General features: G+C 48.5%; 55 protein-coding genes (2 of these 55 cut by a window edge). 14 read left to right on the top strand and 41 right to left on the bottom strand.

Annotation, left to right across the window (positions count from 1 at the left end; genetic code table 11):
* From phhA to pspA, 5 genes are all read right to left on the bottom strand, one after another.
* On the bottom strand, positions 1-596 hold the 5' portion of the coding sequence (phhA, locus tag DQW12_RS01630) for a phenylalanine 4-monooxygenase (RefSeq protein ID WP_269800918.1). It extends 223 nt beyond the left edge of the window; only the first 596 of its 819 coding nucleotides appear in the window; it begins with the start codon at positions 594-596; its stop codon lies beyond the left edge, outside the window.
* A gap of 147 nt (positions 597-743) precedes the next feature.
* Positions 744-1,949, bottom strand: coding sequence for a methionine gamma-lyase (megL, locus tag DQW12_RS01635; protein ID WP_113906586.1), 1,206 nt, complete (start codon positions 1,947-1,949; stop codon positions 744-746).
* 146 nt (positions 1,950-2,095) lie between these two features.
* Positions 2,096-2,521 (bottom strand): envelope stress response membrane protein PspC, encoded by a 426-nt coding sequence (gene pspC / locus DQW12_RS01640; protein WP_113905964.1) that lies wholly within the window; start codon positions 2,519-2,521, stop codon positions 2,096-2,098.
* 10 nt (positions 2,522-2,531) lie between these two features.
* Complete coding sequence (pspB, locus tag DQW12_RS01645) at positions 2,532-2,762, bottom strand: envelope stress response membrane protein PspB (RefSeq protein WP_113906587.1); 231 nt, start codon at positions 2,760-2,762, stop codon at positions 2,532-2,534.
* A 44-nt stretch (positions 2,763-2,806) separates the two neighbouring features.
* Positions 2,807-3,487 carry a phage shock protein PspA gene (pspA, locus tag DQW12_RS01650; RefSeq protein WP_113906588.1) on the bottom strand — a complete coding sequence of 227 codons (681 nt, stop codon included), beginning with the start codon at positions 3,485-3,487 and terminating at the stop codon, positions 2,807-2,809.
* A gap of 188 nt (positions 3,488-3,675) precedes the next feature.
* Between pspA and pspF the strand changes: the two genes are divergently transcribed.
* The 7 genes from pspF to putP all read left to right on the top strand — a co-directional run bounded on the left by pspF (position 3,676) and on the right by putP (position 11,721).
* Positions 3,676-4,758: a phage shock protein operon transcriptional activator gene (pspF, locus tag DQW12_RS01655; protein ID WP_113905965.1), complete on the top strand. Its 1,083-nt coding sequence runs from the start codon at positions 3,676-3,678 to the stop codon at positions 4,756-4,758.
* Positions 4,748-6,385 (top strand): ABC transporter substrate-binding protein, encoded by a 1,638-nt coding sequence (locus DQW12_RS01660; protein ID WP_113905966.1) that lies wholly within the window; start codon positions 4,748-4,750, stop codon positions 6,383-6,385. Before pspF ends, DQW12_RS01660 begins: the two co-directional genes overlap by 11 nt.
* Positions 6,382-7,407 (top strand): ABC transporter permease, encoded by a 1,026-nt coding sequence (locus DQW12_RS01665; RefSeq protein WP_113905967.1) that lies wholly within the window; start codon positions 6,382-6,384, stop codon positions 7,405-7,407. Before DQW12_RS01660 ends, DQW12_RS01665 begins: the two co-directional genes overlap by 4 nt.
* A complete protein-coding gene (locus DQW12_RS01670; RefSeq protein WP_113905968.1) occupies positions 7,397-8,323 on the top strand; it encodes an ABC transporter permease subunit in 927 nt (308 codons plus the stop codon). Before DQW12_RS01665 ends, DQW12_RS01670 begins: the two co-directional genes overlap by 11 nt.
* Positions 8,323-9,318, top strand: coding sequence for an oligopeptide/dipeptide ABC transporter ATP-binding protein (locus tag DQW12_RS01675; RefSeq protein ID WP_113905969.1), 996 nt, complete (start codon positions 8,323-8,325; stop codon positions 9,316-9,318). Before DQW12_RS01670 ends, DQW12_RS01675 begins: the two co-directional genes overlap by 1 nt.
* On the top strand, positions 9,315-10,085 hold the full coding sequence (locus DQW12_RS01680) for an ATP-binding cassette domain-containing protein (RefSeq protein ID WP_113905970.1): 771 nt from the start codon (positions 9,315-9,317) through the stop codon (positions 10,083-10,085). The genes DQW12_RS01675 and DQW12_RS01680 overlap by 4 nt, the downstream gene beginning before the upstream one ends.
* Before the next feature lie 106 nt (positions 10,086-10,191).
* Positions 10,192-11,721 carry a sodium/proline symporter PutP gene (putP, locus tag DQW12_RS01685; RefSeq protein WP_113905971.1) on the top strand — a complete coding sequence of 510 codons (1,530 nt, stop codon included), beginning with the start codon at positions 10,192-10,194 and terminating at the stop codon, positions 11,719-11,721.
* Between the two features lie 43 nt (positions 11,722-11,764).
* On the opposite strand, the gene rssA is transcribed toward putP, so the two are convergent.
* Positions 11,765-12,769 (bottom strand): patatin-like phospholipase RssA, encoded by a 1,005-nt coding sequence (gene rssA, locus DQW12_RS01690; protein WP_113905972.1) that lies wholly within the window; start codon positions 12,767-12,769, stop codon positions 11,765-11,767.
* Between the two features lie 116 nt (positions 12,770-12,885).
* Here rssA and DQW12_RS01695 point away from each other — a divergent pair, with 116 nt between their 5' ends.
* Positions 12,886-14,100 carry an EAL and HDOD domain-containing protein gene (locus tag DQW12_RS01695; protein ID WP_113905973.1) on the top strand — a complete coding sequence of 405 codons (1,215 nt, stop codon included), beginning with the start codon at positions 12,886-12,888 and terminating at the stop codon, positions 14,098-14,100.
* Between the two features lie 111 nt (positions 14,101-14,211).
* Here DQW12_RS01695 and recA read toward each other — a convergent pair whose 3' ends face one another.
* A complete protein-coding gene (recA, locus tag DQW12_RS01700; RefSeq protein ID WP_113905974.1) occupies positions 14,212-15,258 on the bottom strand; it encodes a recombinase RecA in 1,047 nt (348 codons plus the stop codon).
* A 138-nt stretch (positions 15,259-15,396) separates the two neighbouring features.
* Complete coding sequence (locus tag DQW12_RS01705) at positions 15,397-15,882, bottom strand: CinA family protein (protein ID WP_113905975.1); 486 nt, start codon at positions 15,880-15,882, stop codon at positions 15,397-15,399.
* Positions 15,883-15,987: 105 nt separating this feature from the next.
* Here DQW12_RS01705 and mutS point away from each other — a divergent pair, with 105 nt between their 5' ends.
* Complete coding sequence (mutS, locus tag DQW12_RS01710) at positions 15,988-18,543, top strand: DNA mismatch repair protein MutS (protein WP_113905976.1); 2,556 nt, start codon at positions 15,988-15,990, stop codon at positions 18,541-18,543.
* Here mutS and rpoS read toward each other — a convergent pair.
* From rpoS to rpoE, 24 genes are all read right to left on the bottom strand, one after another.
* Positions 18,540-19,520: an RNA polymerase sigma factor RpoS gene (gene rpoS, locus DQW12_RS01715; protein WP_198683874.1), complete on the bottom strand. Its 981-nt coding sequence runs from the start codon at positions 19,518-19,520 to the stop codon at positions 18,540-18,542. The genes mutS and rpoS overlap by 4 nt on opposite strands.
* A gap of 27 nt (positions 19,521-19,547) precedes the next feature.
* Positions 19,548-20,423, bottom strand: coding sequence for a peptidoglycan DD-metalloendopeptidase family protein (locus tag DQW12_RS01720; protein WP_113906590.1), 876 nt, complete (start codon positions 20,421-20,423; stop codon positions 19,548-19,550).
* Between the two features lie 73 nt (positions 20,424-20,496).
* Positions 20,497-21,141 (bottom strand): protein-L-isoaspartate(D-aspartate) O-methyltransferase, encoded by a 645-nt coding sequence (locus tag DQW12_RS01725; protein WP_113905977.1) that lies wholly within the window; start codon positions 21,139-21,141, stop codon positions 20,497-20,499.
* Entirely contained in the window at positions 21,134-21,886 is a 753-nt protein-coding gene (surE, locus tag DQW12_RS01730; protein ID WP_113905978.1) for a 5'/3'-nucleotidase SurE, read from the bottom strand. Before surE ends, DQW12_RS01725 begins: the two co-directional genes overlap by 8 nt.
* Entirely contained in the window at positions 21,864-22,922 is a 1,059-nt protein-coding gene (truD, locus tag DQW12_RS01735; RefSeq protein WP_113905979.1) for a tRNA pseudouridine(13) synthase TruD, read from the bottom strand. Before truD ends, surE begins: the two co-directional genes overlap by 23 nt.
* Positions 22,915-23,400 (bottom strand): 2-C-methyl-D-erythritol 2,4-cyclodiphosphate synthase, encoded by a 486-nt coding sequence (gene ispF, locus DQW12_RS01740; RefSeq protein WP_232819858.1) that lies wholly within the window; start codon positions 23,398-23,400, stop codon positions 22,915-22,917. The genes truD and ispF overlap by 8 nt, the downstream gene beginning before the upstream one ends.
* 13 nt (positions 23,401-23,413) lie before the next feature.
* The gene (gene ispD, locus DQW12_RS01745) at positions 23,414-24,112 is read right to left on the bottom strand and encodes a 2-C-methyl-D-erythritol 4-phosphate cytidylyltransferase (RefSeq protein ID WP_232819859.1); all 699 of its coding nucleotides are present in this window, start codon (positions 24,110-24,112) and stop codon (positions 23,414-23,416) included.
* Positions 24,109-24,396 (bottom strand): cell division protein FtsB, encoded by a 288-nt coding sequence (ftsB, locus tag DQW12_RS01750; RefSeq protein ID WP_113905980.1) that lies wholly within the window; start codon positions 24,394-24,396, stop codon positions 24,109-24,111. Before ftsB ends, ispD begins: the two co-directional genes overlap by 4 nt.
* Positions 24,397-24,477: 81 nt before the next feature.
* Positions 24,478-25,101: a hypothetical protein gene (locus DQW12_RS01755; RefSeq protein WP_113905981.1), complete on the bottom strand. Its 624-nt coding sequence runs from the start codon at positions 25,099-25,101 to the stop codon at positions 24,478-24,480.
* Between the two features lie 17 nt (positions 25,102-25,118).
* Positions 25,119-26,414, bottom strand: a complete 1,296-nt coding sequence (eno, locus tag DQW12_RS01760; protein ID WP_113905982.1) for a phosphopyruvate hydratase — start codon at positions 26,412-26,414, stop codon at positions 25,119-25,121.
* Between the two features lie 10 nt (positions 26,415-26,424).
* On the bottom strand, positions 26,425-28,062 hold the full coding sequence (pyrG, locus tag DQW12_RS01765) for a CTP synthase (RefSeq protein WP_113905983.1): 1,638 nt from the start codon (positions 28,060-28,062) through the stop codon (positions 26,425-26,427).
* Between the two features lie 111 nt (positions 28,063-28,173).
* The gene (gene mazG, locus DQW12_RS01770) at positions 28,174-29,022 is read right to left on the bottom strand and encodes a nucleoside triphosphate pyrophosphohydrolase (protein WP_198683875.1); all 849 of its coding nucleotides are present in this window, start codon (positions 29,020-29,022) and stop codon (positions 28,174-28,176) included.
* Positions 29,006-31,186: a GTP diphosphokinase gene (gene relA / locus DQW12_RS01775; RefSeq protein WP_113905984.1), complete on the bottom strand. Its 2,181-nt coding sequence runs from the start codon at positions 31,184-31,186 to the stop codon at positions 29,006-29,008. Before relA ends, mazG begins: the two co-directional genes overlap by 17 nt.
* Positions 31,187-31,258: 72 nt before the next feature.
* Positions 31,259-31,633 carry a holo-ACP synthase gene (acpS, locus tag DQW12_RS01780; protein WP_113905985.1) on the bottom strand — a complete coding sequence of 125 codons (375 nt, stop codon included), beginning with the start codon at positions 31,631-31,633 and terminating at the stop codon, positions 31,259-31,261.
* A 2-nt stretch (positions 31,634-31,635) separates the two neighbouring features.
* Positions 31,636-32,367, bottom strand: coding sequence for a pyridoxine 5'-phosphate synthase (pdxJ, locus tag DQW12_RS01785; protein WP_113905986.1), 732 nt, complete (start codon positions 32,365-32,367; stop codon positions 31,636-31,638).
* 11 nt (positions 32,368-32,378) lie between these two features.
* Positions 32,379-33,074: a DNA repair protein RecO gene (gene recO, locus DQW12_RS01790; protein ID WP_113905987.1), complete on the bottom strand. Its 696-nt coding sequence runs from the start codon at positions 33,072-33,074 to the stop codon at positions 32,379-32,381.
* Positions 33,074-33,979 (bottom strand): GTPase Era, encoded by a 906-nt coding sequence (gene era, locus DQW12_RS01795; RefSeq protein WP_113905988.1) that lies wholly within the window; start codon positions 33,977-33,979, stop codon positions 33,074-33,076. Before era ends, recO begins: the two co-directional genes overlap by 1 nt.
* 19 nt (positions 33,980-33,998) lie before the next feature.
* Complete coding sequence (rnc, locus tag DQW12_RS01800; protein ID WP_113905989.1) at positions 33,999-34,700, bottom strand: ribonuclease III; 702 nt, start codon at positions 34,698-34,700, stop codon at positions 33,999-34,001.
* Positions 34,697-35,617 carry a signal peptidase I gene (lepB, locus tag DQW12_RS01805; RefSeq protein ID WP_113905990.1) on the bottom strand — a complete coding sequence of 307 codons (921 nt, stop codon included), beginning with the start codon at positions 35,615-35,617 and terminating at the stop codon, positions 34,697-34,699. The genes rnc and lepB overlap by 4 nt, the downstream gene beginning before the upstream one ends.
* 19 nt (positions 35,618-35,636) lie before the next feature.
* Positions 35,637-37,454, bottom strand: coding sequence for a translation elongation factor 4 (gene lepA, locus DQW12_RS01810; RefSeq protein WP_113905991.1), 1,818 nt, complete (start codon positions 37,452-37,454; stop codon positions 35,637-35,639).
* Between the two features lie 67 nt (positions 37,455-37,521).
* Positions 37,522-37,959 (bottom strand): SoxR reducing system RseC family protein, encoded by a 438-nt coding sequence (locus DQW12_RS01815; protein WP_113905992.1) that lies wholly within the window; start codon positions 37,957-37,959, stop codon positions 37,522-37,524.
* Positions 37,956-38,999, bottom strand: a complete 1,044-nt coding sequence (locus DQW12_RS01820; protein ID WP_198683876.1) for a MucB/RseB C-terminal domain-containing protein — start codon at positions 38,997-38,999, stop codon at positions 37,956-37,958. Before DQW12_RS01820 ends, DQW12_RS01815 begins: the two co-directional genes overlap by 4 nt.
* Positions 38,956-39,624, bottom strand: a complete 669-nt coding sequence (locus DQW12_RS01825; protein WP_113905994.1) for a sigma-E factor negative regulatory protein — start codon at positions 39,622-39,624, stop codon at positions 38,956-38,958. The genes DQW12_RS01820 and DQW12_RS01825 overlap by 44 nt, the downstream gene beginning before the upstream one ends.
* A 19-nt stretch (positions 39,625-39,643) precedes the next feature.
* Positions 39,644-40,225: an RNA polymerase sigma factor RpoE gene (gene rpoE / locus DQW12_RS01830; RefSeq protein WP_113905996.1), complete on the bottom strand. Its 582-nt coding sequence runs from the start codon at positions 40,223-40,225 to the stop codon at positions 39,644-39,646.
* Between the two features lie 186 nt (positions 40,226-40,411).
* Between rpoE and nadB the strand changes: the two genes are divergently transcribed.
* Positions 40,412-42,025 carry an L-aspartate oxidase gene (nadB, locus tag DQW12_RS01835; RefSeq protein WP_113905998.1) on the top strand — a complete coding sequence of 538 codons (1,614 nt, stop codon included), beginning with the start codon at positions 40,412-40,414 and terminating at the stop codon, positions 42,023-42,025.
* On the opposite strand, the gene DQW12_RS01840 is transcribed toward nadB, so the two are convergent.
* Both DQW12_RS01840 and DQW12_RS01845 read right to left on the bottom strand, forming a co-directional pair.
* Entirely contained in the window at positions 42,022-42,537 is a 516-nt protein-coding gene (locus DQW12_RS01840) for a protein YgfX (protein WP_306418735.1), read from the bottom strand. The two genes, nadB and DQW12_RS01840, sit on opposite strands and share 4 nt — an antisense overlap.
* On the bottom strand, positions 42,456-42,728 hold the full coding sequence (locus DQW12_RS01845; RefSeq protein WP_113906002.1) for an FAD assembly factor SdhE: 273 nt from the start codon (positions 42,726-42,728) through the stop codon (positions 42,456-42,458). Before DQW12_RS01845 ends, DQW12_RS01840 begins: the two co-directional genes overlap by 82 nt.
* A 149-nt stretch (positions 42,729-42,877) precedes the next feature.
* On the opposite strand from DQW12_RS01845, the gene ygfZ reads away from it, so the two are divergent.
* Together ygfZ and DQW12_RS01855 are read left to right on the top strand one after the other, a co-directional pair.
* A complete protein-coding gene (gene ygfZ, locus DQW12_RS01850; protein WP_198683877.1) occupies positions 42,878-43,834 on the top strand; it encodes a CAF17-like 4Fe-4S cluster assembly/insertion protein YgfZ in 957 nt (318 codons plus the stop codon).
* A complete protein-coding gene (locus DQW12_RS01855; RefSeq protein ID WP_113906006.1) occupies positions 43,831-44,316 on the top strand; it encodes an FKBP-type peptidyl-prolyl cis-trans isomerase in 486 nt (161 codons plus the stop codon). Before ygfZ ends, DQW12_RS01855 begins: the two co-directional genes overlap by 4 nt.
* A gap of 113 nt (positions 44,317-44,429) precedes the next feature.
* On the opposite strand, the gene DQW12_RS01860 is transcribed toward DQW12_RS01855, so the two are convergent.
* From DQW12_RS01860 to DQW12_RS01880, 5 genes are all read right to left on the bottom strand, one after another.
* The gene (locus DQW12_RS01860; protein ID WP_113906008.1) at positions 44,430-47,480 is read right to left on the bottom strand and encodes an efflux RND transporter permease subunit; all 3,051 of its coding nucleotides are present in this window, start codon (positions 47,478-47,480) and stop codon (positions 44,430-44,432) included.
* Positions 47,481-47,490: 10 nt separating this feature from the next.
* The gene (locus DQW12_RS01865) at positions 47,491-48,630 is read right to left on the bottom strand and encodes an efflux RND transporter periplasmic adaptor subunit (protein WP_113906010.1); all 1,140 of its coding nucleotides are present in this window, start codon (positions 48,628-48,630) and stop codon (positions 47,491-47,493) included.
* Positions 48,631-48,906: 276 nt separating this feature from the next.
* Positions 48,907-50,733 carry a signal peptide peptidase SppA gene (sppA, locus tag DQW12_RS01870; protein WP_113906012.1) on the bottom strand — a complete coding sequence of 609 codons (1,827 nt, stop codon included), beginning with the start codon at positions 50,731-50,733 and terminating at the stop codon, positions 48,907-48,909.
* Between the two features lie 239 nt (positions 50,734-50,972).
* Complete coding sequence (locus tag DQW12_RS01875; protein ID WP_113906014.1) at positions 50,973-51,425, bottom strand: nucleoside deaminase; 453 nt, start codon at positions 51,423-51,425, stop codon at positions 50,973-50,975.
* 144 nt (positions 51,426-51,569) lie between these two features.
* Positions 51,570-53,795: an NADP-dependent isocitrate dehydrogenase gene (locus tag DQW12_RS01880; RefSeq protein WP_113906016.1), complete on the bottom strand. Its 2,226-nt coding sequence runs from the start codon at positions 53,793-53,795 to the stop codon at positions 51,570-51,572.
* Positions 53,796-54,059: 264 nt separating this feature from the next.
* On the opposite strand from DQW12_RS01880, the gene DQW12_RS01885 reads away from it, so the two are divergent.
* Positions 54,060-56,117, top strand: a complete 2,058-nt coding sequence (locus DQW12_RS01885; protein WP_113906019.1) for a S9 family peptidase — start codon at positions 54,060-54,062, stop codon at positions 56,115-56,117.
* Between the two features lie 189 nt (positions 56,118-56,306).
* A complete protein-coding gene (locus DQW12_RS01890) occupies positions 56,307-56,792 on the top strand; it encodes a Fe-S cluster assembly transcription factor (protein ID WP_113906021.1) in 486 nt (161 codons plus the stop codon).
* Between the two features lie 12 nt (positions 56,793-56,804).
* Here the strand turns inward: DQW12_RS01890 and DQW12_RS01895 are convergent, their stop codons facing one another.
* Both DQW12_RS01895 and sufT read right to left on the bottom strand, forming a co-directional pair.
* Positions 56,805-57,215, bottom strand: coding sequence for a SufE family protein (locus DQW12_RS01895; protein WP_113906023.1), 411 nt, complete (start codon positions 57,213-57,215; stop codon positions 56,805-56,807).
* 24 nt (positions 57,216-57,239) lie between these two features.
* On the bottom strand, positions 57,240-57,671 hold the 3' portion of the coding sequence (gene sufT / locus DQW12_RS01900; RefSeq protein ID WP_113906024.1) for a putative Fe-S cluster assembly protein SufT. Its footprint extends 99 nt past the window's final position; the window shows 432 of its 531 coding nt (coding positions 100-531); its start codon lies off the right edge, out of view; the stop codon is at positions 57,240-57,242.

Genomic DNA, 57,671 nt, shown 5'->3' on the forward strand with positions numbered 1-57,671 from the left:
TATTTCGTTTCGCCAGGCGACGACAAAATACCGCCACCATAAATGCGCAAGCCCTGCTCGGTTTCTAATAAGCCAAACTCAACGGTAAACCAATACAAACGCGCCAAGTACACGCGTTCTTTCGGTGTTGCCGCATAGCCAAGACGACCATACTGATGGGTGAAATGGGCAAATGCAGGATTCGTTAACAGCGGACAGTGGCCAAATATCTCATGGAAAATATCAGGCTCTTGTAAGTAGTCGAACTCCTCGCGAGTACGAATAAAGGTAGCGACCGGAAATTCTTTATTGGCGAGTAAACGGAAAAATTCGTCGAAGGGAATTAAAGCCGGCACCCGAGCCACCTGCCAGCCCGTTGTCTCTCCCAAAATCTTGTTAATTTCTGGCAACTGAGGAATCCGATCCGTCGGCAAATTTAGTAACGCTAAGCCTGCCATATATTCGTCACATGCTTTGCCTGGAATAAGTTTAAGTTGACGCTCAACAAGGTCATGCCAAACCTCATTTTCCTCGTCAGTCCACGCTATAATCCCGTCTTCATTTGGCGCTTTGGAAACATAATTGCTTTGTTTCTTCGACATTCTGCGCTCCTTTATCTTTTCTTGTGTTGTTGCACTAATTCGATTTTATTGTACGGTAAAGCTTAATAGAACAGCCCTGCTCACTGCTACCTCATCACTCTAATGGCCATTATCTTTTGTAAACAATAGTGAACAAGCTGCTGTTTTTGCTAAACCTTCCCGCTAATTTAGAACGCCAAACGCCTGCTCAAGATCAGCAATAATATCGTCAATATGTTCGAGGCCGACCGACAAGCGCACTAAGCCTTCACCAATACCGGCTTGCGCACGCGCTTCCGGTGATAAGGGAGAATGGGTCATCGAGGCTGGATGTTGAATCAGCGTTTCCGCGTCACCCAAGCTTACCGCCAAGCGAATCATCTGCAGCTGATTCAAAATCTTTACTGCATCTTGATAGCCGCCCTTCATGTCAAAAGCAATGACCGCACCACTGTCTTTCATTTGTTTGTCTGGACCAATTAAGGTTTGTCCGAGCGTGGTGTCGAACCCTGGAAAATAAACCCGCTCAACTGCTTTATGCGCCTGTAGCCAATTCGCTACCACTTTCGCGTTTTCACAATGGCGCTCCATACGTAGCGCTAAGGTTTTTAACCCACGTAAAATAAGCCACGCGTCGTGCGGCGACATCGTTGCACCCATGTCTTTCAGCGTTGTTAGCTTAATTAATTCAATATCCTCGGCCGAGCCGGTCACAATTCCCGCAACCACGTCGCCATGACCATTTAAGTATTTTGTGGCGCTATGCACCACCAGGTGACACCCATATTCTCCTGGGCGTTGCAGTAAAGGGGTCATAAAGGTGTTGTCGACAATGAATTTCAGCCCATGCTGAGCACAAAACTTACCGACTGGGGCTAAGTCAATCAGCTTTAAATGCGGGTTTGCTGGCGTTTCTAAGAACACCATTTTTGTGTTCGCTTGAAGTGCGTTTTCGAGCGCCTGTGGCGCGGCCATATCAATAAAGGTAACTTGAATACCAAAACGGGTGAACAAATGAGAAAAAAGCGCATGGCTGCAACCATAAATACAATCTGAGGCAATCACATGATCGCCGGCCGCAAGAAATGCCATGGTTGTTGCAGCCACAGCACCCATCCCTGTTGCCGAGGCGGCGGCGTCTTCCATTCCTTCTAACGCCGCAACACGTTGTTCAAGCTGACGTACGGTTGGGTTACCAAGGCGCGAGTAAATATAACCGGGAAGTTCGCCGGCAAAGCGCCCGCCACCAATTTCCGCTGACGGAAAGACAAAGGTTGACGTTTGATACATAGGCGCTACTAAAGCGCCTTGCGGGTCATTAACCGGCTCTCCGCCATGAATACTTAACGTGGCTGCATGCCATGCCGAATTCGAATGCTTGCTGCTCATCATTTATCCTAATTCTATTTATTTTATGGACACTACGACAGCAGGCACTTTACGTTCGCCTTGAACACGGAACAATACTCACTACAGCTCAGACCAGTGCGATGGATGTAACGTTTTATTGCCAAAGAAAAGCCGGCTGGAACAGGTCACAGCCGGTTAATTTCATTTTTAATACGGAACTCGGCAGAGGTTACATAACGCTCCATGGCGCGTAATGTACCTTCCATTGAGGAAAACTCATCGTGTAAGTCGACTAAAGCCATTTTCGGTGGTTTACCCGACTCCCATACTTTGGTTTTTATCTCAATGGTACGGCCGTCTCGGGTGCGCTCAACTTTGGTTTCCTCGCGAATATTGCCGCCAATAGTCGAGCCTTTCGGCTTTTTTTCAATCACCACCCAGGCCACAATGTATGCTACCGCAGTTAACTTCGTTGCAAAAATTAATGCGGTTACCGCAATAATGCGCACAACCCATAGTTCCCAGCCGAAATACTGAGCAAGCCCGGCGCATACACCTGCTATCTTGCCCTGTTTTTCGTCGCGAAACATTTCACGTTTACGTTCGCTCATGAATCACTCCTTAGTCCATTCGGCGCCAGTTTGGATGTTCAGCATCCAAAATGTGCTCAAGAGTACGAATGCGGTCGCGCATTTGTTCGGCTTTGTCGGCCAGTGCGCGAAACTGCTCTTTGTCTTCCACACTTAAACCTTCGCTAATTTTATTTTTGCTGCGGTAGTGTAAAAATAACCAAATAGGTGCCACAAAAATCAAGAACACAAGAATTGGTGCTGCGATCATGGGCGCTATCATAAAACTTGCATCTTCCACTCGTTATCCCCCTTCAAGGGCGACGCTTATTTTTTTGCGTCGCCTTTCTCTTTTGCTTGTACTCGTGCTTTTAACGCAGCCAATTCGTCGTCTACTTTGGTTTCATTTTCAAGTGCACGAAACTCATCGGCTAAACTGCGTTTGCCTAAATCGTACGCGTCAACTTGCGACTCTAAATCGTCAATTTTTGCTTCGTATCGATCAAACTTTTGCAACGCGTCGTCTATTTTAGAACTGTCGAGTGAGCGTTTTACGTTTAATCGCGAGCTCACCGCGCGTTCACGCATAAGAATAGACTTTTGACGAGCTTTTGCATCGGTCAACTTTTCTTGAAGTTGTCCAATTTCACTCGACAACCGTTCAATGTGGTCATCAACACGCTCAATTTCACGGTTCAAGCTGTCAATTGCGTCTTGAATTTTAGCTTTTTCAATCAGTGCAGAGCGCGCTAAATCGTCGCGATCTTTACTCAAAGCTAATTCAGCACGGTTTTCCCACTCCGCCACTTCGTTCTCTAAGCGCGTCAGTTGGCGTGTAATTTCTTTCTTTTCTGCTAAGGTTTTGGCAGAAACCGAACGAACTTCCACTAAGGTGTCTTCCATTTCCTGAATAATCAGGCGTACCATTTTTTGTGGATCTTCAGCTTTATCGAGCAACGAATTCAAGTTGGCATTTACGATATCTGAAAAGCGTGAAAAAATACCCATAATATTTACCTCTGTTGTGGTTTTCACTGATGTAACGCTTAGAGCTATACAAGATGAATGCCAAATTTCAAAAATGTTGTAAGCGTCTGTTTTTATAATTATTTTAAAAGAACACAAAAAACAATGCCATTTTCGCGATAAACAAATACACTAACTATTAGCGAATTTAACTAACACTGAGTAATCTCATGAACCGCTTTCGTGATAATGAAAACCTAATTGGTGAGTCGAATAGCTTTTTAGAAATGCTTGAGCACGTTTCACAAGCAGCACCAATGGACAAACCCGTGCTGATTATCGGCGAGCGCGGAACCGGCAAAGAGCTTATTGCACAACGCCTCCACTTTTTATCGAAACGTTGGGAACAACCTTACCTTAAGCTCAATTGCGCTGCGTTGAACGACAACTTACTGGAAAGTGAGCTCTTCGGTCACGAAGCTGGTGCTTTTACCGGAGCCAGCAAACGCCACGAAGGCCGCTTTGAGCGCGCCCACAATGGCACTTTGTTTCTCGACGAACTGGCCAATACCTCGGGCTTAGTGCAAGAAAAACTCTTGCGGGTCATTGAATACGGTGAATTTGAACGTGTGGGTGGCAGCAAAACTATTCGTACCGACGTTCGACTTATCGCCGCCACCAATGAAGACCTGCCAAGCCTCGCTGACCAAAATAAATTTCGGGCCGACCTATTAGACCGCCTCGCATTTGATGTAATTACCCTGCCACCGCTGCGGGAACGGCCAGAAGACATTATGGTTTTAGCCGAGCATTTTGCTATTCAAATGGCACGCGAATTAAAGTTAAATTGCTTCTCAGGGTTTACCGCTAAAGCCAAACAAAGCCTGCAAAGCTATCACTGGCCCGGTAACATTCGCGAACTCAAGAATGTGGTAGAACGCTCAGTTTACCGCCTTAATAACGACCAAATTCCGGTGCACGACATTGTACTCGACCCATTTTCGAGCCCATGGCGACCGCAGCAAACCATGAAAACCAATAGTGTGAATTCGCAGCCGGCCCAGCCTGTCGCTCAGCACGTCAGTTCCTCCAACGAACAACAACCTACCCCTTCTGCACTGCCGGATTTAAAAGACGGTATTGACTTTAAACAAGTTAGCCAAGACTTTGAAATTGAAATTCTGCAAAACGCGTTAGCAGAATGCCAATTTAACCAGAAGAAAACCGCGGAACTGTTAAGCCTTACCTATCATCAGCTTCGTGGCTATTTGAAGAAATATGATCTGTTAGACGGAGCCGCTCGTGAAGCCTAACTGGGTTAACGCGATAACGTTAAGCATTACCGCCCTTTTTGTGGCGGCTTGTTCGCCAGCGCTGCCGCCAGAACATAACGGTGTGCTTTATTGCGCGGAAGGCAACCCAGAGTCGTTTAATCCGCAATTGGTAACCTCAGGCACAACGCTTGATATGACATCTGCGCAACTGTTCGACCGTTTGCTCGAATACAATAACGACACCCAAGACTTCGAGCCTGCGCTTGCGACCGCGTGGGAAGTTTCCAACAATGGCCTTGTATATGAATTTGAGTTGCGCCAAAACGTAAGTTTTCACAGCACCGATTACTTCACCCCCTCCCGTAGTTTCAACGCCAACGACGTTGTATTTAGCTTTAACCGTTGGCTGCAACCTAACCACCCCTTTCACTTGGTTTCTGGTGGCAACTACCCGTTTTTCAGCGCCACACGCTTAGACCGACTTATACTTTCTGTTGAAGCTCTTAATAGCCACCGTATTCGCATTACGCTGAGGGAGCCAGACAGCTCGTTGCTCTCTATTTTAGCTTCGAACTTTAGCGTAATGCACTCGCAGGAATATGCACAACAAATGCTTGAGGCCGGCACGCCTGAACACGTGGACCAATTTCCAGTAGGAACAGGGCCTTTCTATTTTCGTCATTTCCGCAAAGACGTAGCCGTTAATTACAGCGCCCACGAACATTATTGGAAAACGCGCGCCGCCACCGACAACATTGTGTTTCGTATTACCACCAATGATCACAAGCGCATGCTCATGCTACTCACCGGTGACTGCGACATAAGCCCCTATCCGCCGGCGCGTGACGTAGAATGGCTTGACCAACGCCGTGATATTCAACTGCAACGATCGTTAAGCCCAAACACGGCATTTTGGGCGTTTAACACTGAGCGTGTTCCTTTTAACGACGCGCGAGTGCGTCAAGCGTTAGCGCACGCCATAAACCGAGAAAGCCTGATACGAACCGTGTACCACGAGCATGCGGTTATCGCGAACTCCATTTTGCCCGACAGTAGTTGGGCGCACAGAGCTTATCCGAGCGCTTATGCCTATGACCCACAGCGGGCTCGCGAACTGTTAGCAGAAGCTGGCTACGAAAACGGTTTTAGCATGACCATTTGGGCCCTTCCGGTTCAACGCGCATACAACCCCAATGCACGTGTTATGGCAGAGCAAATGCAGTCTTACCTTGCGCAAGTAGGCGTAACGGCACAAATAATTTCCTACGAATGGAGTACCTTTCGGCGTGATCTTGCCGCGGGTCAACACGACTCCGTGCTCATTGGCTGGTCAGCTGACCACGCAGATCCCGATAACTTCTTTCGCCCGTTACTCACCTGCGCCGCAAAAGCCTCGGGAAATAATCGCGCGCAATGGTGCAATTCAGACTTTGATGAGGCGGTTACTGCCGCTATACGGAGTAATAACCAGCGAGAGCGACGCGCTCACTACTATCTTGCGCAACAAATTTTATCCGAACATGTTCCTATTGTTCCTCTCGCGCACTCCATTCGCTTTCAAGCCGCGGCTGCCGACATTCGCGGTCTGAAGCCTCCCACGTTTGGTGGTATTCGCTTACAGTCGGTCTATAAAGAACCGCAAAACAAACAGGAGCGCATGCCATGAACCGCGTTTTTGCCCGGCAATTAAGCTTGCTCCTTATTACTCTGTTCTTACTTTCTGTTTTTACCTTTTCATTAAGTTACTGGTTTCCCGGTAACCCCGTAACCAACAGTAGCGGTGTCAGTACTGAGCATCCACTCTTCACTGAAATAGCCGAGGCTCGCGGCTTTCAAAGCCATATTGGTCATCAGTATATTGCTTACTTGCAGCATCTCTTTCAAGGCGACTGGGGCTTGTCACTGCAAGACAACACCCCTATCTGGCAAGAGTTTAAACTTCGCTTTCCGGCAACATTAGAGCTTGCCATTTTAGCCATGGCATTCGCCCTGCTGTTCGGTCCGCCGCTTGGCTTCATTGCCGCTATCTACCATCGTAGGTTTGCCGACCATGTTATTACTTCATTTAGCTTATCCGGTTACTCCATTCCCGTTTTTTGGCTCGCACAGCTGAGTATTCTCGTGTTTGCGCTAGTCCTCGGCTGGGTACCAATAGCAGGCCAAATTAATCCGCTCTTCGACATTGTTCCCGTTACCGGTTCCATATTTATAGATATTTTCCTCAGCGACAGCCCCTATCGTGCTGCCGCGCTACTCAACGCCCTGCAACACATGCTACTGCCCATGCTGGTGCTCGCAAGCACACCTTTGGTTTTACTCACTCGGCTCACTCGCAGTGCCGCTATCGACGTGCTCAAACAAAAGTATGTAAAAGGCGCCTATGCACGAGGCTTGTCGCGTAGCGAAGTATTCTTCCGCCATGTCATGCCGAACGCTATGCAACCTGTTTTAAGGCAAATGGGCAGCGCATTTAACTTACTCATCACCAACGTGCTTATTATTGAGCTTATTTTCTCTTGGCCCGGTATTGGCAGCTGGTTAGTTCGCAGTATTTTCGAGCGCGACTACCCCGTTATTCAGGGCGGGCTCTTTATTCTTGCAACTCTGATTTTGTTCGCAAATATTATGATGAATCTTGTGCACGCTTGGCGTTACCCACAAGTAAGGCAAGAATTTTATGCTTCCTAAACGACTGAATTTAAAACGAACGCGCGCCTCCGAGCTGTATTACGAAGAACGCAATCCTTCACCTCTTGAGCTGGTTTGGTTAAATTTCCGAGCAAACCCGCTGGCTATGGCCGGTTTCTATTTTCTTGGATTCCTTGGCTTTATTTCGCTTTTTGCCCCTTGGGTCGCTCCCTTTGGTGCAAATGAACAATTTACCGAAGCGCTCTCATTGCCTCCAGCATGGTCCGACGACGGCGATTTACGGTTTTTACTCGGTACCGATATGCTCGGCCGCGACATGCTTTCGCGGCTGCTTCACGGTGCGCAACTTACCTTTGGTGTGCCGCTGCTGGTGGTACTGATAAGTGCCGTTATTGGTATTGGCTTGGGTGTTGCCGCCGCTGTTAGCGTCGGCGTAAAAAGTTCGTCGTTAAAGCATTTCCTCGACGTTCTATTTAGTATTCCATCATTACTCTTGGCACTTATTATTGTTGCTATTATTGGACCCGGATTGCTTAATGCGGTCATTGCTATAGGCTTAGTCATGATCCCTCAGTTTCTTCACATTACTCGAAATGCAGTCGTCGATGAGCTCCCGAAAGACTATGTTGTGGCCAGTAAGTTAAACGGAGTAAGCACCCTTTACCTCTTGAGCGCTGTTATTTTTCCCAATATTGTCAGCGTGTTAGTGGTTAGCTTTACCCTAGCCTTGTCAGCCGCCATTTTAGATATTGCCGCGCTGGGTTTCCTTGGCTTGGGCGCCCAAGCTCCAGCACCGGAATGGGGCGCCATGCTGGCGCAAAGCCTAGAAGTTTCTTATAACTCGCCATGGGTTATGGCGCTTCCCGGTCTTGCCCTGTTTCTCACTTTAATGAGTGTAAATATTGTCGGCGAGGCCTTACGCTCAGCCCTTCAGCAACAAAGGGAGACCACCTAATGTTGCTCGATATTCGGAATTTAAATATTTTCGCACCTACGCCTCAAGGAGAGGTGCAAGTGCTTGATCGGGTCAACTTTCGTATGGAAGCTGGCGAAATACATACCTTAGTGGGTGAGTCGGGTTCCGGGAAAAGCTTGATCGCTCGCGCTATTATGGGTTTTGTAAATCCCAACTGGCGCGTTCAAGCCGATCGTTTATGGTTTCAAGGCACCGATCTACTTACCCTAACACCGCGACAACGAAAAGAAATTATTGGTATCGATATTGCCATGATATTTCAAGATCCGTTGCGCTACCTCGACCCGAATACCACTGTGTTCGAGCAATTAAACGAAGCGATTTTAAACCGCGACATCAATGCTTCATATTGGCAGCGAAAGCAGGCTCGACGCGACTATGCACGAAAATTACTATTGAAAATGGGGATCAAGAATTATCAAGAAGTGCTCGCGTCGTATCCGTTTGAATTATCCGACGGCGTTGCCCAAAAGGTTATGATCGCCACGGCTATCGCACATCGCCCTCACTTGTTAATTGCTGACGAGCCCACAACGGCGATGGAGCCGATTACCCGCCGGCAAATCTATCGGTTGCTGGCACAATTACATGCCCGTTATCAAATGTCGATTTTACTGATCACTCAAGACTTAAGCACACTAATGCCAGAAACCCACCGCATATCAACTATTTACTGCGGCCAAATGATGGAAAGTGGTCCCTTGGCGGATGTGCTCAAAAGGCCTTTCCACCCCTATACCGACGCCCTGAGTTATACTTCGTTGTTACAAACTGAACGACTGAATCCGCGCGATCGGCTAACAACGCTGCCAGGTTTAGAGCCCACCCTACAGCACATGCCAAGAGGCTGTCGGTTAGGCCCTCGCTGCCCTAACGCCCAGCGTAAATGTGTAATTCGGCCAGACCTTAGCGCGGCAAGCAAACGCGAGTATTTTTGCCATTATCCGATCAACAGCGAGGAGTCCGAGTCATGAAGCCTCTTCTGTCTGTGCAAGGGCTAAGTAAGGTGTTCCAGCATCGGCTTGGTTGGTTTCGAAGTACTCCTCAATTTGCTCTACGCAACGTATCTTTTGATCTAAAAGCAGGCCAAAGCCTCGCCGTAATGGGAACCAATGGCTCTGGAAAATCAACGCTGGCCGCAATACTGGCGGGATCAACCCGAGCTACCGAAGGCACTATTGAATTTCAAGGCAACGCACTGTCTTGCATGAGTCTTCAACAGCGGGCGCAACATATTCGAATGATTTTTCAAGATTCCGAAGGCTCATTAAACGCTCATCTTACTATTGGACAGCAACTCGAAGAGCCACTGCTGTTTAATACCAAGTTATCAGCAGAACAACGAAGTGAGCAAATTAAGCGAACATTACTAAAAGTCGGGTTGCTCGACGAGCATCGCGTTTTTTATCCCTACATGATGTCGAATGGCCAGCGTCAGCGTGTTTGCATTGCCCGCGCTATTATTCTAAATCCGAGTATTTTGGTAGCCGACGAGGCCTTAGCAACGCTCGACACCTCGGTGCGGGCGCAGATATTAAATCTACTGCTCGACCTTCAAGACGAACTAAAAGTAAGTTACATCTTTATTACTCATAGCCCTGAAATCGCGCGCCACATGGCAGATCACGTGCTATTGTTACGCAATGGCGAATGCGAGGAATACGGCGAAGTTCAACAGCTTTTAACGTCGCCAAAATCCGATTACACCCAACAAATGATGACGGCAACCCATTCGAGCTAACTTGAGTAAGCGTAAACAATTTGTTAGCGTGTTGCGCCAATAGTATCGAATAACTTTTAGTGTCAATTAACTTTCTTTTCACGCGTTACACAACAGGAGCCTTATTTTGGAAACTGGAACGCTTATTTCACTTGTTATCTATTTTGTCGCCATGCTTGGCATTGGCGTTTATGGCTATTTCAAATCAACCAGCGACCTTGGCGACTACATGCTCGGCGGTCGCCGCCTTGGTCCGGGCGTAACCGCCCTTTCCGCCGGCGCGTCTGACATGAGTGGTTGGATGCTCATGGGTTTGCCCGGAGCTTTTTATGTAGCAGGCTTTTCCGAGGTATGGATTGCGGTAGGTCTTACGATTGGTGCTTATGTGAACTATCGCGTAGTAGCGCCACGTTTACGCACCTATACCTTTATTGCGCAAGACTCGATTACCATTCCCGACTTCTTTGAAAATCGTTTTCGTGATCAATCTCGCATACTCCGGTTAGTGTCTGCAGTGGTGATCATTATCTTCTTCACCCTTTACACCTCTTCTGGTTTAGTGGCTGGCGGCACCTTGTTCGAAAACGCATTTGGCTTGAACTATCATCATGGGTTAGTGCTCACCGCTGCAGTAGTCGTCGCCTATACTCTCATTGGCGGTTTTCTTGCCGTGAGTATGACCGACTTTGTTCAAGGCTGTATTATGTTCGTAGCCTTAATTATGGTTCCTGTTGCTGGCTATTTGGTTCTTTCTGGCGACACTTCATTAAGCGCCGAGGTTACCCAGCTCGCTCCTGGAATGCTTGACCCATTCCACAACTTCTCCCTCATCGCCACAATCTCTCTGTTAGCCTGGGGGCTTGGTTATTTCGGCCAGCCGCACATTATCGTGCGTTTTATGGCGATTCGCTCAGTTAACGACTTTAAGAAAGCACGCCGTATTGGCATGACCTGGATGATTGTAGCCATTATTGGAGCGATGCTTACCGGCATAATTGGTGCTCAATACGTGCAAGCCCATGGCGCAGGTCTTACCGGAAACGCCTATATGGATGCCGACGGCACCTTAGCAAACTCTGAAACGATATTTATCGTGCTCTCTCAAATTCTGTTCCATCCGCTGGTGGGTGGCTTTTTGCTGGCTGCAATTTTAGCGGCCATTATGAGCACAATTTCGTCACAACTCTTGGTAACCTCAAGTGCACTCACGCAAGACTTCTACAAAAGCTTCTTACAAAAAGATGCCAGTGACAAAACTCAGGTTATGGTTGGCCGCATCTCTGTGTTACTCGTAGCCATTGTTGCCATTATTCTTTCTTGGGTACCTCGCGACACCATCTTAGGTTTAGTGGGTAACGCTTGGGCAGGATTTGGCGCGGCCTTTGGACCGCTCATTATTCTGAGCCTGTACTGGAAAGGAATGAACCGTTGGGGCGCGCTTGCCGGAATGCTCGTCGGTGCACTTACCGTACTGTTCTGGATCTATATTCCTATTGGTGGCCAAACGTTAAGTACCTACATTTATGAAATGGTACCGGGCGTTATTCTGGCAACGGTGGCAATTATTTTGGTGAGCCGAGCTACCGAAGCACCCAGCGATACTGTTACTGCGGAATTTGATCAAATGACTGCAGAAATGGAAAAAGCCGATATTTAATATCGGCTCTTTTCGCTTTCATTTTTACTTTTTACTTGTGCTCTCAGCGCTTCGCATTCGGTTTTGGCATAACCGTTCTGCGGGCGTTGAGATACTGCAATTCAGCGTCAATAATAGGCCGCAACCGCATTGCGGTTTCGTAGCCAATTTTTATTGCTTTTGCTCCCTGTTCAAACTCCAATAGTCCAATATCACCCAGCTTGGGTTGCAGTAATACGTCCGGTGGATCACCCGCCATTCGTGCTTTGGTAATACGCTCTTGCATAATGTCGATAGAGCCCGCCATCACCCCAAACATACCCGGAGACGTAGGCTCCTTGCTTAATTTGTCTTTTAACTGCTCTACATAACTTTGACTGCGTGACAAGAACTTATGAAATACATTTTTTTGCTCGTGTTGCTTAGCCACTTCTGTGCGTGCAGCTTTGTCTTCTTCCGTTGTTTGCTCCGTAGCGGGAGACTGATCAACCGCAGGCATATCGTCGTCGCTCACATGCAGCTGAGAATTCAGATGAACGGCAATAACAAAGTCCGCCCCAAGCGCACGCGCTAGCGAAACTGGCACAGGGTTCACAAGCGCACCGTCCACCAACCATCTGCCGTCTAACGCCTTCGGTGACAACAGCCCAGGCATGGCACACGAGGCTCTCGCCACCTCAAAAATATCACCTTCACGTAACCAAACCTCGCGCCCGGTATACAGATCGGTCGCGACCGCACCAAATTGTTTATTTAGCGCGTCGACATTGAGCGCGCCAAATTTCTCTCGGGCGACATTAAAGACTTTATCACCAGCAACAACCCCGCCATTGTTAAAACCAAAGTCGAGTAAATTGAATACTTTCCAGCGGTCCATATTGCGTACCCACTGTTCTATATCGTCGATCTTGCCCGCTGCATAGGCACCACCAACAAGGGAGCCAATCGAAGTTCCGGTCACAATATCGGGCTTAATTCCCATTTCTTCGAGCGCACGAATAACCCCAATATGAGCCCAACCACGAGCAGCACCAGAGCCCAAGGCGAGGCCAATTCTAATTTTACTCATTTCCACCCTCTTAAATTGCACTTCACACACATTAAGAATATCATCAACTGGTTATATATAAATTTAAAATTATGCCGCGAAAGCGTGTTGCGGTGTCGTAGGGCCAAAGGTTTTTCATGTTTTTTTATATTGCTCGGCAGCCTATACTCGATCGCAAAAAATCGCTTTATGCGTATGAGCTTCTTTTTAGAAACGGCACCGACAATGCCTTTCCAGACATTTCGGCAGAAGCCGCAACAGCAAGTTTGATAGAAAATAGTCAATTTCAAACCAATATCAACGAAATTACCAACAGCAACCTCGCCTTTATCAACTTTTCCGAAATAGCACTGTTACAAGAGCTCCCGACACTGCTTCCGCCCAAAGAAATTGTTGTTGAAATACTCGAATCGGTGCAGCCCACCGAAGCCGTATTTACTGCACTGCGATCATTAAAGAAAAAAGGCTATCGGCTCGCACTTGACGACTTTAATTTCGACCCCAAATGGTTCAGCGTTCTTAATCTCATTGATATTGTGAAAGTTGATTTAACCATAGCCAATGACACCCAAGTAAATCACCTACGCTCACTCACAAAGCAATACAACTTCGAATTACTCGCAGAAAAAGTGGAAACCGAGGCGCAATTTTCAAAGTTTTTCGCCTTGGGTTTTCAGTACTTCCAAGGCTATTTCTTTGCCCGGCCTGAACTGCTGCAACGAAAATCTTTTGCACCCAATATGTTGGTGTATACCCAGTTACTGCAAGCCTGTGCACAAACCGAAATAGACTTCACCACCATTTCCAACGTGTTTGCCCAAGACGTTGGGCTAACGTATAAACTCTTGCGCTATGTAAACTCTACCGCCTTTGGTTACGGCCGAAATATTGAAACATTAAAACAAGCCATAGTATTTTTAGGCGAGGTGGAACTCAAGAAATTTGCATCGCTCATTGCAACAGCCCAACTCGCCAACAGTAAACCAACAGAGCTCGTGAAACTGTCTATGATTCGCGCTCGCCTTTGCGAACTTATTGCTGAACATGCAGAAATCGAAATTAACAGCGAACGTGCTTTTCTAACCGGTATGTTTTCCGTACTCGACGCGATTCTCGACGAAGACTTTAACGTTATTCTTTCACGCATAGAGGTGAATGAAGAAATTCAAGACGCGTTAATATTGAAGAAAGGCAAGCTCGCCTATTGTTTAAGTTTGATTCAAAACTACGAGCAAGCAAACTGGCAGCGGGTCAGCTGGTTAGCGGAAAGACTACAAATAGACTCCGGCCTTATGCCCGAACTCTACACTCAGGCGCTGCAATGGTCGGAAAGCCTCAGCAAGTCGGAATAAATATCACCAGAACAATAAAAAACGGCGGTCACTTATTTAAGTAACCGCCGTTCATTAAATTATTTATCTCTATAAAACAATCCTCTAACTATTCTATAAAGCAACTAAGCCTTAATCCACCGATTCGTCTGGAAGTGCTGGGGTTTCCAGATCTTCGGGTGCAATAGTCGGTTTTAGTAAGAGCATATCGCGCAACTTCTTCTCAATATCTTGAGAAATTGCAGGGTTCTCTTTCAAGAACTTCATAGAGTTTGCTTTACCTTGACCAATTTTATCACCCTGGTAGCTATACCAAGCACCAGCTTTATCTACTAGTTTGTGTTTTACGCCGAGATCAATTAGCTCACCCTCTTTTGAAATTCCAGCGCCATACATAATCTGGAATAGTGCCTCTTTGAAAGGAGGAGCAACTTTATTCTTTACAACTTTCACGCGGGTTTCATTACCCACCACCTCGTCGCCTTCTTTAATTGAACCAATACGGCGAATGTCGAGACGAACTGACGCATAGAACTTGAGTGCATTACCGCCTGTTGTAGTTTCTGGGCTACCAAACATAACCCCAATCTTCATGCGAATTTGGTTAATGAAAATACACATGGTGTTGGACTTTTTAATGTTAGCGGTCAGTTTACGTAGCGCTTGCGACATTAGCCGCGCTTGCAAGCCAACATGGCTGTCGCCCATTTCACCTTCAATTTCTGCTTTCGGTGTCAGTGCAGCTACCGAGTCGACGATAATCACGTCTACCGCACCAGAACGTACTAACATGTCGCAGATTTCTAGTGCTTGTTCACCGGTGTCGGGTTGTGACACCAATAATTCGTCTACATTTACACCTAATTTTTGTGCATACACAGGATCAAGAGCGTGTTCCGCGTCTACGAATGCGCAGGTTTTACCATTTCGCTGTGCTTCTGCGATAACTTGCAATGTTAATGTTGTTTTACCACTCGACTCTGGTCCATAAATTTCAATCACTCGGCCACACGGCAAACCACCAATACCCAGCGCTATATCCAAACTTAACGAGCCTGTAGAAATAGCTTCAATATCAAGGGCGCGGTTGTCACCTAAGCGCATAATTGCGCCTTTACCAAATTGACGCTCAATTTGCCCAAGTGCTGCCGTTAATGCTTTTTGTTTATTCTCATTCATGGAAGTGTGCTCCAGTTCAGTGGCTTTCAATGACACTTAGTATACTGGTGATTCATACAGTATCAAGTTAGTTCCGCAATTTCTTACAACATTAATTGTAACTTGTTGTTATTAAATAATTTAGAAGCGTGAAAAAACTTACAGTTGAATAAACCCTGCAAGTTTAACCAGTGCATAACTGGCCGAATCTGCCCTAATTTTCTCTCTATTGCCGTTAAATATTTTGGTTTCACTCCAAACATTTTCGCCAATAGCCCAAGCAAAACAAACTGTGCCTACCGGCTTGTCTGCGGTACCCCCGTCGGGCCCCGCAATGCCAGTGATACTTAAGGTAACCTCACACGCTAATGTTTGCTGCGCACCCTTGGCCATTTCAACTGCGCACGCTTCAGACACGGCGCCATAGGCGTCTAGCGTTGCTTTTTGAACCCCGAGCAAGTTTCGTTTCAACGCATTGCTATAGCTCACAATGCCACCTTCAAACCAGCGTGAACTGCCAGGCAAGCTAGTACAGGTAACCGCCACACCGCCTCCGGTACAGGATTCTGCAGTGCCGAAACGCCATTTTCGGTACAACAATTGCTCGGCTATTTGGCAAACCCGAATGCGATCAGCTGTTGACATAAAACCTCCGGAAAAATATTCGGAAAATCACGTTGTTCGCTTGGCATTTGGCCCTGAAAACGCGATCATACCCAGTAACATGGTTTTCAAATATAACGCGACCTCATGAATAAAGACACTACTGCACATACGCCAATGATGCAGCAATACTTGGCGCTTAAAGCCGAGCACCCGGACATTTTGCTGTTTTATCGCATGGGCGACTTTTACGAATTATTTTACCAAGACGCCAAGCGCGCCGCGGAGTTGCTCGATATTTCGCTGACTCACCGCGGTCAGTCGGCAGGAACGCCCATTCCGATGGCAGGGGTTCCTTATCATGCCGTTGAAGGCTATCTCGCACGTTTAATTCGATTAGGTGAATCGGTAGCCATTTGCGAACAAGTAGGCGACCCAGCCACCAGCAAAGGTCCAGTCGAGCGCAAAGTGGTACGGGTACTCACGCCGGGAACAGTAAGCGACGAAGCCTTACTCGACGCTCATCAACAGAATCTCTTGTTGGCGATCGCACCATTCAAAAACGGTTTTTCGTGCGCCAGTTTTGAGTTGTCGTCGGGCGATTTCCGCGTTCTCGACATTCGCAATGAACACCAATTACAAAGCGAATTAGAACGCCTACAACCCGCGGAAATTTTATATCCAGAACAGTGGCAGCTGCCCGCTTATTTGGCCAAACATAAAGGATGCCGGCGCAGACCTGAATGGGAGTTTGAGCACGACAGCGCTTACACGGCCTTATGCCGCCAGTTTCAAACCCAAGACTTACTGGGTTTCGGTTTAGCGAGCAATACCCTTAACCTCGGCGCCGCGGGCTGTATTTTGCAGTATGTAAAAGACACACAGCGCACCGCACTTCCGCACTTGCGGCGTATTTTGAAAGAAAATAGAGAGCACCATCTTCACCTCGACCGCGCCACGCGACGAAACCTTGAACTAACGCAAAATCTGCGTGGTGGTGACGACTTTACCCTTGCCGCGGTACTCGATCACACCGCAACCGCCATGGGAAGCCGCCTTTTACGACGTTGGTTACACGCACCATTGCGCAGCCACGCCGAAATTAACGCGCGGCTTGATTGTGTCGAGCATTTACTGCAGGTACAAGCATTTCATGACCTGCAAACGCCACTGAAACAAGTGGGCGACCTAGAGCGCGTACTTGGCCGAGTGGCCTTACAAAGTGCCCGACCACGGGACTTAGCGCGTTTACGAGAAGCACTTAGCGTTTTACCAACACTCTATCAGTGCTTAACCGATTGTGATTATCCTCACCCACTCACCCAGTCGGACACTCTAACTGAGCTGCATCAATATTTAACCGAAGCTATTGTTGAAAATCCGCCCGTTGTATTGCGCGACGGGGGTGTAATTGCGCCCGGTTTTCATGCTGAACTCGACCAACTGCGGGCGCTCAGCGACGGGGGTACCCAGGAGCTTGAGGCATTAGAAGCACGGGAGCGAGAGCGCACCGGGATTGCGCAGTTGAAAATAGGTTTTAATCGCGTGCACGGTTACTACATTGAAGTAAGCCGCAGCCAATCCGATGCTGTGCCGCAAGAATACCAACGTCGGCAAACTTTAAAGAATGCCGAACGCTATATTATTCCGGAGTTAAAAGTCTTCGAAGACAAAGTGCTAAAAAGCCAAAGCCAAGCACTGGCGTTGGAAAAAAACCTTTATCAAGAGTTACTCACCGCTTTACTCGAGCCACTCGAGTTACTGCAAACGGTAGCATTAGAACTTGCAGAGCTCGACGTTTTAAGTTGCTTTGCCGAGCGCGCCGAAACGCTGCAGTACCAGCGGCCAGAATTTAGCGAACAAAACGAGCTTTGCATTGAACAGGGCCGCCACCCCGTGGTGGAGGTTGCGCAAAGCGAGCCTTTTATTGCCAACAACGTTACCTTTAATGCAGAACAGCGGCTTCACATTATAACCGGGCCAAATATGGGCGGAAAATCTACGTTCATGCGTCAAGTGGCACTCATTACCCTACTCGCTCATATCGGCAGCTTTGTACCCGCGCAACGCTGCACCGTAGGAGCCATCGACCGCATACTTACCCGCATTGGCGCGTCTGACGATCTCGCGTCGGGTCGCTCAACTTTTATGGTTGAAATGTCAGAAACCGCTTCTATTTTGCACCAAGCTACAGCACATAGTTTAGTGCTGATGGATGAAATTGGTCGTGGTACCTCAACCTACGACGGCTTGTCGCTGGCGTGGGCCACCGCCCACGAGCTGGCTCGGCTGCAATGCTTAACTCTGTTTGCTACCCATTATTTTGAGCTTACAGAGTTAGCCGCGCAACTGCAGGGAACGCATAATTTACATCTCGACGCCATAGAGCAAGGCGATGTAATCGCCTTTCAGCATCATGTAAAATCTGGCGCTGCCAGTAAAAGTTTTGGTGTTCAGGTTGCTAAGCTGGCGGGCGTACCCGCACATGTGGTGGCGTCTGCGCAGAAAAAACTCAAACAACTCGAACAAAGCCAGCACCACGGTAAGCAGCAGAGTTTGTTTCAGTCTGAACCCGAGCCTTTGATGCCGGAGCCGACCGATCCACGCCTTGCTCTGCTCGACCAAGCCGACCCCGACCAATTATCGCCTAAAGCTGCGTTGGAGTTACTCTATCAACTCAAACAATCGAAGCCGAGCAACTAGTCGACAGCGAAAATGGACTCTAAGCTTAAGCCTTGCTGGCGAAGAAGTTCTTTAAGTTTGCGCAGTGCTTCTACTTGAATTTGCCTTACCCGTTCGCGGGTGAGGCCTATTTCTTTGCCTACATCTTCAAGTGTTGACGGCTCATAGCCTAATAATCCAAAACGCCGGGCAAGCACTTCTTTTTGTTTGTCGTTGAGTACATCGAGCCATTCCAGAATACGTTCGTGCATGTCGTTGTCTTGGGTAATACTTTCTGGCCCACCCGCTTTTTCGTCGGGAATAATATCGAGTAAGCCTTTATCTCCGTCACCGGGCAAAGGTGTATCTACCGAGGAAATGCGTTCGTTCAAACGCATCATTTTGTTCACGTCGTCCACCGAGCAATCCAAGCTTGTCGCAATATCTTCGGCAGTAGGCTCATGATCGAGCTTATGGGCAAGCTCACGCGCGGCGCGTAAGTAAATATTGAGTTCCTTCACGACATGAATGGGAAGTCGAATGGTACGGGTTTGATTCATGATCGCCCGTTCAATGGTTTGCCGAATCCACCAGGTTGCGTAGGTTGAAAAGCGAAAACCACGTTCGGGATCAAACTTTTCTACAGCTCTGATCAGCCCTAAATTACCTTCTTCAATTAAATCGAGTAAAGCTAAACCACGGTTGTTGTAACGGCGCGCAATTTTTACCACTAACCGTAAGTTACTTTCTATCATGCGCTGCCGAGATTTTTCGTCTCCTTTTAAAGCTTTACGCGAATAAAAAACTTCTTCTTCGGCGGTAAGTAAGGGAGAAAAGCCGATTTCGCTTAGGTACATTTGCGTTGCATCGAGCTTTCGTTTGTATTTGGTTGAATTCGCTAAGGCGTCTTCGAGTTCAAGATCAACTTCATCACGCTCATGAGCTTCGTCCACTACATCGTCGCTGACCGAATCAACCATGTCGTCACTGCTGTCGTGTATATTCCGTTGGTTCCCCATTGTTCTCTCCTTGCCTGCGCTGGGCGCTTATCTTGAACGGGGTAGGTAATTCTCCGGATTAACGGAGTTCCCTCTAAACCTCAATTCAAAACGCAGCCGAACGTCATTTCGACCACTGCTACCCATTGTTGCTATTTGTTGTCCTGCTTCAACCCATTGTTGCTCCACCACCATAAGTTCTTCGTTATGGCCGTAGGCAGTAATATAGTCATCGTTATGTTTCAAAATGATGAGACGACCATAACCGCGTAGTGCGGTACCCACATAAACAACCTTACCCGCTTCTGCAGCAACTACGGGTTCCCCGCGTTGCCCAGCTATTTCTAAGCCTCTATTCATGGGCTCTTGAGTTGAAAAGCGCCGTGTTATTTGCCCTCGGTTTGGCCATTGCCAATTCAAGTCTGCATTTGCAATGGTTCGTTCTCGCGGGTTCGTAATCGCTCTAATCGGCTGAATTTCATTAGTTTTTGCGTTGTTTACATTTTCACCATACGCTGTCTGAGGCGAACTGACAACAGGTGGACTTATATCATTTGCAACTGAAACCTCAGGTACGTTATTCCTAACTTGACTAGTAGTCGGTTCGGTGGCTTGCGCAGGCGGTTGATTCTGCGGAGTTGCTGTATGTTGTTGTTGAGCAACCGAGGTCGACTCAGCGCTAAGTTGTAAAATTTGCCCCGGAAAAATTACATAAGGTTCTTGTAAGTTATTTAGTTGAGCGACTTGTCGAATATCCATATTCGCCCGAAACGCAATGGAATAAAGAGTGTCGCCGCGGCGAACTTCGTAACTTTCTGCCGACCATGATCCTTGTTGGTAATCATGAAAGGTAGGGCCACGATGAACGTTGGTAACGGGCGCGGGTTGATGAGGAGCACAAGCAGAAAGAAAAACAATACTCATACAGAGTACACCCACAAGAGTTCTGTTTATTTCTAAACGCTTCGCCAACTTTATTGCTCCTTGAAGTGCTGCATCAGGCCAACTCACCTTTCACTAATGGAACAAAGCGCACTTCGCCACTTTTTTGTTCGCGATAGTCGTCGCCAAAGCGTTCAATCACTCTAAGTTCCTGCTGCCTATCGCCCACAGGAATGACCAAACGGCCACCGTCTGGGTTCAATTGTGCCAATAACGCCTCTGGAACCTGTACGGCTGCCGCGGTCACCAAAATACCATCAAAAGGTGCTTTACTGCGCCACCCTTCCCAACCGTCGCCATGGCGCATTTGAATATTATGCAGTTCGAGTTGTTTCATCCGCCGCTTGGCTTGGTATTGCAAAGCACTAATGCGTTCAACCGAAAACACCTGCTCGATAAGTTGTGCCAATACTGCGGTTTGATATCCCGAACCCGTACCAATTTCGAGTACTTTTTGCATGGGTCGCTCGGCTTGGCGCAATATGGCTGTCATTTTCGCCACAATAAAAGGTTGGGAAATGGTTTGCCCATTGCCAATCGGCAATGCTGTGTTTTCGTAAGCTTTGTGCACCAACGACTCTGGCATAAACGCGTGGCGCGGCGTTCTTGCCATAATATCCAGCACTGTTGTGTCTGCTATTCCTAATTGCGCTAACTGCGCAACCAGTTTGCGTGCTTGACCTTGAAAGTTTTTAAGCATTTTCGGTTAACCATGTTTCTACGTGTTGCCAGTCTTGGTGAGCAGTCATGTCTACGGTAAGCGGCGTTATCGACACATACCCGTCGCGCACGGCCGCAAAGTCTGTGCCCGGGCCGTCGTCACGTTGGTCGCCTACCGGACCATACCAAAATATTTCGTGCCCGCGCGGATCACTCGCTCGAATCATGCCACCGGCTCGGTGCCTACGGCCAAGCCGGGTCATACGCATACCTTTCAGTTGCTCGTAATCACAGTAAGGCACGTTCACATTCAAAATAAAGTCGGAGCTTAACGGTGCTTGTTTTAATTTTTCAACCAAATCAGCGACCACGCGCGCTGCTGTTTCATACCAGTCGTGGCCATGTTCAGCCATCGACACTGCAATAGCAGGAAACCCCATATGGCGGCCCTCGGTGGCTGCTGCAACAGTGCCCGAGTAAATAACATCGTCGCCCATATTCGGGGCATCATTTATTCCGGAAATAACGAGATCAGGCGCCAAACTCAGCGGCGAATTGGTGCCAATGTGAACACAGTCGGTCGGTGTGCCATTGACACTGAAAAATCCATTTTCAAGCTGTTCAACTCGCAGCGGGTTATGTAATGTTAAGGAATTACTGGCGCCACTGCAGTTCCGGTCAGGCGCAATCACCGTTACCTCGGCTTTGGGCTCTAACGCCTTGTACAACGCCGCTAAACCTGGCGCACGAACACCATCGTCGTTACTCAATAAAATGCGCACCAGAGCTCTCCTTTAATTGAACCAATTCGCGTAGCACCGACGTAGCAAATGCGCCGGCTTCCAAACGAAAGTGCAAACGCAAATGTTCGCCTTCCCAGTTCCATTCAAAATCTACCGGTCGTAACATCAGCGTGCGCCGATGTTGTTCAACACCCGCACGGATTAAGCCGTCAAGCCACGCTTGATATGGTTCCAACACCGATGCCTCAAACCGTTCCGCCTCTGAAGCTTTCTCACTGCGCTCTATTTCATCGCGCGCTTTCTTTTTTCTACCCGGTAGGGGTGCCGTTATTGCAATATCACCTTCGGCTAAACGGGCGCGTACAGTATCATCAATGGTGTCGGCGAGAAAAAAGGAATGGCTCCCCTGCAATTGCATCGCGTCACCGGCTACCGGCTCTAAACCAAACGCAGCTAAACGCGCGTCTACAATCTGATTAAATAACCAAGACCGCGCCGCCGACAACAATAAACTTCTCAGATTACGGTCTTTTACCCGCCGGCCAGCAAACATCGCCTTTGCCTTATCAATATTTCGCCCTTCATGACCAAATCGTTGAGGCCCAAAGTAATTAGGTACCCCTTGCGCAATGAGGCTTAAGCGCTGGTTCACTAAATCAGGTTCGGTCACCGAGCGGAGCAATATCGAAAACTCATTCGCTTGGTGAGTTCCTCGGCGCAATTTTCGACCACTTCTCACCTGTTTTAGAATTAGTGCACCCGGCTCTTCAAAGTGACTCCAATTCACCTCAGTTTTGGCGGGTAACTCCACCGAAAACCATTGTTGCGTAACGGCATGGCGGTCTTTCAAACCAGAAAAACTTACTTCGCGAGGCTGCACATTGGCAAAATCGGCGAGCTTTCTCGCTAGAAACTCCGTATTCATGCCGGTTTTTTGAATATAGAGCCAATGATGCTGCCCTGCTGCATTTGGCTCCGGCTCGAAACCAAGAATTTCATTCACGATAAAGTCTTCGGGTTCTGCCTTGAACACAGCTTCTGCAAGTGGCTTTCCGTACAAATACTTAAGCTCAGTCATGCTCTGCCACTAACAAAACAGCCGCCATCGCTGCTATGCCCTCTTTACGGCCCGTAAAACCTAATCCTTCTGTGGTGGTAGCTTTAATATTTACACGGCTTTGCGGCAGCTTTAATACCTCTGCAACTCGCATTTTTATTTGTTCTCTGTGTGGATTTATTTTCGGCCGTTCACAAATAACCGTTAAATCAATATTACTAATGCTGTACCCGAGCGCTCGCACGCGGTCCATAACCGCTGTCAGTAACGTGCTACTATCGGCACCTTTAAACTGCGGATCATTATCGGGAAACCACAAGCCAATGTCGCCTTCGCCAATGGCGCCCAAAAGAGCATCCGTTAATGCATGTAACAAAACATCGCCGTCGGAGTGAGCAACAAGGCCCTGCTCGTACGGAATATCAATACCCCCAATGCGTACTGGCCCTTCGCCACCAAATTTATGTACGTCGTAGCCTTGACCAATTCGAATATTCAATGCTTAACCTCTTTTAATTTTTCCCGATTTCGTTCGCCAAGAGCGCAGACACCATAATGAGGTCGTCTTGACTGGTAATCTTTCGTAATTTGGCTTCGCCTTCAACCAACGCCGGTCGGTGCCCAGCCCATTCCATCGCAGACGACTCGTCGGTAATCTCTATACCTGCTTTGAGTGCGCCGGTAAGTGCGCTGTATAGCCGCTCGACCTGGAAAACCTGAGGCGTGAACGCATGCCACAGCGCCCGTCGATCAATCGTTTGTTCTACCGAACCTGCGTGCGCCATTTTCATCGTATCCCACGCGGGCATAGCCACTATCGCACCCTGTTCTGGTTGTTCTGCTGCGCGCACAAGCAAAGCCTTGAGTACGGTAAGAGAGAGCCCGGGTCGGGCGGCATCATGTACTGCAACCATAGTATTTGCTGGCCACTCGTTCCGAGCTTGGCTCAAAGCACTAAGAACAGACTCGGCTCGAGTAGTGCCGCCTTGAACACGGCGTACGCGTGGGTGTTGCGCTATGGGTAAAGAAGCAAAGTAAGGATCTTGCGCTTGCACGGCCACATAAACACATTCCACGAGATTGCCGTTTAACAACGCCTCTACACTATGCTCAAGAATAGTTCGCTCCCCCAACTGCAAATATTGCTTGGGTCGGTCAGACTGCATCCGCTGACCAATACCTGCCGCAGGTACAATGGCTATCACAGTCACTGTGGATTATTGTCCTTATCGATCAAGCGAAAAAAAGTCTCTTCTGGTTTTACCATACCCAGTTCATTACGCGCGCGCTCTTCAATGGCTTCATGTGCCTCGCGCAAGTCTTCAATGTCGGCATAGAGTAATTCGTTTCGTTGTTTTAGTGCATTGTTCGACTCGGCCTGGCGCTCCACATCTGCTTGTAATTGGCGCAAGTCGCCGGCGCCGTACTGACCGAACCATATTCGGTACTGCAGTAGCGCTACAATTGCGAGCATAACTAAGGTAAGTACGCGCATGAGGATTCGTTTCCAATCCGTTCGTTAGCAACAAAGAGTAAACATTATGACGAGTTTAAGAGGAAGAAAAAACCCCTATCTTTAACCACGCTTGGGTAATGTTGCGCGGGTGAAGTTTTGCCAATGAATAAGAGAGCTCAACAGCAGCTCCCGCAACGACAATACATTAGGCGCTAGCCTACCATGGTCGCTCCATCGGTGCCCTGCACAGGCAGCAGACATGCTTTGTTTAGAGGGTTTTAATACGCGAATTGATTGTTGTTCCAACGAGTCGCCCAAAAAGCTACACCAACCCCAACGGTTCAAATGAAAACGCTGTTGGCCATAGTCAACACGATCCACGCTGTCGAGTTTGACGTGCCATTCAAAGTCTTGCGCTACCATTACCGGTAACGGTAACCCGGGCGCAACATGTTGCTCAATCCAATGTGCAAAGCGTTGCGTTGGTTTGCTTATAATCGGCTTACTTTGTTGCGGCGCTTGCCAACTTGCATTTTGCAAATCGAGAATCAGCGGTGTGTCTGCTTCCAATAACCGCCAGGCGGCAAGTTTTACGTAATAAGGCAGGCTTCGTAATTTGCGGCGCAGCCGGTCAGCGTTATCGTCGCTATAAACAAGAGTATTCAACTCTCGTTCATAAATTGCATTACACAGCTCTGCATGGGCAGAGCTGTGTTGTTTTAGAGCAAAAATGTCCGACTGCATTTTAGCCGCGAATTGCTTTATTGGGCCGCAGCACGAACTTCTGCACGACCGCGATAATCAACTTCGCCCAGCATTTGCTCAATACGAAGGAGCTGATTATATTTGGCAACGCGATCGGAACGGCACAAACTACCGGTTTTAATTTGCCCCGCCGCAGTACCCACCGCTAAGTCGGCAATGGTTGCGTCTTCTGTTTCGCCCGAGCGATGGGAAATAACAGCGGTAAAGCCAGCGTCGTGAGCCATGCGAATAGCCGCCAAGGTTTCACTTAAGCTGCCAATTTGGTTGAATTTAATCAAAATTGAGTTGCCAATACCTTGGTCGATACCGCGTTTTAAAATTTTGGTGTTAGTCACGAATAAATCATCACCAACCAATTGCACACGATCACCCAAACGGTCGGTTAAAACTTTCCAACCGGCCCAGTCACTTTCGTCAAGGCCATCTTCAATTGAAATAATTGGGTAGCGGTCGCACAAGCCAGCCAGATACTCCGCAAACTCTTCAGCAGTGAACGACTTGCCCTCACCGCTTAAGTGGTATTTGCCGTCGCGGTAAAACTCTGAAGCCGCACAATCGAGTGCCAAGGTTACATCGTCGCCAAGTGTGTAACCTGCATTTGCCACTGCTTCCGCAATCACTTCTAGCGCTTCTTCATTCGACTTTAAGTCGGGCGCAAAACCGCCTTCGTCGCCTACCGCAGTCGACAAGCCGCGATTGCGCAGTACCGCTTTCAGTGCATGGAAAATTTCCGCGCCCATGCGTAAGCCTTCCGAGAAGCTGTTCGCGCCCACCGGCTGAATCATAAACTCTTGAATATCAACATTGTTGTCGGCATGTTCGCCGCCATTCAAAATGTTCATCATGGGCAATGGCATGCTGAATTGGTCGGCGGTACCATTCAACTGCGCGATATGCGCAAATAATTCGATTTTTTGCGAAGCTGCGGCGGCTTTCGCTACGGCTAAGGACACCGCAAGAATTGCGTTTGCACCTAACTGTTCTTTGTTTTCAGTACCATCGAGCTTGAGCATAACATCGTCAATGGCTTGCTGGTTCAATGCGTCCATACCCACTAAGGCCGCCGCAATCGCACCATTAATATGACCCACTGCTTTTAGAACGCCCTTGCCCAAATAACGGCCGGCGTCTTTGTCGCGTAGCTCCAATGCTTCACGGCTTCCCGTAGACGCTCCACTCGGCGCTGCGGCACGGCCAAAGCTACCGTCTTCCAACCATACGTCGGCCTCTACCGTAGGATTACCACGTGAATCCATAATCTCACGGCCTACAATTTTTTTAATCTGGCTCATACTTGTCCTTTTACTTTCTACGTTGATCTTGATACTCGGCCGCAGCCGCTACAAAGCCTGAAAACAACGGGTGCCCGTCGCGTGGTGTTGAGGTGAACTCAGGGTGAAACTGCACCGCAATAAACCATGGGTGGTCAGGCAACTCAATGCCTTCAACAAGCTGTTTGTCTGCCGACAGTGCAGAAAATTTCAGCCCGGCTTGCTCAATTTGCGCACGCAAATTGTTGTTCACTTCGTAGCGATGACGGTGGCGCTCATACACTTCGTTTGCCCCGTACATTTCATGAACTTTACTACCCGGTTCAAGGTGACATTTTTGCGCCCCTAACCGCATGGTTCCGCCTAGATCGTCATTTTCTGAGCGCTGCTCAACGTTACCCGACTTATCCATCCATTCCGCAATAAGTCCCACAACAGGGTAAGGCGTATTGGCGTCGAACTCAGTGCTGTTTGCACCTTTCATGCCGGCACAATGGCGAGCAAACTCGATCAGCGCTATTTGCATACCCAAGCAAATACCGAGGTATGGAATATTGTTTTCCCGTGCATAGCGCGCTGCAATCATCTTACCTTCAATACCTCGGCCGCCGAAGCCGCCGGGAACTAAAATAGCGTCTACATCCGCCAGTTTAGCCGTACCTTTGGTTTCGAGGTCTTGCGCATCAATGTACCGAATGTTGACCGTCAGGCGGTTATGCAAACCGGCATGCGCCAGAGCTTCATTGACCGATTTATAGGCGTCTGGCAACTCCACGTATTTTCCCACAAAACCAATGGTAACTTCACCACTAGGGTTCGACTCGAGGTAAAGTACCTTTTCCCACTCAGCCAAGTCGGCCTCTGGGCAATCAATACCGAACCGCTGAACCACTAACTCATCGAGCCCTTGCGCCTTCAAAATAGAGGGGATTTTGTAAATACTGTCAACGTCTTTTAACGAAATAACGGCCCGCTCTTGTACGTTGGTAAAGAGTGCAATTTTCGCGCGTTCATTGGCAGGAATAGTGCGATCGGAGCGGCAAATCAAAATGTCGGGTTGAATACCGATAGAACGTAATTCTTTCACCGAATGCTGGGTCGGCTTGGTTTTCACCTCACCCGCAGCACCGAGGAATGGCACTAAGGTTAAATGGAGGAACAGCGTTCGCTCACGGCCCACTTCAGTTCCTAACTGGCGAATTGCTTCCAGAAAAGGCTGCGACTCAATGTCACCCACTGTGCCACCAATTTCGATCAGCGCGATGTCGTAACCGTCGGCACCTTCAATTACACGGCGCTTAATTTCATTGGTAATGTGTGGAATAACCTGAATGGTCGCACCTAAAAATTCGCCACGGCGTTCGCGGCGAATTACGTCTTCGTATACGCGGCCGGTGGTGAAGTTGTTTTTCTTGGTCATGCGCGTACGAATGAAACGCTCGTAATGACCCAAGTCGAGGTCGGTTTCGGCGCCGTCTTCGGTTACGAATACTTCGCCGTGTTGAATCGGGCTCATAGTGCCTGGGTCAACGTTAATGTATGGGTCGAGCTTCATAATCGTGGTTTTTAAACCACGCGCTTCAAGGATTGAAGCAAGGGAAGCCGCCGCAATACCTTTCCCCAGCGATGAAACAACTCCGCCGGTTACAAATATATATTTAGTCGCCATGCATAACCTGCTGCGTCAAGGTGAATGATTGGTTTGGAAAAGTACTTAAGACGGGAAAATAGTATACCCGAGGCTTTGCCTTTCAACAATCATTCAGTGCAGGAATTCCGCTTACTCTTTTTTCTTTGCCTGTTGCCAAAAGGCCTCTAATTGTTCGAGCGAGTAATGGTCGAAGTTCCCAGCTCCCTGGGCAACCGCGCTTTCTACATGACCAAAACGGCGCATAAACTTTTGATTGGTGCGCGCCAAAGCGGTTTCTGGATTCACCTTGGCATGTCGGGCTAAATTAACCACCGCAAAGAGCAAGTCACCAATTTCCTCTTCCACATGGTTTATATTTATCTCGGTTTCAGTTAAGGCTTCTCGAACCTCGGCGAGTTCTTCTTCTATTTTTTCAAGCACTGGCGCTATCGTGTGCCAGTCAAAGCCAACGCTCGCTGCCCGTTTTTGTATTTTCATGGCCTTTAAAATGGCTGGCAAATTGTTGGGAACATCGGCAAAAACAGTCTCGTTCCCGCCCTTCTCTTCCCGTTCGGACCTTTTTAAAGCTTCCCAGCGCTGCTTCACCTCATGTGCGTCACTCACGGTTTCAGAGCCAAACACATGAGGGTGTCGGCGAATTAATTTTTCCGCCATGGCCTGTGCAATATCGTCAAAGTCGAACCATTGGCTTTCTTTTCCAAGTTGTGCGTAAAACACCACTTGGAACAGCAAGTCGCCGAGCTCGCCTTGCAACGCCGCCCGTTCAGTTTGGTTTGAGCCCTCTTCAACTGCGCCTAAATCGGCTATAGCCGCCGCCACTTCATAGGCTTCTTCAATGGTATAGGGCACCAAACTTTGCATACTTTGCTTCAAGTCCCACGGGCAGCCTTGCTGAGGGTCGCGCAGCCGCGCCATTACCGCTAACAACTGGTCGACACCACGCAGCACTTGTTGCTGGGTATTATTTTCGTTGTACATTTTGCACCTGTGACACTTGCTGCAATTTCGCAATTAAACGCTGTACGTCGTCTTGATGCTGCACCAACACCGACAAACCTACAAATACCTGCCCCTCTTTGTCATGGCGGGTATTTACGTCGGTTACGTTTAATTTTTCGTGACTCAAAATACTGGTAATATCGTGCAGTAACCCTGGTCGGTCAAACGCCAGAATACTCAGCGTTACGCTATAGGCTTGTCGCTTTTCGTTCACCCACTCCACGTCTATACCGCGCCCTGGGCTTGCTAGCACTAATTTGTGTAATTGATCACAGTCTTGATGGTGAACCGACACCCCACGGCCTTGCGTGATGTAACCCACAATAGGGTCGCCCGGTATCGGCTGGCAACATTTTGCAAAGCTCATCATCAGGTTGCCAATACCGGCCACTTTTACGCCGTCACGATTTGCTTTCTCTCTGCGTGGCGGTTTTCGTTTTGCAGCTAGCTTCTCTAACTCTTCTTGCTCGTCAGTGGGCTCTGCCACTAAGTAGTTGACCACTTGATGCAAACGAACATCGCCCGCACCAATAGCTACTAACAAGTCGTCGAGTTGAGTCATATTAAACTTTTCAACAGCCTGCTGTGCGTCAGAAAGTGGTAAGTTATGGCGTTGCAATTCAGTTTCGAGTAAATCTCTACCTGCTGCCAAATACTGTTCTCGGTCAATTTTCTTGAAATACGCGTGTACTTTGCTGCGTGCTCGACTCGACAATAAATAACCCAATTGCGGGTTCATCCAATCGCGTTTCGGATTTGGCTCTTTTTGGGTGAGAATTTCAACTCGCTCAGCATTCTGTAAGCGATAGGTAAAAGGTACAATTCGCCCGTCTACTTTTGCACCAATGCAGCGGTGCCCGACTTGGCTATGAATATAATAGGCAAAATCCAGCGGCGTAGAGCCCATGGGTAAGTCAATCACGTCACCTTTTGGAGTAAACACATAAACGCGATCTTCGAAAACTTGGCTGCGAATTTCTTGCACCAATTCTTCGTTTTCTGCCATGTCTTCGTGCCACGCCAAGAGCTTACGTAACCAAGCAATTTTTTCTTCGTAGCCTTGCGTTTTACCCGCGATCTGGCCCTCTTTATACATCCAATGAGCAGCAACACCTAATTCCGCGTCGTCGTGCATTTGATGGCTACGAATTTGAATTTCAACATTCTTTTGTTCCGGCCCAATCACCACCGTATGAATAGACTGGTAGCCATTCGCTTTGGGTGTCGCAATATAGTCGTCGAATTCTGAGGCCAAATGACGCCACTTGGTATGCACCACACCGAGCGCGGCATAGCAGTCTTTTAAGCTGTGAGTCACTACCCGAACCGCACGAATGTCGAACAGTTCGTCGAATTGCAGATTCTTTTTCTGCATTTTTTTATAAATGCTAAAAATATGCTTGGGCCGACCATAAACGTCGGCCTCCACTTGGTGTTCCGCAAGGCTATGCTGTAGGTCGGATACAAAATTAACAATATAGCTTTCACGTTGTGAGCGCTTTTCGTCCAGTTGTTTGGCAATTGCCATATAAACCGTGGGGTGCAAATAGCGAAACGCGAGGTCCTCAAGCTCCCACTTTAATTGACCAATGCCAAGCCGGTTTGCAAGCGGCGCGTAAATTTCGCTACATTCTTTCGCAGCTAATACACGCTCTTCTTCATCCGCAAGTTTAACCACGCGTAAATGGCAAATTCGCTCCGCAAGTTTAATTAAAACGGCTCTTACGTCTTCCACCATGGCCAATAGCATACGCCGCACTGTGTCAATTTGCCCTTCACTTGGCTTGCCACGACGAAAGTGTTGCAACTCGCTAATGCTTTGCATTTGTTGCACAGTTTCTACCAGAACACAGGTTTCTTTATTGGTGTGGTTGATTAACCAGTCGCTGTCTACTGCCCCCGCCTCGTAATACGGAAAACACAGGGCAGCCAACAAGCCGGCGCGGTCTAAATTCAGTGAGGAGAGTATTTCAACCATTTCACGCGCTTTGAAGCGCGTTTCGGGCGGCAGGTTCGCATGGCTCAATAATTTACTTTCAAGCGCTACAAGAAGGTCACGTTGGTTGGGATCGGAAATGGCAACGAGCCAATTACTGTGCTCGTCGTGTCGTTTATCCACATGTACATTGCGGACCTGAACCATGGTTACCTCCTACCACTGTTCCTCACCAACGAAGAACCATTAAAGCCTGCCAAGCACCTTTTACGCTAGGCCTTAGGTTAACACTACAAAGGCTACAGCATAGTCAGTTTCGTCACTTATCGAAAGCTGAACTTCAGTTACACCGAGGTGTTCAGCGCGCAAACCGGCTGCCCCTTCCAATACGATATAAGGTTGCCCAGCCTCAGTATGGCGAACTTCAATGTCGTGCCAACTCATACCCTTGGCTAAACCCGTGCCGAGCGCTTTTAAACAAGCCTCTTTGGCGGCGAAGCGTTTCGCTAATAACCGACCCGGCTCTCGCACCGTATGCATTTGTTCTAGCTCTGGCGGCGTTAAAATGCGCGCCGCAAAACTGGGCTGTCGCGAAAGTGCGGCGGTAATCCGTGCAACCGCAACAATGTCGGTACCAATACCCTTTACACTCATGCTTAACCCAGCCGCGCCTGCTGCATAATGTTTTTCATTTCCTGCACTGCCGCAGCCAAACCCGAAAACATAGCGCGGGCCATAATGGCATGGCCAATATTAAGTTCGTAAAGCTCCGGAATGCGCGCAATCGCGTGCGTATTGTGATAGTGCAAACCATGTCCTGCATTTACCGTTAAGCCAAGTTGTTTAGCGTAGCGTGCTCCGCTTTCAATAGCCCGCAATGCCTGCTCTTGCTGCTTGCCAGTGCATTCCGCATAGTGCCCGGTATGCAGTTCAACATAGGGCGCGCCACTTTCGGCAGCGGCTTCAATTTGTGCGTGGTCGGCGTCAATGAATAAACTCACTAAAATGCCCGCTTCCGAAAGCTCTGCAACCACGTCTTTTACCCGCTCCTGTTGCCCGGTAATGTCGAGACCACCCTCGGTGGTAAGCTCTTCACGCTTTTCCGGCACTAAGCACACGTAAGTTGGAGCAACACGCTTGGCAATGTTCACCATCTCCGGTGTCATCGCCATTTCTAAATTCATTCGCGTTTGCAAGGTCTCGGCAAGCAACTCCACGTCACGATCTTTAATATGGCGTCTGTCTTCGCGTAAATGAACGGTAATACCATCAGCACCGGCCTGCTCTGCAACTGCTGCGGCATGCACTGGATCAGGGTAAGCCACACCGCGTGCGTTTCGTAAGGTTGCAATGTGGTCAATATTGACACCCAGTAAAAGAGAATTCATATACCACCTATTTAATTTTGGCTAAAAAGATTGCGGCTCTGCAGTGGTTTACTGCCAATGTGAGGTTGGAGTACCGCGCGCATAATCCACTTAAAATAACGCAAGCGCTGTTCGGTATCGAGCTGAAAATCAGCCATTGCTATTATGTTTTGGCCACTAAAAATAAGGGCTTGTGGCTGCTCAGTCTCGACGTTCGGCTGCAGCAAAAACCCGCGTTCCGGCTGCAGTTGGTAAAATCGGCTGGCATGAAGGGGTTCACCGCACTCCGCTTCATTCAACCAGTCGATATTAATATCCATAGCCTGCAGCAATTGCCATTCGAACTTTCTTAATACCGGCTCTAAAGCCACTTTTTGCTGTAACAACCCCAGGGTATGGCGGTAATCGTCGAACACATGGGTGTTTACATACCGTTCGGGCAGCACACGTTGCACTAATTCGTTTAAATAGAAACCGCTGTACAAAAAATGACCTTGCAAGTCATAACTTTTGAGCGAGTCGGCTTGGGTAAGCGTAGCGAGCTCCCCCCGCCCTTGATAAAGCACGTCGAGTTCAGTAAAGGCCTGTAATGCGCCACGCCATTTATTCTTTGCGCTGCGAGCGCCCTTTGCAATTACACGCACTCGGCCTGCGTCGCGGGTAAACAGTTCAAGTAACATGCTTGTTTCTTGAAAGGGCCAGCGATGCAAAATAAACGCCGGCGTCATTAGTCGTCTCCGTACCCCAAACTACGTAGCGCACGTTCATCGTCGGCCCAACCGGACTTCACTTTCACCCAAAGTTGCAAGTTCACTTGGTTATCAATTAACCGTTCAATATCACGCCGCGCTTCTTGGCCAACGATTTTCAGCTTGCTGCCTTTATTGCCAATAACCATGCGCTTTTGCCCTTCACGCTCCACTAAAATAAGTGCGTGAATAAGGGTAACGCCAGACGCCTGTTGTTGAAATTTTTCAATTTCAACGGTGGTTGAATAAGGCAGCTCGTCGCCCGTAAAGCGCATTAACTTTTCGCGAATAATTTCCGCCGCCATAAACCTTACGGAACGGTCTGTCACATGGTCCTCTGGGAAAAAATGAATGCCAGGCCGCAAAAATTTACGTACTATCCCTTTAAGCACGGGGATTTGCTCTTGCGAACGTGCCGTCATGGGCAAAATATCAACAAAGTCTAAATGTTCGCTTAAGCCTTTAATGTGCGGTAACAAGCTTGCTTTGTCTTTTACCTGATCAATTTTATTAATAATCAGCGCTACCGGCCGTCCCGATTGACGAATTTTATTCATTACCATTTCATCGTCTTCGGTCCAATGCGTGCCTTCTACCACAAAAAGTACGAGATCCACGTCGCCAATAGACGAGCTTGCAGCTCTATTCATTAACCGGTTAATTGCGCGCTTTTCTTCTTTGTGCAAACCTGGCGTGTCTACATACACGGTTTGGTACCCGCCGTCGGTGTCAATACCGAGAATACGATGCCTTGTGGTTTGTGCTTTCTTTGAAGTGATACTTACTTTTTGCCCAAGAATTTGATTCAAAAGCGTAGACTTACCTACGTTTGGACGCCCTACAATAGCCACAAAGCCGTTGTACGTGCTTATTTCGTTTGTCATTCGTTTCCTTTAATTTACTTTACGCTTTTGAGTTCTCTAGCTTGGCTAAAATATCGAGTGCTTTTTCTGCAGCGGCCTGCTCTGCTTTTCGGCGGCTGGTACCTTCCCCTATTGTAGGTTCTCCGAGCAATTCATGCGCACAACTCACCTTGAATTTCTGATTATGCGCCTTCCCTGTCGTTTCTACTACTTCATAGCTTGGCACACTCATTTGTTTCGCTTGCAATAACTCTTGTAAACGCGTTTTCGGGTCTTTTTGATTCTGCCCAGGCTTAATGGTTGCCAGCATAGGCGCAAACCACGCCATAACCACCTCGCGGCATTTATCCATGCCACTTTCAAGGTAAATAGCACCAATCAAGGCTTCTACTGTATCCGACAAAATCGACTCACGCCTGTACCCACCGCTTTTGAGTTCACCGGGGCCTAAATTTAAAAAGTTACCAAGCTCAAATTGCACGGCAATTTTTGCCAACATGGGGCCGCACACCAATGTAGCGCGCATTCGGCTTAAATCACCTTCTTGCGCCTTTGGGAACTGGCGAAAAAGAGCCTCAGCAATAAACACACTTAACAACGAGTCGCCCAAAAACTCTAACCGCTCATAGTGTTTCGCACTGGCACTGCGGTGAGTTAAGGCCTGCTTCAATAATGCTTTATCTTTAACTTCATACCCTATCGCCGACGCGAGTAGCCGATTCTGCTGCTCCGTTAAATTCAATCTATACTCCCCAGTCGGTCAAAACGAATTCGCGACGGCAACCAGCGAGGCAACCGCGAGTCTGGCCCATGCTCAAAATCGAGGCTCAGCCAAACGAACACCGCACGGCCAACCAACAGGTCTTCGTGCACAAAGCCCCAAAACCGGCTGTCGCGGGAATTATCACGGTTATCGCCAATAACAAAGTAATGCCCTTCGGGTACCACCCATTCGTTGCGCCGTGTATTACTCTGATTAAAATAATTCACCATTTGGTTGCCACTTGCCGGATTAACCAAAATGGAATAGTGCTGCTCGCCATGAACCTCTTGGTAGGTTCGTAGTGGTGTGCGCCCCATATAATATTCGCCATCGGCTACAAGTTCTTGGGTAATTTCTACTTGCTGCTCTCCACGACAGTCAGGCGCACAGGCTTTTTCAATAAAAAAACGTTTGTCTTGGTAAATAACACGGTCGCCCGGTAAACCAATCACCCTTTTTATATAGTCAATGTCGGGCTCTAAAGGAAATTTAAACACCGCAACGTCGCCGTGTTCTGGGCGCCCTGTGTTTAAAAATTCTTTTCTAAAGAGTGGGTCACGAATTCCGTAGCGAAACTTTTCAACCAGAATAAAATCGCCAACCAATAGCGTTGGCATCATCGACCCCGACGGAATACGAAAGGGCTCATAGAAAAAAGAACGCAGAATGAGAATAAAGGCAATTACAGGAAAAGCGGCACGTGAAAACTCCACGATACTCGGCTCGGGCGCTGCACGCCGAGCTTCCTCCTCGGTAAGCGCAGTCCCCGTTTTTGCCGACACCGCCGCAATGGCTTGCTCGCGTTTTGGTTTGAACAGCCAATGATCAATTAGCCAAACAATGCCGGTAAATGCGGTCGCAACCACCAGCAAGAGTGAGAAGTAAAATGTGGTCATTAATCCTTGGCTCCCATGCCTATTTTCCTGTTCTTAATACAGCAAGGAAAGCCTCTTGTGGCACCTCAACGTTACCGAGCTGCTTCATACGCTTCTTCCCTTCTTTTTGCTTCTGTAAGAGCTTTTTCTTACGGCTTACGTCGCCACCATAACACTTGGCTGTAACGTTCTTGCGCAACTGTTTTACCGTGCTACGGGCAATAACATGGTTACCAATAGCAGCCTGAATAGCAATGTCGAACATTTGCCGTGGAATAAGCTCACGCATTTTGTCTACCACATCGCGGCCGCGCGACTGGCTGATACTGCGGTGACAAATCATGGCTAAAGCGTCAACCCGTTCACCGTTAATCATGATGTCTACACGCACCATGTCAGAAGGTTCAAAGCGTTTGAAATGGTAGTCGAGAGACGCATAGCCACGGCTGGTGGACTTCAAACGGTCAAAAAAGTCCATGACCACTTCGGCCATCGGCAGTTCATACGTGAGTGCCACTTGCTTACCATGGTAAGTCATGCTTTTTTGCATGCCGCGCTTTTCCACACAGAGCGTAATTACATTGCCTACATGTTCCTGTGGAACCAGTATATGCGCCTCTACAATGGGTTCGGCAATTTCTTCAATATCGTTTACCGAAGGCAAATGCGCCGGGTTATCAACTTTTAACTCCTGCCCCTTTGTGGTCAAAACTTTATAAACCACGGTTGGCGCCGTAGTAATTAAGTCAATGTCGTACTCACGCTCCAAACGTTCTTGAATAATTTCCATGTGCAGCATGCCTAGGAAACCACAACGGAAACCAAAGCCAAGGGCACCAGAGTTTTCAGGTTCAAAGAACAGCGAGGCGTCGTTCAAGCTCAATTTGTCGAGTGCATCGCGGAAGTTCTCATAGTCGTCGGAACTGATGGGGAACATTCCCGCATACACCTGTGGTTTAACCTTTTTAAAGCCGGGCAACGGCTTGTCTGCTGGTACTTTTGCTAAGGTTAAGGTGTCGCCTACCGGCGCGCCATGAATGTCTTTAATGCCGGCAATGATATAACCCACTTCACCCGCACGTAAAATACCGGTTTCGGTTTGCTTAGGGGTAAATATGCCAACTTTATCGATCAGGTGGCTTTGCCCTGTCGACATAACCTTCATTTTTTCACCGGCTCGGACTACGCCTTTTTTAATACGCACTAAGGAAACAACGCCTTGGTAGTTGTCGAACCAAGAGTCCATAATTAAGGCTTGCACCGGAGCATCGTCGTCGGCTTCTTCTTTGGGTGACGGAATTTGTTTAACAATGCGCTCTAGCACATCGCGAATACCAATACCGGTTTTTGCCGAACATTGCACCGCGTCAATAGCTTCAATACCAACAATGTCTTCAATTTCTTGCGCCACACGCTCAGGTTCCGCCTGCGGCAAGTCAATTTTGTTCAGAATGGGAACCACTTCAAGGTTCATGTCAATTGCGGTGTAGCAGTTGGCGAGCGTTTGCGCTTCCACACCTTGTGCGGCGTCCACTACCAATAGTGCACCTTCGCAACCGGCAAGGCTGCGCGACACTTCATAAGAAAAGTCCACGTGGCCGGGCGTATCGATGAAGTTCAACTGATAACGCTCACCGTCGTCGGCGTCATAATACAAGGTTACACTTTGCGCTTTAATGGTAATTCCGCGCTCGCGCTCAATGTCCATGCTGTCGAGCACTTGCTCCGCCATTTCGCGATCTGTTAATCCGCCACAATAAGAAATTAACCGATCGGACAACGTCGACTTACCGTGATCGATATGGGCAATAATAGAAAAATTACGAATATTGGCTTTAGCAACGCCGTTTTGGCTCATGAATACCTCAAAAACTAAATTTTAGGGGCGAATTTTACTGGCTTTTGCACATAATCACAATGCAAGGTCACAGGTGCGGAAGGGTTTGCACCTCAAGGCAGGTTTTAATTTTAATATCGCGACGTTGTAAGTAACGCCGAATCACCCAAAAGCTTACAGCCATTGCGCCAAAAGCAGTGAAAATAGCCGCCGGTTCCGAGCCTGGAAATAACCAAGACGCCAACCCAGCACCAAACACCAGCCCAAGCAATGGCAGCCCGTAAAGGAGCATTGAAAAGCGCACCATCACCTGTTCTGGCAGATGCAGTTCCACTCGGTCGCCAACCTTAAATTCGCCATTCGCTGGCACGTGCACAATTCCGTCTCGTTTCGGTAGTGCCTTTGCTAACAGCCCCGCACCACAATGGTTTTGGTGTTGACAGCCTGAACAACCTTGCTTGAGCGCTGTTTTAACTTGCAGCCAACCCTCTTGTTGCGCAATCACCTCACCCACTTCGCGAATCATGGCTTGCGGCTCACTGAATTTGCAATTTGCTCCGACAACTGCAGTGGTATACGCCCCACGACTGTAACGGTAAAGTCTGCTTGTTCAACGGTTATAAACGACAATTCGCCTTGGTACTGCATTGGCGTAGAGCGCTCGGCGCCTTCGCTGATGTACACGGAAAAATTCACCATACCGTCGGAAAAAAGAAAGTGGTCGGCTGGCGGCCCATTCATCGCGACTTGAATATGCTGGCTACGCTGCAACTCAAACCCGCTGGGTAAATTAGAGAACTGCCATTGGGAACGCGGTTCTGCTTGCTCGAGTTCTTGCGTAGGCGGAACATGTTGCCACTCGTTCTCAATCACTAAAGCCTCTTGCAGAGGCACACTATGCGGCTGAAAAGAGGTAAGCATAACCTGTTCAACGAAACCGCCTTCGGCTGTGTGGGTTTGTACACCCAGTAACATACCGGTTTCACGGTCAACCCATAAGGAATAGAAGTAGCGGTTGCGTTCTCGCGACATTAAACGTAAACGAACGGCGTTACGATCAACCACGCGCTCCCCCGCTAACGAAATTGCTTGATAGCTTTCATCGATTTTGGAGAAATGCTGATAAAGCGCGGCAGGAATAGGGCTCACCAGTGCGTTAGCGCGGGTTGAATACGGCCTACTCATGGGCCTAACGTATACCACTTGGTTGTTTAACCGGATAGACTGATTCAACGGGCCATTTAACGTTTCAATGAGCTCAACACGGCTGCCAGCCGGAGTATGGCTCTGCATCCAACGGTAGGTTTGTACGCTGTGGTTGGTTACCGTCACAAAAGAGGCGGTATAATTGAGTTGAGTAAGTGCTTGGTGCATGCGTTGAAACCAAAGCTCACCCTCGGCCACTACTCTCGGATCGATATTTTCCGACCGCTCACGATCATTTCGTTCTTGTGCAGTTTCTTGTGCCGCGGCAGTGCCAAAAAATACCAGGCAGGTCAGCAAAAGCGCCTGCCTTAAAATGCTACTGCGGAGGCTCTTCCAATTGTTTTGGCTGCTCACTTTCATTCGCTTCTGTACTACCTTCTGCGCTTGTGGCTTCTGTTGCTTGTTGAACGCCCCATTGTAACCGAAGCTCATGATCAAGCATATACGCTTGTAACTGCGCGCGTTGCAATGCACGCTCTTGGTTCGCGGCAGAATCGTCATTGTTTATCGACCGTGCAGGCGGCACCGTAAAACTTACCGGGTTTAACGTTCCGCCCATCGGAATAGTTTGTAATACCGACTGATGGCCGTTTCGCTCCACAGCACCCTCAACCGCACTACCGTCGTCGATGCGTTGATATTGCATTACCCCAAATACTGTTACTAATGCCACACTTGCCGCTACCGCCACATTTGCGGCAGGTTTCAACCACTGCTGCGCGCGAAACGCTGCGAGCATATTTTTTCGGGGTGCAATCATGGCCGGTTCACGCGCAACCTGCGCAGCAACCGCAGCCGAAATATCAAGCCGAGTGCCTACTTTTGCCTCGTTTCGCATTACCGCGCCAATAAGCTGGTAGTGGAACCAAGACGACTGTGCGTCTTCATTCCGAACCAGGTTTTCGATACTTTCCGAACATTGGCTTTCTGACTCAAAATGAGCATCTAATAATGCAGAAAGTTGTTCATTCTGGCGATCGGTCATAGTGCTTCCTCAATTAAACTTAGTCTCGTTCTAGCAACGGCCTTATTTTCTCTTCTATTGCTTCACGCGCTCTAAAGATCCGTGACCGAACGGTACCAATAGGACAATCCATCGTGATCGCAATGTCTTCATATCCCAAACCGTCAAGCTCTCTGAGCGTGATAGCTTGTTTTAAATCATCTGGCAAGCTCTCAATGGTGGTCATAATTACCGTTTTGAGCTGCTCAGACATTAATAACTGTTCAGGTGTGGCAATGTCTTTCAAGCCATGTCCATCGTCCAAAAAAGCCGCGTCTTGGGCGTCAATGTCTGAACTTGGCGGCTTTCTGCCACGCGACACCAGATAATTCTTCGCTGTATTTACTGCAATGCGATAAAGCCACGTGTAAAACGCACTTTCGCCTCTAAAGTTTGGCAAAGCACGATACGCCTTAATAAATGCTTCTTGCGCTACATCGGCTACATCACCAGGTTGTTTCACATAGCGTGCTATTAAGCTCATGATTTTATGTTGGTATTTTTTTACCAATATATCAAAAGCACGCTGATCACCCTGCTGTACTCGCTCAACCAGCTGTTGATCAATTTCCTGTTCGCTCATTCGAGCCTACTCTCTCCTGGTCATTATTCTTCGTCTTTTCGAGAATATACGTTGCGGCCCGAGCGTGATTCTTGCCTCACTGTAACTACTAGACCCAGCAATTCTGGAAAAGTTCGCATTTTTTTCACAACTTTTTTCTGAACAGGGTAAAATCCCCGCACGACTTTCTAAATACGATATCTGATCATGTCAACAAGTGCTATGTCTGAGTGCGATGTATTGATTATTGGCAGTGGCGCCGCTGGGCTTTCGCTTGCGTTACAACAAGCAAAAACCTGCCAAGTCATTGTGTTAAGTAAGGGGCCGCTGGAAGAAGGTTCTACTTACTACGCTCAAGGTGGTATTGCGGCTGTGTTCGACGAGAATGACAGTATCGAGTCGCATGTAGAAGACACGCTCATTGCTGGCGCCGGTATTTGCGACCGCGATGTCGTTACCTATACCGCTTCGAATGCACGCGAAAGTCTACAGTGGCTTATCGATCTCGGCGTTGATTTTGACCGAGAAACCAAACAAGACGGCAGCTCGGGCTATCACCTTACCCGCGAAGGGGGCCACAGCCACCGCCGTATTCTGCATGCCGCAGACGCTACCGGTAAAGCCGTGCAGTCAACCTTAGTGAGCCAAGCCCTGAGCCACCCCAACATTAAGGTGCTTGAAAACTGCAACGCCATCGACCTTATTCTGCAGCAAGAGCACTCGCACAAACGTTGCGCCGGTGCCTACGTTTGGGACCGCGTTCATGAAAAAGTGATTACCATTGCGGCCCGCTTCACGGCACTGTGTACTGGCGGTGCGAGTAAAGTTTATCAGTACACGTCCAACCCAGACGTAGCCAGCGGAGACGGGATTGCCATGGCATGGCGGGCCGGTTGTCGTGTTGCCAATATGGAGTTCAACCAGTTTCACCCTACGTGTTTGTTCCACCCGAAAGCGCATAACTTTCTCTTAACCGAAGCCCTGCGTGGCGAAGGTGCTTATTTATTGCGGCCCGACGGGTCTCGCTTTATGCCCGAATTCCATGAGTCTGCAGAGCTCGCTCCACGCGACGTTGTGGCTCGCGCTATCGACTTTGAAATGAAACGCCTCGGTGCGGAGTGCATGTACCTGGACATTTCACATAAGAATAAAGACTTTATTCAGCAACATTTTCCGACCATTTATGAAAAATGCCTAAGCCTTGGTATCGACATTACCCAAGAGCCTATGCCAGTGGTTCCTGCTGCACATTACACCTGTGGGGGCGTGGTAACAGATTTGAATGCTCAAACCGACATTCCCGGCTTATATGCCATTGGCGAAGTTGCCTACACGGGCTTGCATGGCGCAAATCGAATGGCCAGCAATTCTTTGCTTGAATGTGTTGTATTCGCGCGCGCCGCCGCTGCACACATGCAGGCGCAAATGGCTGCAGTTGGCATCGCCAAAGGTCTGCCTGCATGGGACGAAAGCCAAGTAACGCAGCCCGACGAAGAAGTTATTATTCACCACAATTGGCACGAACTGCGCCTATTTATGTGGGATTACGTGGGTATTGTTCGTAGTGACAAACGCTTACAACGAGCGGCACGCCGCGTTGAGCTGCTGCAGCAAGAAATTCACGAGTATTACTCGTACTTTCGTGTGAGCAACAACTTGCTTGAACTGAGAAACTTAGCGCAAGTAGCAGAGCTTATTATACGCAGCGCCGCACTAAGAAAAGAAAGCCGAGGCTTACATTACACGTTAGACTACCCCGACACGCTACCCGAGTCCGGTCCAACCATACTCACGCCAGCACCAGAAACCAAGCCAAGCTAACCTTCTGAACTCGGGTTCGCGTGTTTACAATTAAGTGCAATGCGGCGAATACGACGCCAGTCGGCTTGGCTGTAGCTGTCGTACCAAAACGTTCGCCAACTCCTGCGCTGTTGCGTTTGCTGTACTTCCACCCGCACTAGCCAAGGTAAAACAAGCGCCACTTTTGAAAATTGAAAGGGCTGTTCGCCATTGCCATAGCCGAAGCCGTTCTCGTACAGAATATCGAAACGTTCTGCAGCGATTACGCTGTTCGTTTGTAGAGTTTTTGCAGCCCAAAAAAGAGCAATGGCAACTGGCAACCAAAGCCAGTAGCCAAATGAAAGCGATACAAAAAGAACACCAATACCCACCCCAAATAAAAGCCAACTACTGTTCTTTTGCAATGCAGACGGGTGAGCAACAAGGTGATAGCACGGCTCTTGCGGTCGAATCAGACTTTCACCCGTTTCAACATAAGCGCTACCATTTCCGCAAGTTCGGCATCTGGGCAACGCTGATGCCCCATAAACCACGCAAATAAGTCTGGATCGTCACACGTTATAAGCCTACGAAATACAGCTTTTTGTGCGTCAGATAGCTCATCGTAAGCCTCTTCCACAAATGGCATAAACAACACGTCGAGCTCCAACATTCCTCGCCGACATGCCCAGCGTAAGCGACGTTTATCAACCAATTGCTCTTCAGATTGGCGAATCATTTCCATGCAGTGCACCTTTTCTCAAATGGGTTGCTTGCAGTTTATCAAATTTAGTGAAATTTGTGCGTGCATATCCGCTATTGCCTTGAAAATTAAATTAACCACACGCATGTTTAAGTTACACTATGAGCCGAACTAATTATGGAGTGTTCATTTTGACAACCACAACGCCCCTTCCTTCTTTTGGTCAACAATGGTCTTCGGCTGTTGTCGATTTTCCGGTTTCGTCGCTGCGTATTATTGAGGTAACAGGCCCCGACGCGGCAAAATTTCTACAAGGCCAACTCACGTGCGACATGGCTGCCGTGAATGACGCCACTTGGGTCGCCGGCGGCTATTGCGACGCAAAAGGTAAGCTGTGGAGTACCTTTCGCATTTTTGCTCGGGAACAAGGGTTTTGGTTACTGGTTAGCCAGCATTCGCTCGCAGACACACTGACACAATTAAAGAAATATGCGGTATTTAGCAAAGTAGCCATTCAGGACATCTCCGCCCAGTGGACTTTTACCGCCCATTGGGGCGCAAAGGCCGCCGAGCAGTTCCAGCTAAGCGCTGAGCAAGTCAAAGCAGAAACGCCTCAGCAAATACTAATAGCACTGCATACGGGCTTGGTGTTAAACCTGCAATTCCAGGAGGCGGACAAGGAACGCTCCGAACGTTCTGAAAACGAGAGTGCATGGTGGTGTGCAGCAGAGCTGGAGCTCGGTTGGGTAAACGTGCCTGCAGCCCAAGGCGCGGTTTATATCCCACAAATGCTGAACCTAGATTTAAACCAAGGCATTAACTTTAAGAAAGGCTGCTATATTGGCCAGGAAACCATCGCTCGCATGCATTATAAGGGCCAGAATAAACGCCGAACGCGCTGCTTTACGGGTAGTTTGAGTGATCCCGCATTCGACACCGCTGGTGCTACCTTAGAAATGAAAATAGGCGAAAACTGGCGCCGTGCAGGTGCAGTTCTAACCTCAGTGCGTTATCATAAAGGGGTCGTTGCGATATTAGCCGTGGTCCCTACCGAACTAGAGACCGACGCTGAGTTTCGCTTGAATGGGCAGAACGACAGTCAATTCACCCTCTGCCCTCTCGAACATAAAATGGAACCTCATTCATGAGTCAAACTATCAGCCAAGACAAAGCCGTTACCATTCATTACACCGTAAAGAATCCTGCCGGCGACATCCTTGATCAATCATCAGAAGAACGCCCGCTCGCTTTTATTTTCGGCCGCGGCATGCTTATTTCAGGCTTAGAAAAAGAGCTTGAAGGCAAGGCATCAGGCGCTGAGTTCAGTGCTGTAGTTGCTGCTGCTGAAGCCTACGGCGAACGCCATGACGGTCTTATTCAAACCGTTCCAAAGAACCTTTTTGGCGAGCAAGAAGTAACGCCCGGAATGCAGTTCCGTGCAACGACCGACCACGGTGAACAGTCGGTTGTGGTAGTAGAAGTTAGCGACAGCGAAGTGACTGTAGACGGCAACCACCCGCTTGCAGGCCTCGACCTCTCTTTCGATGTAAAAGTAGTGGATGTGCGCGACGCAACTGCCGAAGAACTCGACCATGGCCATGTGCATGGTCCAGGTGGCCACGAGCACTAAAATTTAGCAGCTCAGCGCGGGAGGAAACAAAGCCCGCTGATCAAAAAGGCGCCATATTAAATACGGCGCCTTTTTTCATGCTTGCTTGTTTCCTGACTGGTGAGAAAACAAGTTTATGTAGCCGCGCGGGTTTTCGCTAAATACAAATACACGGCGGGTAACACAAATAAGGTGAAGAGCGTTCCTATGGTCATTCCTGCCGCAATAATAAGCCCCATCGCAAAGCGCGAAGCACCACCTGGACCACTCGCGATTAACAAGGGCAACATGGCTAAAACGGTAGCAGCCGTCGTCATTAAGATTGGTCGCAAACGAATGGCAGCAGCTTCTTCTACCGCTTCGCGTTTAGACTTACCCTCTTCCTGCAGCCTATTTGCAAATTCAACAATAAGTATGCCGTGCTTCGCAATTAAGCCTATAAGCGTCACCAAGCCCACCTGGGTGTAGATATTCAACGAGGTAAAGCCAAGACTGACAAAAATTAAAGCACCAAATATACTCATCGGTACAGTAACAAGAACAATAATAGAGTCGCGGAACGACTCGAATTGCGCTGCGAGCACTAAGAATATAATAACTAAAGCAAATAAGAAGGTAACCACCAACTGCTGGCCTTCCGTTTTAAACTGTCGAGACTGCCCAGCATAGTCCACAACCACGCCCGCTGGTAGGCGCTCCGCTGCGCTTTGTTCAAGAATAGACAAAGCTTCACCTAAACTCACACCCGGCCGTGGAATGCCAGAAATCGTGACCGAGTTTAACTGTTGAAAGCGTTTTAGCTGCTGAGGCTGAACTGACTCTTCCAAGGTAATCAGGGTATTGAGCGGAACCAGTTCCCCTGCTTGATTACGTGTATAAAACGCGCTTAGCTGCTCAGGCGTAAGGCGTTCGCTTCGCTGCACTTGTGGAATCACACGATACGAACGATTTTCAAGTGCGAATCGCCCGGCGTACGCACCCGCCATCATCGACGCAACGTCAGCGGACAACTGCGCCATATCAACCCCCATCAACGCAGCCTTCTCGCGATCAATATGAATGGTTTGCCTTGGTCTGTCGATGCGCAAGTCAATATCAAGCATAATAAAGCGCCCGGCCTCCATTGCGTCTTGGCGTACGTCTTCGGCAATTTCACGCAAATTCTCGAGCGACTGTGTTGAGCTGATCACAAACTCGATCGGCAAACCGCCACCCGGCGTTGGCAATGATGGAGGAACCAACGCAAAAATGTTTAACCCTGGAATTTGGTCTACAAAAGGTTGTATGGATTCCTCTAGTACCTGCTGAGTCGTTCGCTCTCGCTCGCTCCATGAGGTTAAGCCAATCCCCGTACCCGCACTTCCAGGCCCTAACATCCCGTTGATAATGAACGCCATTTCAATTTCGTCAACGTCGCGTTCAAGCTTTGCCATTTGGCTCGAATTTCGCTCTATGTAATCAAGTGTGGCGAAGCTGTCACCTTGGCTAATAATAAAAACAAAACCTAGGTCTTCTTGCGGCTCTAACTCAGAATTGCTGGTGGTAAATAAAAAATAGCACGACACCAATACAATAACCCCGAATAACGCCATCACTGAACGTGTTTCTAATGTACTATGCAAGCGGCGCTGATAACGTGCTTTCAACCCTGCAAAACGTGCATCGAGCCATGCCTCAAATCGAGGCCGTTGCTCCTTGTTTCGTGCCGATCGCAACATACGCGAACACATCATAGGCGACAACGTAAGGGCGACAACACCGGACAGAATAACCGTAGCTGCCAGCGTGAAGGCAAATTCTACGAACAAAGTGCCGGTTAACCCACCAATAAAACCAATGGGTACAAATACGGCGACCAAGGTTGTCGACATAACAATAACTGGGCCAGCAAGCTGGCGAGCGCCTAAAATGGCGGCGTCCATACGCGACATACCGTCTTCTACATGCCGCTGTATGTTCTCTAACATAATAATGGCGTCGTCAACGACAATTCCGATGGCCAACACCATAGCCAGCAAGGTGAGCAGGTTAATAGAAAAACCTAACATGAGCATGAGGAAGAACGTACCCACAAGGCTCAAGGGGACAGCCACCGCCGGAATAATTACCGAACGCATAGAGCCTAAAAAGGCATAAATAACCGCTAATACAATGACCAGCGCAAGAACAATGGTCAGTACCACTTCGTCAATTGCGTTTTGAATATAGTCGGTGGAGTCGTACGATATACTCGCGTCGAGCCCCTCGGGAAGCTGTGGAATAATGTCAGCATTCCATACGCTACGAACTTCGGCAATCACTTCGAGGGCATTGGCGTCTGGCGCAATCTCTACACCAATAAAGGTTGCGGGTTCGCCGTTATAGCTTGCAGACGCGTCGTAGCTTTCCGAACCTAATTCAATTTCAGCGACATCGACTAAACGCACAACACTGGCATTTTCAGTGCGTACAATAAGTTGCTCAAAGTCCTCTACACTGCGCAAATCGGTGTCGGCTGTTATATCCACCGCTACCATTTGCCCTTTCGTTCGACCAACAGCAGAGAGCACATTATTACGCTGTAAAGCGCTCATAACGTCTGCTCCCGTAACATTCAAGGCAGCCATTCGCTGCGAGTCCAGCCAAATCCGCATGGCGAAGTTCTGCGCGCCCAAAATTTGCGCCCGTTGCACACCTGCAATAGTTGCGAGTTGCGGCTCCACCACTCGCACCAAATAATCGGTAATTTGGCTTTCGGTGAGTAATTCACTGTAGAAAGACAAATACATAGCCGCTACGTCTTGCCCGATGGACAACTCAACAACTGGATCCATGGCGTTTTCGGGAAGCTCGGAGCGAAGCTTATTTACCTGTGCGGCAATTTGGGTGAGTGCTGCATTAGGGTCGTAATTGAGTTGCAAAAAAGCTTGAATACTGCTCACACCAGCTGATGACGACGACACTATATAGTCGATTCCGTCGGTCGCCGCTATTTCGCGTTCCAGCGGCGTGGTAATAAACCCCTGCACTAAATCAGCATCGGCACCAATATAAGTGGTGGTTACTGTAACAGCGGCATTCTTAATTTCGGGAAACTGGCGAACATTTAGGTCCACCATAGCGCGCAAGCCCACCAAAAATATCAGCAAACTAATAACCGTTGCCAATACCGGCTTGCGAATAAAAATATCGGTAAACTTCGTCATTGTTTTAGCCTTAGCGATTCGCAGGAGTCGGGTTTAGTTCAGCACTCGGTTGCACGTCTGGGTCGTTATTTATTTTAACCACCGCACCGTTACGAAGCTTCAATAAGCCCGACGTTGCAATACGTTCTCCGCGTTGCAAACCTTCTACCACTTCCACAACATCACCACGCTCTTCACCTGTGCGAATCAACCGTTGTTGCACTTGTAGTTGTGCTTCTTGCTCACCCTCTTCCTCGTTCTCTGTAATGACATAAACCACATTACCGAACGGATTAAACTGTACCGCTGTTCGCGGAATAACTTTTGCTGTGCGAGGCGCTCCTATTTCCATACTCACCCGAGCGAACATGCCCGGCCGTAACCTGTTATCGTCATTAGCGAGTTTTGCTTGTACTTGAAACGTACGTGTGGCGCCATTCACTCGCGGCTCAACGGCGATAACCTCGCCTTGTACGCGCAGCCCCTGTTGGCTCTCCACATGCACATTCACGGTCATACCCGGCTCAATAACAGTCAAAAACCGCTCGGCCAAGGTAAAATTAAAATAAATAGGTTTGAATTGTTCCAATGCAATTAATGCAGTACCGGGGCTTACATAATCGCCTAAATTCACCATTCGAATGCCAAGTACACCGGAAAATGGAGCGCGTACTGTTTTAAGGCGAATTTGCGCGCGTTGCGTTTCTACTGCAGCCTCAGCTTGTGCCAACTCGCCTTGTGCTCGCTCTAAATCTGAGGCAGACACAGACTCGCCGGCTACCAAACGCTCCAACCGGCGTGCTTCCGTGCGGGCCAGTGCTGCAGTTGCAATAAGTTGCTGTAGCTGCGCTCGATCAACATCGGTGTCGAGTTCGAACAAAAGATCACCCGCTTCAACCGCCTGGCCATTTTCGACATGAATAGCCGTGATGACACCGGCAGTTTGAACGCTTAGCTCGGTACCATTCACCGCCGCGAAACTGCCAACCGTACTGAGTTCACTTGTCCACTGCTGCTCGTCAACTTCGGTTGCGGTTATGGTTACTGTGGGTGCCGGCATGTTATTAAAGAAATCATTCATAAAATAATTTCCAACAGCCTTATAGCCAAAAATCAGCCCAAGCACCACGCTGATACTGAGCAACATAATCACCATTCGCTTCACGAGCATAATCTAAAGTCCTTCCTGAGCATTAACATTAAACAGAGGTTAAATTAACTACGAGATATAGAGCGGTTGGTTCAATACGCAAAAAGAAAAACCAACCTACTGTGGTTTTCGGGCCAGTGGGTGATTTCCTTATCAGCCGGCCTTGCAAACAACTCAAACGTGTTCACACCATGTGCACAGAAACACCGCCTCTCAAGAGCTACACCCCGTACCTTATGCGTCGAAATAAAAACCGGCTGAGAAGCCGGTTTTTCGTGTGCTTTTAATAATTACTAATTACTCACATTCGAAACAACGCAGGTAGATAGCACGAGGGTCGTTAAATTGCTTTAATACCATACGCGGATTAAGCAACTGGCGTAACTCTGCAATATCGAGACCTTCAACATCGGCTTTCACAACCCCCAACTGTTCGAGAAGCTGCTCCATAAAGGTTTTCTCACGCTCGGGCCAAAAAGCCGCATAACTCTCAAGTTCCGCCTTCTCGGCCGCCCGCTGCACTGCAAGTTCAAGGTTACCCAGCTCGTCTACAAGCCCAAGCTGCAGTGCTCGCTCACCCGACCAAACTTGGCCCTGAGCAACATTGTGCACGGCTTCCCGCGTCATTCCACGTGCTGCTGCAACTAAGTCGAGAAAGTCTTCATAGATGGCGTCTACACCACTTTGAACCACCAAGCCCAACTCTTCAGTAATAGGTTGAGTCATTGAAAAACCGGGAATTTCGGTGGTACTTGCGCCGTCATAAAACACGCCGATTTCAGCCAAGGTTTCATCTACTGTTGGAATTAATCCGAACACACCAATAGAGCCTGTTATCGTTGAAGGCTCTGCTATGATTTGATCCGCACCCGCCGAAATCCAGTAACCACCAGAAGCGGCTACCGAGCTCATCGATGCAATAACAGGTTTGCCTGCTTCACGCAGTTGCAGTAACTCTTGGCGTATTACTTCTGAGGCAAATGCGCTCCCACCGGGGCTGTCTACTCGCAACACAACTGCTTTTACTTTATCGTCGTAGCGCGCTTTACGGAGCTCGCTTGCAAGCCGGTCACCACCAATTTCAGTCGGCATGCCTTGACCGTCTACAATTACACCTTTGGCAAGAATAATAGCGACACGGTTATTGCTCATCATGCCGTCGGCATTGCGATTGCGAACGCTTTCAGGCAGTGTTTGCCAGTAATTGCGATGGTTAATATGTTCGAATTCACCCTTTTCTTTATCGCCTCCGGCCAAATCAATTAACCGGTCCAGCACTTCATGGCGGTGCAGCAGTTCGTCTACCAAACCATTTTCCTGTGCCATTTGAGCCATGTCGTAGTTACTTTCTTCCAGCGCAGCGAGAAGGTCTTCTAACTTACCTGAAGTCATACGCGGGTCAATGTCACGATGGCGCACAACAGTCGTTAAATACTGCTGCCATTGCTCATTTAACCAGCCTTCTAAATTCTCTCTCGCTTCGTCTGACATACCATTGAGTAGATAAGGTTCAACTGCAGACTTATAACTTCCAACACGGAATACATTTATTTTTACTTTCAGCTTGTCGAGCAACTCGCGATAATACGCGCGCTCAGTACGCAAGCCTTCAAGCATAATTCCGCCAAGCGGATGCACCCAAATTTCATCGGCTTGGCTTGCAAGCAAATACTGCGTTTGCGTGTAGTTGTCTGCTGCTGTGTATACCTTTTTGCCCGAACTACGAAAATCGGCAATGGCGTCGGCAAGCAGCTGCAAATGGTTCAAACTTCCGCCAGCGAATCTGCGCATGTTTAAATACATGCCAGTAATGCGATCATCGTTTTTGGCTTGCTCTAGAAGGGTTACCAATTCATAAACATTTTCTTGCGCTACTTCGCCGCCACCCAATATGCGGTTGAGCACTGCGTCGGTCGGATCAATGCTGGCTTGCTCTTCCACTAACACACCCATAGGTGCCAACACTAGAAAGCCACTCTCTGGCACTTCCGGTGTTTCATCGGGAGCAAAAATAGCACTCACCACAAAAATAATAACGATTACAGTGAGAATGTGCGCAACATAACGGCGTAACGCAGAAAGCCCCGCCCCTATTTTGCCGAAAACCTTCGCAAGAAATTTCATTTATTTAACCTTATAGTGAAGTTATTCGTTCGTGAAGTTACCAAATTTTAACACACCTATTTTAGTGGAAAAATGCGTGCACGTTTGAATTAGAATGTAACAACTCATTACACTATTTACCTGCACGTCACCGGCACGTTACCTGCACGGTACTCCACTTCATTTCGAAGCTTGCTGCTTACCTCTGCTACACGCAAGAAAAAAGCGCTTTCGCCAGCGCTTTTTCAATTGAATATGCTCTATGAGTGCGCACACTCGCCAATGTCTTCGTTCCATATTTCAGGGCAACGCTCTATAAAGTCCGCCATAAGTTCTGTACAACGGTCGTCGTCCATTTCAATAACCTTTACTCCGGCTTCCCGCAGCCAGTCTAAATGCCCGCTGAAATTTTTCGACTCACCCACAACCACAGTGCCGATATTAAACTGTCGGATTAAACCTGAACAATACCAGCACGGCGCTAAGGTAGTAACTAATACTTTGTCGCGGTAATTGGTTTGCCGCCCTGCTTTGCGAAATGCGTCGGTTTCTCCGTGTACAGAAGGGTCATTGTCTTGCACACGCCTGTTTCGCCCTCGGCCCAATAGCTTACCGTTTGCGTCAAAGAGCGCAGCACCTACAGGTACACCGCCTTCTTCAAAGCCTTTACGTGCTTCTTTCAGCGCAACGTCGAGTAACGCTTCATAATCCATAAGTTCTAACCTTGCGTGGCCAATCACATAATGGTTAAACCTTACTCATCCGACCTTGGCTTGGCAAGCTTAAAATAGAAAAAGGCACCCGAGGGTGCCTTTTTAAAAACATTAATCTGTATGAGCGTAGCAACGGGCAGCGGATTAAACCGCCGCAAGCGCCTCGTTCAACAGATCGCTAGGGCGCATAGCTTTGGCAACAAGCTCTGGATTAGGTTGGTAATAACCACCTATTTCTACGGCAACGCCCTGCACAGTATTGAGTTGTTCCACAATAGCGGCTTCGTTCTCCGTTAGCGCTGTTGCAAGTCCCGCAAAACGCTCACGCAACTCCGCGTCTTCTGTTTGAGCGGCTACTGCTTGCGCCCAATACATCGCTAAATAGAAATGGCTACCACGGTTGTCGAGTTCACCGGCTTTACGCGATGGCGACTTGTTATTCTCCAGGAACATTGCGGTGGCTTGATCAAGCGTATCGGCTAGCACTTTAGCGCGTTTATTACCCGTTACATTGCTCAAGTGTTCCAATGACGCAGCGAGTGCTAAAAACTCACCCAACGAGTCCCAACGCAAGTGGTTTTCTTGCACGAATTGCTGAACATGCTTTGGTGCCGAACCACCTGCACCCGTCTCGAATAGACCACCGCCATTCATAAGAGGCACGATCGACAACATCTTTGCCGAGGTATTCAACTCTAAAATTGGGAACAGATCAGTAAGGTAGTCACGTAACACGTTTCCTGTTACTGAAATGGTGTCTTTGCCATCTTTCATGCGCTGCAAAGAATGAAGCGTTGCGTCTACTGGGCTCATAATCTGAATGTCTAAGCCTTCAGTGTCATGCTCTGCTAAGTAACGCTCTACTTTTGCGATTAACTGTGCGTCGTGAGCCCGGTTACTGTCGAGCCAGAACACGGCTGGCATACCACTCAAACGCGACCGATTAACTGCAAGTTTTACCCAGTCGCGAATAGGCGCGTCTTTCACTTGGCACATACGCCAAATGTCGCCTTCTTCTACCGCATGCTCAAACACTACAGTGCCCTTACTGTCTAGCACTTGCACAGTTCCGGCAGCGGCGATTTCAAAGGTCTTGTCGTGTGAGCCATACTCTTCTGCTTTTTGCGCCATCAAGCCTACGTTTGGTACTGTGCCCATAGTTGCAGGATCAAATGCACCGTTCGCTTTACAAAAATCGATCGTAGCTTGGTATACGCCAGCGTAACAACGGTCAGGGATCATGGCCTTGGTGTCTGCTTGAGTGTTCTCTGCAGTCCACATTTTACCCGAGTCACGAATCATTGCCGGCATTGAGGCGTCAATAATAATGTCGCTTGGCACGTGTAAGTTGGTGATACCTTTGTCTGAATTCACCATAGCAAGCGGCGGCTGTTGGCTATATATCGCTTGCATGTCAGCTTCAATCGCAGCCGCTTTATCGGCAGGCAATTTTTCCAATTTTGCATACAGGTCGCCAATACCATTGGTAGCGTCAAAGCCAATTTCTTGTATTTCTGCAGCATACTTGTTCAGCACGTCGCGGTAGTAAACGTTTACCGCATGTCCAAACATAATTGGATCTGAAACCTTCATCATGGTTGCCTTGAGGTGCAACGACAACAATACGCCCTGCTCTTTTGCAGCGGCAGTTTCTTGCTCGAAGAATTCGGTTAACTTGGCTTTACGCATTACTGCCGCGTCTACTACTTCTCCGGCCAATACCTTTACGCCACTTTTGAGTACTTTTTGCTCGCCGTTGTGGTTAAGCACAATCTTCAAGGTGTCGTCGTTCGCCATGGTGGCCGACTGCTCGCTCCCATAAAAGTCACCCTCGGTCATATGTGCAACATGTGTTTTAGAGTCACTGCTCCATGCGCCCATTTTATGCGGGTGCTTTTTCACGTAGTTCTTTACACTGGCAGGAGCACGACGATCAGAGTTTCCTTCGCGCAACACAGGGTTCACCGCCGAGCCTTTGACCCGATCATAACGAGCACGAATTTCGTGTTCTTCGTCTGTTTGCGGATTAAACGGATAGTCTGGCAGCGCATAACCTTGGCTTTGCAATTCTTTAATGGTTGCCGTTAGCTGTGGAATAGAGGCGCTAATATTAGGCAATTTAATGATGTTTGCTGCCGGCGTTTTGGCCAACTCCCCCAGCTCAGCCAAAGCGTCTGGAATACGCTGCTCTTCTTGCAAATATTCAGGGAACACAGCAATTACACGGCCCGCTAGGGAAATGTCGCGGGTTTCTACCTTAATACCGGCTGCCTGGGTAAAGGTTTGCACAATCGGCAGCAAAGAATAAGTAGCAAGGCGCGGTGCCTCGTCGGTTTCGGTATAAATAATGGTTGGGTTATCAATTGACATAGTCATTCCTGTTCGTCAAACCACCCTCGTATAAGCGGTGAATCGTGAGTAAATGGGGTCAAATAAAGGGCGTAGATTATGCCACTTTTACGTTGTTTTATCAATCTGAGCCCTACGCGTCATGTCATTCTTTCGCCATTTCGCCGCAAACTCTCGCCCATTCAAGCGAGGATATAAGTACGAACAATGGAACTAGCAGAAAGCCAGTAATTCAGGTAAAAAAGAAAACTCAAAAATTTGTTCGCTAACCATTGGAGTTTAACCATGAAAATATCGAATTCGGGGTGGGTTTTGGTCGCCTTTGCCCTACTGCTTGGCTACACGCCAAGTCTGCAGGCAGAAACAACCAAGCAGCCTTTGTCTGCCGAGCTTTTATGGCAACTGGAGCGTATCGGCTCGCCCAAAATTTCGCCGCAAGGAAATTATATTGTAGCGCCCGTTACCCGTTACGACCTCGGCAGTGACAAAGGCCATACGCAGCTTTATCTATTCTCTGCCAACGGCAACGTGCAGCGGCCACTTACCGCTGAAGGTCAGCGTGTTAGCGAAGCCACATTCTCGCCCAACGGCAATGCCTTAGCGTTTATTAGCCAGCGCAACAACGACGACACTGGGCAAGTTTATATTCTCCCCTTGAACGAACCGGGTGAAGCGGTAAGGCTCACCGACGTACCTACCGGCGTACACGGCATAAAATGGGTTGGCAATCATATTTATTTTATCAGTCGCGTTTTTCCCGACCAAAGCTGGGCTGAAATGCGCGACACATTAAAAGCGGAATCATCTTCTCATGTGTCTGCACACCAGTGGAACGCGCTGCCCTATTCACAATTCGACCACTACATTGCCGAGAATCGGCAGGCTCATGTATTTCGTATCCCGGCACAGCCAAGCGAAGCCAGTTTAGCTACAGTAGAGGCTCTCACGCAGCCACTGGGAATTGAGCTACCTCGCTCTTCGCAAAGTGCCTCGAGCTATGACATTGATCCCACAGAAACTTGGATTGCATTTACCGCCGACAGTACGAACAACGGTGTAAGCCCTAAAATTGATTTATTTTTAGCGCGTATAGGGGAAAATTCCGCACGCAACATTACCGAAGAGAACGACGGCCCCGACACGCAACCCATGTTCAGCCCCAATGGTGCTGCGCTAGCCTTCGTTCGCCAACGCATTCGCGGCTTTTACGCCGACAATGCCAACTTAGTTTTACACGACATGCAACGCGGCACGCAACGTGTGCTTACCGAAGACTGGGACCGCAGCGTACGCGGCCTTGTGTGGACGCCAGACAGCCGCGGTTTTTATGGCGCGATTGACGACCAAGCGACTTCTCGAATCTATCATATTGACGCGCGCCGTGGTGCAGTTCGAGCCATTACCGGCGAATCGAATTTTGGCGGTCTCAGCATTGCCAACAATGGCGTTTTAATTGCAACCAACGAGAGCTTTTTACACCCGGCCCAACTTGTTCGTGTGAATACGCGTAACGGCTCAACCACACGTTTAGACACCTTTAATGATGAACGTTTAGCAAATGTAAACTTTGGTACTTTTGAGTCGGTCACTTACAAAGGCCATAATGGCCAAGACATACAAATGTGGATTCATTACCCGCCCGGTTTCGACTCAAGTAAAAAGTATCCACTGTTCTTACTTATTCATGGCGGCCCTCATAGCGCAATTACCAACGGCTTCCATTATCGTTGGAACGCGCAAACCTTCGCCTCTTGGGGTTATGTAACCGCGTGGCACAACTTTCATGGTTCAAGTGGTTTTGGCCAAGACTTTACCGACGCCATTAACCCCGACTGGATCACGGCACCTTATGCCGACACCATTGCAGCCGCGAACTACTTTCAAGAAAAGCCATGGATTGATAACGACCGTTTGTTCGCCGGCGGTGCAAGTTACGGCGGCTATTTAAGTACAATTTTGCTCGGCAAAGAACATCCGTTTAATGCGCTTCTTATTCACGCGCCGGTATACAATATGTATTCGCAAATGTCGGCCGACTTTGCCGTACACGCCGAACGTTTTGGTCATTATTGGGAGAACGACATTTATAAAGAAATTTCGCCCCACTATTTTGCCGAAAATTTCGACACGCCCGCTCTACTCATTCACGGCCAGCGCGATTTACGCGTACCCTTTGGGCAAAGTTTCGAATTATTTCGAACCTTACAGAGTAAAGGCGTGGAGTCGCGGTTAATTTACTTTCCCGACGAAAACCACTGGATACTCAAGCCCAACAATTCAATTTACTGGTACAACGAGGTCCGAAACTGGGTAGAGCAACACACGCCACCCGGCCCCCGTTAAGCAGTATCCACTCGCTTTCGATAGCGCATTCAAAGCCCGCAATTGCGGGCTTTTTAATTGCCGCAGCGGGAAATATGTGGCCTCCCCTATACTTGACTAAAACACTCAAGTTATGTGACACTCGCGTTATTGTTCAAAATACTTATGTTCAGGCTGGCGGCCATTTCGAATGCATGGGGGATTAAACACATGAGGCTTACATCAAAAGGTCGTTACGCGGTAACTGCTATGCTCGACGTTGCAATTTATGGCAACGAGAGTCCCGTTCCCCTGTCTGACATTGCTGAACGCCAAGACATTTCTCTTTCGTATTTAGAGCAGCTGTTTTCGAAGCTACGGCGCGCGCAATTAGTGGAAAGCGTACGCGGGCCTGGTGGTGGTTATCGTTTAGTGGGTCCTGCTGAGGCTATTTCGGTGGGCAAAATCATTCAAGCGGTGAATGAGTCTATAGACGCAACCCGTTGTAATGGAAAGGCGAATTGCCGTGGTGGCGAAAAATGCCTGACGCACAATCTTTGGTCTGAATTGAGTGACCGAATTGCTAACTTTCTCGACGAGATATCACTAGGAAGCTTAACGATGAACGCTTCGCCGTTAGTCGACCACCCGATCAGTAGAAAACCGGAACACAAGCACGCCTCTGCGTTTACTCGAATTCCGGTTCAACCGACTTGATAAAAAGCGGTGTTACAAAGCGTGGGCTGCGGTCGTTTGTATTTTTGCCACAATAGCTTTGAGCCCATTGCCCCGCGTCGGCGACAAATGCTTTTCCAAATCAATGGCTTGAAAAAAGCCTTCAATATCAAATGCGGTTATTTCTGCCGCTGTTTTATGGTTGTATGCTGCCATAACGAGCGCTAACAGGCCTTTTACAATCATGGCGTCGCTATACACCCGAAAGTGCAGCGTATCCCCTTCCGTTTGTGTAATCAGCCACACGTCGCTTTGGCAACCTTTCACTTTTAACTCAGGCAAGCGGTCCGCTTCTGGCATTTCCGGCAGTTGCTTACCTAGGTCGATAATGTATTGATAACGCGATTCCCAATCATCGAGAAATTCAATGTCGTCGATAATTTCTTGTACTGAAGGTAAATTCATAGCGCTCTCTGTTTAAAGCATGAATTAGAAGAATAAACCGGCTTCAAGCTGTGCTTCTTCACTCATTTTGTCGCGCGACCAAGGGGGATCAAACACTAAGTCAACCACCACTTCTTTCACAAATGGCACCATACCGACACGATACTCAACATCGCCAACGAGTACAGGCCCCATGCCACACCCCGGCGCTGTTAACGTCATGTCGATACGCACCGTACCTGAGCTTTGCTCAATCGCGACCTTATAAATCAATCCCAAAGACACCAAGTTTATTGGAATTTCAGGATCATAAACCGATTCCAACGCTTCCCATACTTGGGTTTCAGAGATTTCACCATTGCTCGGCGTGGTAAAATTCAGCACTGTGGGCTTACGGCCTAAAGCGTCGGCGTCGGTACCGTCTATACGCCACATATTACCTTGCCAAGTAATCGTGTAATTACCCCCTAGATCTTG

It is taken from the genome of Aliidiomarina celeris (assembly GCF_003316875.1).
GTDB classification, from domain to species: Bacteria; Pseudomonadota; Gammaproteobacteria; order Enterobacterales; family Alteromonadaceae; genus Aliidiomarina; species Aliidiomarina celeris.

Coding starts and splice junctions, on each gene's coding strand:
- megL (WP_113906586.1), bottom strand. CDS start 1,949: ATGAGCAGCAAGCATTCGAATTCGGCATGGCATGCAGCCACGTTAAGT.
- pspC (WP_113905964.1), bottom strand. CDS start 2,521: ATGAGCGAACGTAAACGTGAAATGTTTCGCGACGAAAAACAGGGCAAG.
- pspB (WP_113906587.1), bottom strand. CDS start 2,762: ATGATAGCGCCCATGATCGCAGCACCAATTCTTGTGTTCTTGATTTTT.
- pspA (WP_113906588.1), bottom strand. CDS start 3,487: ATGGGTATTTTTTCACGCTTTTCAGATATCGTAAATGCCAACTTGAAT.
- pspF (WP_113905965.1), top strand. CDS start 3,676: ATGAACCGCTTTCGTGATAATGAAAACCTAATTGGTGAGTCGAATAGC.
- DQW12_RS01665 (WP_113905967.1), top strand. CDS start 6,382: ATGAACCGCGTTTTTGCCCGGCAATTAAGCTTGCTCCTTATTACTCTG.
- DQW12_RS01670 (WP_113905968.1), top strand. CDS start 7,397: ATGCTTCCTAAACGACTGAATTTAAAACGAACGCGCGCCTCCGAGCTG.
- DQW12_RS01675 (WP_113905969.1), top strand. CDS start 8,323: ATGTTGCTCGATATTCGGAATTTAAATATTTTCGCACCTACGCCTCAA.
- DQW12_RS01680 (WP_113905970.1), top strand. CDS start 9,315: ATGAAGCCTCTTCTGTCTGTGCAAGGGCTAAGTAAGGTGTTCCAGCAT.
- rssA (WP_113905972.1), bottom strand. CDS start 12,769: ATGAGTAAAATTAGAATTGGCCTCGCCTTGGGCTCTGGTGCTGCTCGT.
- DQW12_RS01695 (WP_113905973.1), top strand. CDS start 12,886: ATGTTTTTTTATATTGCTCGGCAGCCTATACTCGATCGCAAAAAATCG.
- recA (WP_113905974.1), bottom strand. CDS start 15,258: ATGAATGAGAATAAACAAAAAGCATTAACGGCAGCACTTGGGCAAATT.
- DQW12_RS01705 (WP_113905975.1), bottom strand. CDS start 15,882: ATGTCAACAGCTGATCGCATTCGGGTTTGCCAAATAGCCGAGCAATTG.
- mutS (WP_113905976.1), top strand. CDS start 15,988: ATGAATAAAGACACTACTGCACATACGCCAATGATGCAGCAATACTTG.
- rpoS (WP_198683874.1), bottom strand. CDS start 19,520: ATGGGGAACCAACGGAATATACACGACAGCAGTGACGACATGGTTGAT.
- DQW12_RS01720 (WP_113906590.1), bottom strand. CDS start 20,423: ATGAGTATTGTTTTTCTTTCTGCTTGTGCTCCTCATCAACCCGCGCCC.
- DQW12_RS01725 (WP_113905977.1), bottom strand. CDS start 21,141: ATGCTTAAAAACTTTCAAGGTCAAGCACGCAAACTGGTTGCGCAGTTA.
- truD (WP_113905979.1), bottom strand. CDS start 22,922: ATGACTGAGCTTAAGTATTTGTACGGAAAGCCACTTGCAGAAGCTGTG.
- ftsB (WP_113905980.1), bottom strand. CDS start 24,396: ATGCGCGTACTTACCTTAGTTATGCTCGCAATTGTAGCGCTACTGCAG.
- DQW12_RS01755 (WP_113905981.1), bottom strand. CDS start 25,101: ATGCAGTCGGACATTTTTGCTCTAAAACAACACAGCTCTGCCCATGCA.
- eno (WP_113905982.1), bottom strand. CDS start 26,414: ATGAGCCAGATTAAAAAAATTGTAGGCCGTGAGATTATGGATTCACGT.
- pyrG (WP_113905983.1), bottom strand. CDS start 28,062: ATGGCGACTAAATATATATTTGTAACCGGCGGAGTTGTTTCATCGCTG.
- mazG (WP_198683875.1), bottom strand. CDS start 29,022: ATGTACAACGAAAATAATACCCAGCAACAAGTGCTGCGTGGTGTCGAC.
- relA (WP_113905984.1), bottom strand. CDS start 31,186: ATGGTTCAGGTCCGCAATGTACATGTGGATAAACGACACGACGAGCAC.
- acpS (WP_113905985.1), bottom strand. CDS start 31,633: ATGAGTGTAAAGGGTATTGGTACCGACATTGTTGCGGTTGCACGGATT.
- pdxJ (WP_113905986.1), bottom strand. CDS start 32,367: ATGAATTCTCTTTTACTGGGTGTCAATATTGACCACATTGCAACCTTA.
- recO (WP_113905987.1), bottom strand. CDS start 33,074: ATGACGCCGGCGTTTATTTTGCATCGCTGGCCCTTTCAAGAAACAAGC.
- era (WP_113905988.1), bottom strand. CDS start 33,979: ATGACAAACGAAATAAGCACGTACAACGGCTTTGTGGCTATTGTAGGG.
- lepB (WP_113905990.1), bottom strand. CDS start 35,617: ATGACCACATTTTACTTCTCACTCTTGCTGGTGGTTGCGACCGCATTT.
- lepA (WP_113905991.1), bottom strand. CDS start 37,454: ATGAGCCAAAACGGCGTTGCTAAAGCCAATATTCGTAATTTTTCTATT.
- DQW12_RS01815 (WP_113905992.1), bottom strand. CDS start 37,959: ATGATTCGCGAAGTGGGTGAGGTGATTGCGCAACAAGAGGGTTGGCTG.
- DQW12_RS01820 (WP_198683876.1), bottom strand. CDS start 38,999: ATGAAAGTGAGCAGCCAAAACAATTGGAAGAGCCTCCGCAGTAGCATT.
- DQW12_RS01825 (WP_113905994.1), bottom strand. CDS start 39,624: ATGACCGATCGCCAGAATGAACAACTTTCTGCATTATTAGATGCTCAT.
- rpoE (WP_113905996.1), bottom strand. CDS start 40,225: ATGAGCGAACAGGAAATTGATCAACAGCTGGTTGAGCGAGTACAGCAG.
- nadB (WP_113905998.1), top strand. CDS start 40,412: ATGTCAACAAGTGCTATGTCTGAGTGCGATGTATTGATTATTGGCAGT.
- DQW12_RS01845 (WP_113906002.1), bottom strand. CDS start 42,728: ATGGAAATGATTCGCCAATCTGAAGAGCAATTGGTTGATAAACGTCGC.
- DQW12_RS01855 (WP_113906006.1), top strand. CDS start 43,831: ATGAGTCAAACTATCAGCCAAGACAAAGCCGTTACCATTCATTACACC.
- DQW12_RS01860 (WP_113906008.1), bottom strand. CDS start 47,480: ATGACGAAGTTTACCGATATTTTTATTCGCAAGCCGGTATTGGCAACG.
- DQW12_RS01865 (WP_113906010.1), bottom strand. CDS start 48,630: ATGCTCGTGAAGCGAATGGTGATTATGTTGCTCAGTATCAGCGTGGTG.
- sppA (WP_113906012.1), bottom strand. CDS start 50,733: ATGAAATTTCTTGCGAAGGTTTTCGGCAAAATAGGGGCGGGGCTTTCT.
- DQW12_RS01875 (WP_113906014.1), bottom strand. CDS start 51,425: ATGGATTATGAAGCGTTACTCGACGTTGCGCTGAAAGAAGCACGTAAA.
- DQW12_RS01880 (WP_113906016.1), bottom strand. CDS start 53,795: ATGTCAATTGATAACCCAACCATTATTTATACCGAAACCGACGAGGCA.
- DQW12_RS01885 (WP_113906019.1), top strand. CDS start 54,060: ATGAAAATATCGAATTCGGGGTGGGTTTTGGTCGCCTTTGCCCTACTG.
- DQW12_RS01890 (WP_113906021.1), top strand. CDS start 56,307: ATGAGGCTTACATCAAAAGGTCGTTACGCGGTAACTGCTATGCTCGAC.
- DQW12_RS01895 (WP_113906023.1), bottom strand. CDS start 57,215: ATGAATTTACCTTCAGTACAAGAAATTATCGACGACATTGAATTTCTC.